This window comes from Verrucomicrobium sp. BvORR034, assembly GCF_000739635.1.
Classification (GTDB): Bacteria; Verrucomicrobiota; Verrucomicrobiia; order Verrucomicrobiales; family Verrucomicrobiaceae; genus Verrucomicrobium.
This window is the reverse complement of record NZ_BATQ01000183.1, coordinates 1-57,671: the sequence shown is the minus strand read 5'-3', so window position 1 is coordinate 57,671 and position 57,671 is coordinate 1. Positions and strand designations below refer to the sequence as shown.

Annotated in this window: 42 protein-coding genes (1 of these 42 running past the window's edge); 21 read left to right on the top strand and 21 right to left on the bottom strand. The window is 60.6% G+C overall.

The window, feature by feature from the left end; all coding sequences use genetic code 11:
- From BV034_RS32930 to BV034_RS32910, 5 genes are all read right to left on the bottom strand, one after another.
- Window positions 1-1,383: the beginning of a hypothetical protein gene (locus tag BV034_RS32930; protein WP_050031179.1), read on the bottom strand. Its footprint begins 1,737 nt before the window's first position; the window shows 1,383 of its 3,120 coding nt (coding positions 1-1,383); the start codon lies at window positions 1,381-1,383; its stop codon lies off the left edge, out of view.
- The gene (locus BV034_RS32925; RefSeq protein ID WP_050031178.1) at window positions 1,380-2,411 is read right to left on the bottom strand and encodes a prepilin-type N-terminal cleavage/methylation domain-containing protein; all 1,032 of its coding nucleotides are present in this window, start codon (window positions 2,409-2,411) and stop codon (window positions 1,380-1,382) included. The genes BV034_RS32930 and BV034_RS32925 overlap by 4 nt, the downstream gene beginning before the upstream one ends.
- Window positions 2,412-2,468: 57 nt before the next feature.
- Complete coding sequence (locus BV034_RS32920; protein WP_050031177.1) at window positions 2,469-3,104, bottom strand: hypothetical protein; 636 nt, start codon at window positions 3,102-3,104, stop codon at window positions 2,469-2,471.
- A complete protein-coding gene (locus BV034_RS32915; protein ID WP_081888319.1) occupies window positions 3,101-3,877 on the bottom strand; it encodes a prepilin-type N-terminal cleavage/methylation domain-containing protein in 777 nt (258 codons plus the stop codon). The genes BV034_RS32920 and BV034_RS32915 overlap by 4 nt, the downstream gene beginning before the upstream one ends.
- A 436-nt stretch (window positions 3,878-4,313) precedes the next feature.
- Window positions 4,314-5,285, bottom strand: coding sequence for a S1/P1 nuclease (locus BV034_RS32910; protein ID WP_265593747.1), 972 nt, complete (start codon window positions 5,283-5,285; stop codon window positions 4,314-4,316).
- Between the two features lie 838 nt (window positions 5,286-6,123).
- Between BV034_RS32910 and BV034_RS32905 the strand changes: the two genes are divergently transcribed.
- Both BV034_RS32905 and BV034_RS32900 read left to right on the top strand, forming a co-directional pair.
- Entirely contained in the window at window positions 6,124-8,241 is a 2,118-nt protein-coding gene (locus BV034_RS32905; protein WP_265593746.1) for a PEP-CTERM sorting domain-containing protein, read from the top strand.
- A 45-nt stretch (window positions 8,242-8,286) separates the two neighbouring features.
- Window positions 8,287-9,882, top strand: coding sequence for a serine/threonine protein kinase (locus tag BV034_RS32900; protein WP_050031173.1), 1,596 nt, complete (start codon window positions 8,287-8,289; stop codon window positions 9,880-9,882).
- Window positions 9,883-10,593: 711 nt separating this feature from the next.
- On the opposite strand, the gene BV034_RS32895 is transcribed toward BV034_RS32900, so the two are convergent.
- Window positions 10,594-13,233, bottom strand: a complete 2,640-nt coding sequence (locus tag BV034_RS32895; protein WP_050031172.1) for a DEAD/DEAH box helicase — start codon at window positions 13,231-13,233, stop codon at window positions 10,594-10,596.
- Between the two features lie 115 nt (window positions 13,234-13,348).
- Here BV034_RS32895 and BV034_RS32890 point away from each other — a divergent pair, with 115 nt between their 5' ends.
- Together BV034_RS32890 and BV034_RS32885 are read left to right on the top strand one after the other, a co-directional pair.
- Entirely contained in the window at window positions 13,349-13,747 is a 399-nt protein-coding gene (locus BV034_RS32890) for a hypothetical protein (protein ID WP_050031171.1), read from the top strand.
- A 195-nt stretch (window positions 13,748-13,942) separates the two neighbouring features.
- Entirely contained in the window at window positions 13,943-15,406 is a 1,464-nt protein-coding gene (locus BV034_RS32885) for a hypothetical protein (protein WP_265593745.1), read from the top strand.
- A 56-nt stretch (window positions 15,407-15,462) separates the two neighbouring features.
- Here BV034_RS32885 and BV034_RS32880 read toward each other — a convergent pair whose 3' ends face one another.
- Together BV034_RS32880 and BV034_RS32875 are read right to left on the bottom strand one after the other, a co-directional pair.
- Window positions 15,463-15,747: a hypothetical protein gene (locus tag BV034_RS32880; RefSeq protein ID WP_265593744.1), complete on the bottom strand. Its 285-nt coding sequence runs from the start codon at window positions 15,745-15,747 to the stop codon at window positions 15,463-15,465.
- Between the two features lie 141 nt (window positions 15,748-15,888).
- Window positions 15,889-16,437 carry a glutathione peroxidase gene (locus BV034_RS32875; protein WP_050031168.1) on the bottom strand — a complete coding sequence of 183 codons (549 nt, stop codon included), beginning with the start codon at window positions 16,435-16,437 and terminating at the stop codon, window positions 15,889-15,891.
- 99 nt (window positions 16,438-16,536) lie between these two features.
- Between BV034_RS32875 and BV034_RS32870 the strand changes: the two genes are divergently transcribed.
- The 7 genes from BV034_RS32870 to BV034_RS32840 all read left to right on the top strand — a co-directional run bounded on the left by BV034_RS32870 (window position 16,537) and on the right by BV034_RS32840 (window position 23,949).
- The gene (locus tag BV034_RS32870) at window positions 16,537-16,929 is read left to right on the top strand and encodes a hypothetical protein (RefSeq protein WP_050031167.1); all 393 of its coding nucleotides are present in this window, start codon (window positions 16,537-16,539) and stop codon (window positions 16,927-16,929) included.
- A gap of 140 nt (window positions 16,930-17,069) precedes the next feature.
- A complete protein-coding gene (locus tag BV034_RS32865; RefSeq protein ID WP_050031166.1) occupies window positions 17,070-18,353 on the top strand; it encodes an SGNH/GDSL hydrolase family protein in 1,284 nt (427 codons plus the stop codon).
- A gap of 205 nt (window positions 18,354-18,558) precedes the next feature.
- Window positions 18,559-19,563 carry a patatin-like phospholipase family protein gene (locus BV034_RS32860; protein WP_081888317.1) on the top strand — a complete coding sequence of 335 codons (1,005 nt, stop codon included), beginning with the start codon at window positions 18,559-18,561 and terminating at the stop codon, window positions 19,561-19,563.
- 176 nt (window positions 19,564-19,739) lie between these two features.
- The gene (locus tag BV034_RS32855; RefSeq protein WP_050031164.1) at window positions 19,740-21,086 is read left to right on the top strand and encodes an aminopeptidase P family protein; all 1,347 of its coding nucleotides are present in this window, start codon (window positions 19,740-19,742) and stop codon (window positions 21,084-21,086) included.
- A 90-nt stretch (window positions 21,087-21,176) separates the two neighbouring features.
- Window positions 21,177-22,166 (top strand): hypothetical protein, encoded by a 990-nt coding sequence (locus BV034_RS32850; protein ID WP_265593742.1) that lies wholly within the window; start codon window positions 21,177-21,179, stop codon window positions 22,164-22,166.
- Between the two features lie 2 nt (window positions 22,167-22,168).
- Window positions 22,169-23,272 carry a hypothetical protein gene (locus BV034_RS32845; protein WP_265593741.1) on the top strand — a complete coding sequence of 368 codons (1,104 nt, stop codon included), beginning with the start codon at window positions 22,169-22,171 and terminating at the stop codon, window positions 23,270-23,272.
- Window positions 23,269-23,949: a hypothetical protein gene (locus tag BV034_RS32840; RefSeq protein ID WP_050031161.1), complete on the top strand. Its 681-nt coding sequence runs from the start codon at window positions 23,269-23,271 to the stop codon at window positions 23,947-23,949. Before BV034_RS32845 ends, BV034_RS32840 begins: the two co-directional genes overlap by 4 nt.
- Before the next feature lie 15 nt (window positions 23,950-23,964).
- On the opposite strand, the gene ilvD is transcribed toward BV034_RS32840, so the two are convergent.
- Window positions 23,965-25,641: a dihydroxy-acid dehydratase gene (gene ilvD / locus BV034_RS32835; RefSeq protein WP_050031160.1), complete on the bottom strand. Its 1,677-nt coding sequence runs from the start codon at window positions 25,639-25,641 to the stop codon at window positions 23,965-23,967.
- A 141-nt stretch (window positions 25,642-25,782) separates the two neighbouring features.
- Here ilvD and BV034_RS32830 point away from each other — a divergent pair, with 141 nt between their 5' ends.
- Window positions 25,783-26,694 (top strand): LysR substrate-binding domain-containing protein, encoded by a 912-nt coding sequence (locus BV034_RS32830; RefSeq protein WP_050031159.1) that lies wholly within the window; start codon window positions 25,783-25,785, stop codon window positions 26,692-26,694.
- 2 nt (window positions 26,695-26,696) lie between these two features.
- Here BV034_RS32830 and BV034_RS32825 read toward each other — a convergent pair whose 3' ends face one another.
- From BV034_RS32825 to BV034_RS32790, 8 genes are all read right to left on the bottom strand, one after another.
- Window positions 26,697-27,371, bottom strand: coding sequence for a metallophosphoesterase (locus BV034_RS32825; RefSeq protein ID WP_050031158.1), 675 nt, complete (start codon window positions 27,369-27,371; stop codon window positions 26,697-26,699).
- 64 nt (window positions 27,372-27,435) lie between these two features.
- Complete coding sequence (locus BV034_RS32820; protein WP_050031157.1) at window positions 27,436-28,014, bottom strand: hypothetical protein; 579 nt, start codon at window positions 28,012-28,014, stop codon at window positions 27,436-27,438.
- Window positions 28,011-34,295: a tetratricopeptide repeat protein gene (locus tag BV034_RS32815; protein WP_265593740.1), complete on the bottom strand. Its 6,285-nt coding sequence runs from the start codon at window positions 34,293-34,295 to the stop codon at window positions 28,011-28,013. The genes BV034_RS32820 and BV034_RS32815 overlap by 4 nt, the downstream gene beginning before the upstream one ends.
- Before the next feature lie 103 nt (window positions 34,296-34,398).
- Window positions 34,399-36,060: a DNA repair protein RecN gene (gene recN, locus BV034_RS32810; protein WP_050031155.1), complete on the bottom strand. Its 1,662-nt coding sequence runs from the start codon at window positions 36,058-36,060 to the stop codon at window positions 34,399-34,401.
- A gap of 426 nt (window positions 36,061-36,486) precedes the next feature.
- On the bottom strand, window positions 36,487-37,782 hold the full coding sequence (gene hemL / locus BV034_RS32805; RefSeq protein ID WP_050031154.1) for a glutamate-1-semialdehyde 2,1-aminomutase: 1,296 nt from the start codon (window positions 37,780-37,782) through the stop codon (window positions 36,487-36,489).
- Window positions 37,783-38,604: 822 nt separating this feature from the next.
- Window positions 38,605-38,964 (bottom strand): metallopeptidase family protein, encoded by a 360-nt coding sequence (locus tag BV034_RS32800; RefSeq protein ID WP_050031153.1) that lies wholly within the window; start codon window positions 38,962-38,964, stop codon window positions 38,605-38,607.
- A 23-nt stretch (window positions 38,965-38,987) separates the two neighbouring features.
- Window positions 38,988-39,875, bottom strand: coding sequence for a polyprenyl synthetase family protein (locus BV034_RS32795; RefSeq protein WP_050031197.1), 888 nt, complete (start codon window positions 39,873-39,875; stop codon window positions 38,988-38,990).
- Between the two features lie 108 nt (window positions 39,876-39,983).
- On the bottom strand, window positions 39,984-40,502 hold the full coding sequence (locus BV034_RS32790; RefSeq protein WP_050031152.1) for a gamma carbonic anhydrase family protein: 519 nt from the start codon (window positions 40,500-40,502) through the stop codon (window positions 39,984-39,986).
- A 130-nt stretch (window positions 40,503-40,632) separates the two neighbouring features.
- Between BV034_RS32790 and BV034_RS32785 the strand changes: the two genes are divergently transcribed.
- On the top strand, window positions 40,633-40,908 hold the full coding sequence (locus BV034_RS32785; RefSeq protein WP_009965621.1) for an HU family DNA-binding protein: 276 nt from the start codon (window positions 40,633-40,635) through the stop codon (window positions 40,906-40,908).
- 119 nt (window positions 40,909-41,027) lie between these two features.
- Here the strand turns inward: BV034_RS32785 and BV034_RS32780 are convergent, their stop codons facing one another.
- Window positions 41,028-42,245, bottom strand: a complete 1,218-nt coding sequence (locus BV034_RS32780) for a chorismate-binding protein (RefSeq protein ID WP_265593738.1) — start codon at window positions 42,243-42,245, stop codon at window positions 41,028-41,030.
- 180 nt (window positions 42,246-42,425) lie between these two features.
- The gene (locus BV034_RS32775; protein WP_050031150.1) at window positions 42,426-43,454 is read right to left on the bottom strand and encodes an aspartate-semialdehyde dehydrogenase; all 1,029 of its coding nucleotides are present in this window, start codon (window positions 43,452-43,454) and stop codon (window positions 42,426-42,428) included.
- 125 nt (window positions 43,455-43,579) lie between these two features.
- Between BV034_RS32775 and BV034_RS32770 the strand changes: the two genes are divergently transcribed.
- Window positions 43,580-43,969, top strand: coding sequence for a L,D-transpeptidase (locus BV034_RS32770; protein WP_050031149.1), 390 nt, complete (start codon window positions 43,580-43,582; stop codon window positions 43,967-43,969).
- Here the strand turns inward: BV034_RS32770 and BV034_RS32765 are convergent.
- On the bottom strand, window positions 43,954-46,356 hold the full coding sequence (locus tag BV034_RS32765; protein WP_050031148.1) for an autotransporter-associated beta strand repeat-containing protein: 2,403 nt from the start codon (window positions 46,354-46,356) through the stop codon (window positions 43,954-43,956). The two genes, BV034_RS32770 and BV034_RS32765, sit on opposite strands and share 16 nt — an antisense overlap.
- Before the next feature lie 783 nt (window positions 46,357-47,139).
- On the opposite strand from BV034_RS32765, the gene BV034_RS32755 reads away from it, so the two are divergent.
- Both BV034_RS32755 and BV034_RS32750 read left to right on the top strand, forming a co-directional pair.
- The gene (locus BV034_RS32755; RefSeq protein WP_050031146.1) at window positions 47,140-49,557 is read left to right on the top strand and encodes a DUF1549 domain-containing protein; all 2,418 of its coding nucleotides are present in this window, start codon (window positions 47,140-47,142) and stop codon (window positions 49,555-49,557) included.
- Between the two features lie 24 nt (window positions 49,558-49,581).
- Window positions 49,582-50,895 carry a DUF1501 domain-containing protein gene (locus BV034_RS32750; protein WP_050031145.1) on the top strand — a complete coding sequence of 438 codons (1,314 nt, stop codon included), beginning with the start codon at window positions 49,582-49,584 and terminating at the stop codon, window positions 50,893-50,895.
- A gap of 625 nt (window positions 50,896-51,520) precedes the next feature.
- Here the strand turns inward: BV034_RS32750 and BV034_RS32745 are convergent.
- Entirely contained in the window at window positions 51,521-52,141 is a 621-nt protein-coding gene (locus tag BV034_RS32745; RefSeq protein ID WP_050031144.1) for a Uma2 family endonuclease, read from the bottom strand.
- A gap of 251 nt (window positions 52,142-52,392) precedes the next feature.
- Here BV034_RS32745 and creB point away from each other — a divergent pair, with 251 nt between their 5' ends.
- The 5 genes from creB (at window position 52,393) to BV034_RS32720 (ending at window position 57,648) form a co-directional block, all read left to right on the top strand.
- Window positions 52,393-53,136: a two-component system response regulator CreB gene (gene creB, locus BV034_RS32740; RefSeq protein WP_050031143.1), complete on the top strand. Its 744-nt coding sequence runs from the start codon at window positions 52,393-52,395 to the stop codon at window positions 53,134-53,136.
- A gap of 75 nt (window positions 53,137-53,211) precedes the next feature.
- On the top strand, window positions 53,212-54,648 hold the full coding sequence (creC, locus tag BV034_RS32735; RefSeq protein WP_063768974.1) for a two-component system sensor histidine kinase CreC: 1,437 nt from the start codon (window positions 53,212-53,214) through the stop codon (window positions 54,646-54,648).
- A gap of 123 nt (window positions 54,649-54,771) precedes the next feature.
- Window positions 54,772-56,127 (top strand): glycosyltransferase, encoded by a 1,356-nt coding sequence (locus tag BV034_RS32730; RefSeq protein WP_050031141.1) that lies wholly within the window; start codon window positions 54,772-54,774, stop codon window positions 56,125-56,127.
- A gap of 34 nt (window positions 56,128-56,161) precedes the next feature.
- Window positions 56,162-56,956 carry a sulfotransferase domain-containing protein gene (locus tag BV034_RS32725; protein WP_265593736.1) on the top strand — a complete coding sequence of 265 codons (795 nt, stop codon included), beginning with the start codon at window positions 56,162-56,164 and terminating at the stop codon, window positions 56,954-56,956.
- Between the two features lie 89 nt (window positions 56,957-57,045).
- Window positions 57,046-57,648 carry a L,D-transpeptidase family protein gene (locus BV034_RS32720; RefSeq protein ID WP_050031139.1) on the top strand — a complete coding sequence of 201 codons (603 nt, stop codon included), beginning with the start codon at window positions 57,046-57,048 and terminating at the stop codon, window positions 57,646-57,648.
- Window positions 57,649-57,671 lie beyond the last annotated feature (23 nt).

The following is a 57,671-nucleotide window of genomic DNA, read 5'->3' as shown; positions in this document are numbered from 1 at the left end:
GATGCCGCGGTACTTGGGAACATTGATGTCACCCGGACCATAGCCGGTTGTGGTTGTGCTCTTGACCCAGGAAGGATCCACAGAAGGCGTCTGGTCCCGGTCCGCATAGTCGATGATGTTCGCAGCGAGGGAGTAAACATACTCGTCCTCCGTCATGAGCTTGCCGTAGGGCGCACCTTGATAAGCACTGTTGAGGCCGGTGTTCATCACATTGCCTCCTGCCCGGGTTCTGGCGAAATTGGGCAGCGAACTTTTAATGTGTTCCGCCAGTTCGGTGATGGCTGCATTGCGTTCACCAGAGCCGGTGGGCGAAGTGTCACCTTCAGCCCTTTCGATGAGTTTGTTGATGGCGAGTTTTGGCTTGCCCCACATCGAGGCAGCAATGCTTGCCTTTCTTGGAATGACCTCATGTTCCACACCAGCCGGCATGCTGAAGTTGATGTTCTTCTTGAGCATCAACTCGGCCGCCGTGGTGCTCATGCCGACCTGCTTGTAGGTGTCATTGGTCAACGCATAGTGCCGCTTGTTGACCAGGTCATTGTCCTGCGTGGAGGTGGTGCTGTTGTCCAGATTCGGGAATGTGGTTCCTGGTATTCCGGGTGTCGGGGGAAAGAGCGTGTAGAGGGCCACCTGACGAAGCTGATCTTCGCTCTTCGCAGGCTGGCCGCGCAGGTGGGTAAAGTTTGGTCCGCTGGTATTGCCCACGAGGTCTCCGTCTAGTTTGCCGGCCAGATCCTCCACCCAGTAGCAGTAGCGCACCCGCAGATCCTGTCCCTTGGCCCGTGGATCATTGGGGTTCGCGGAAAGTGGGGCTGTGCCTGCCGCATCAGGGCGAAAGTCGAGATACTCCCAGCGAGGAGCCAGTGGCGTGTCCGACCAGCCTCCCGCACCGGTGCCAGGCACGAACTTGGTAAAGTCACTGAACTTTTCACCTGTGTCCATCACGGCTGTTTCCAGTGTGTTCCCACCAGGTCTGGGCACGAGAGTGGAGGTTGTCAGCGTCGTCTTGGCACCGCTGATCAGCGGCTGATACTGCCACTGATTGGTAGCGGGATCGTAGGCGGCCGTGAGATAGACCACCGGACGCAGGTGGGAGGCGGACGATCCGGTCTGCTGACGACGGAACACAACGAAGTCACCGGACTTTTCGATCTGGCGGAATGCCTTCCTCGTCGCAGCGCGGAAGGCGGATTCCACGGCCAGGGTGGTGCGGTAGTCGTTGAAGTGCGAACGAGAGACAGCCAGCTCGGTGTTGTTGGTGGCGAACGAGCCGACCAGCAGCACGACAAGAAGCGCCAGGATCATGATCGTGGCGATGAGGGTGAAGCCCTTCTGGCTTCGCTTTCGGCGCTGCGCCGGTGATACAGGAAATGGCAGCTTCATGGTTTGTTGATGGCGACGGAAGTATTGGCGAAAGAGAGCCCCTGCAGCTCAGCAGGGGTGAGCACCTGGTCGGCACCAGCAAATCCATCGAGCTTGCCGTCGCTGATGTCCCGTTGGGCATTGGTTCCGAGCGTGGCGATGGTCGAAGGAGTCATGCGGGCCAGTTTTGCTGCGTCCGCGACGACGAGACGAACTTCGACGACGTCCGGCGCGGAGTAGTCGGGATCGTATTCAGCCAATTTGGGCAACGGGCCGGCATGCTCTGGGGAAAGGTTGGGTCTGGGCCAGGGATCCGTAGCCACGCCGGCGATTCTCCCGGTCAGGATGTTCTGCAACTGCAACGGCGTCATGGGGGCACCCGTCGGTGAGGCAACCTGCCTGCGTAGTCTCATAGGGACCACTTCGAAGGCCATGACGCGCATGCCAAGGTTCTCGGAAACTGCCTCCGGAACGGAGGTGCCAGTGCCTGAGGGGATGCTGGCATCTTTCCAAGGCTGGTCAGCCAGGCTTGGAGTTGTGGGCACCTGGGGTTCGACGGTCGGCGCGGCTGCATTGATAAAGCCATCAATGCGTGCCTTTACCGCCTTGTAGGTGGCGTTGCTGTCACTGAAAGTGCGGACCAGCGGACGGTCTGGGTGCGCGGTGTCGAGCTTGTAGGAAATGATGCAAAGATCGCTCTTGGGGGTGGTGGCAGCCTGGGAGGAGGGATCTTGGGAAAGCTGATCCTGAACGGCCAGGAAGGAGATCACTGAAGAACTGCCCGGGTCGCCGGGAATGATATAGAAAGGAACAAGGCCTTTCTTGCGGTCACCACGGGTGAACATGGCTTTGATGTCCGACCGGATGAGACCGAGGAGGGATCGGGTCTCCTGGGCTGCGTCCGTCTTGCGTCGCAGGTTCACCCACAGGTCCTGTGAGGAGCCCAGCACCTGCACAAGCAGGAGCAGAAGCACAGACGATACCGATGCCGCCACCATGATTTCCACCAAGGTGAAACCACGGAGTGGACGCTGGGGCTTGAGAGTCATGCAGGTGAGGTTCAAGGATTGAATGCAGAGCTGGAGACGGCTCAGCGAAGGGCCGCATCAACGGAACTCCATGATCTTGTAAAACTCGTATTTGCGACGGAACTGCCGGGCGAGATGCGCAGGGGCTTCGACACTCACCATGACCCTTTTGACGACCCCGGTGCCAGCGGGCGGCGTGACGGGGGCGGTCGGTGCCGTGCCCGCAGTCTGATAGCGGGACTCGTCTGCAAACGAAAGTCCCACCAGATACCGGCCGTCAAGCTGATCAGAGCCATTTTCATACAGGTCTGACGACCCTGTGCCGCCTATGGAGATGGCCGAAAGGTTCTCGGAAAATACCCATGTAAACGGAGTATTGTCGTAGCGCTCTGTCGCGGGCGCAATCTGGGCACCGTACGGTGTTGTGGGGCTGGTGGGAGGGTTCAGGATGCGGTTGCGGTCATCGTTTGCCGCGCCGCTTTGCGGTTGGGACAGGTCCGTGAACACCTTTGCAGCGAGTTGACTGGCGGCCGTCATTTCGCGGTTGGTCAGGGCGAATTCCGTGGTGATGGCAGTGAGGCCCATCAGCACGAGAATAGAACCACCAAAGATGCCCATGGCTATGGTCACCTCAATGAGGGAGAAACCAGCGGTTGTCGGACGGCAGCTCTGGACAGGGGAGCCAGACTCTGGCTTGCAGGTCATGATCTTCATGGGGTGGGTGGAGTTGGAGCTCCCGCAGCGGTGTCATCGTAGTACCGGCTGATGCCGGTAAGGCGGGTCATGCGAACACCTTCGATCCTTGGGGGATTGTGATTGGGGGCGACGCTGGTGGCTGTTCCCGCCATATCCACCCTGCCTTCAACCAGCAGCACATCCAGATTCGGCACCACGGCGGTAAGGCGCGGAGATGCCACGGCGCCATTGGGGGCGAAAACGATCCCCGGAAGCATTTTGAAAGTGTTGCCGCTCATGAAGCGGAGTTCGACTTCTGGATAGCCTGCTCCGGTAATGCCCCGCACGCGGTATTGGTCCAGCGTCAGCGGCAGATCAAGAATCGTTGGCTTCCCCGTCAGACCTTTGGCAAAACAAACTCCGTCAGGGAGGCTCTTCCATTCCGTCACCTGCTTGGAATCAGTGGTGTACTGACCATCGGTTCCGGGTGAGCCCACTTCGAACACGGCGTACTTGCTGAGGTTCAGTGGCTCCACGGACTCTGGCGGCACCCCGTCCACCACCATCAGCGCGACATACTTGCGGGTGGCGATGGCATGGGCGCGAGCCTGGTCCAGTGTCCCCTTCAATGTGGTTACCGCTGTCTGCCGACGCGGAGTGGACATGTTGGAGAGGCCGGCGATGCCCACTCCCATCATGATGGCGATGATCGCCATCACCACGGTGACCTCCACCAGCGTCATGCCAGCGGAGCGGGTGCGGGGAAGAGGTTGCAGGTAACAACCAAATGAGCCTGAGCGAGGGGGTCTCATGAACGGGCCGGGGGGGGTGGAAGGAAGGGCCGCTGCTTATAACGTTCCAGCAGAGGTAATGTAAACACAGGGCATGTAAGCCTTTCGTGACATGCCACATCGCCTGATGATGCAGAGCTCTAGGGACGCATGGAGCATAATTTGCTCCATGTAGAGACAGAACGAAGTCCGATCGCGGCGTATCCCTTTCGTTGTCCTCGTTGACCGTAACTCATTGAACTAAAGGGGTGAAATGATCGGCTCGGCAAGGGTGCCCCCAAAGTTATGCACGAATATTGCGTGATAAGGAACGCGCCTTCGATTGGGGATGTCTATCGCGCAACAGCTGGCACGACAAGGCGTCGCGCCGCCGGCCTGCCGGCGGGAAGCGTGACGCCCTTGTGACTTTGACAGGTGCGTTACAGTTTCTCCAAGTCGAAGTGCCTGACACGCTGTTTCAGTTGGAAGCACTTTGAGGCCCTGTCGTGGACACTGCGAGCAGCCGTTTTAGCATGTCCGCCAGACGATAGCCCGCCAGGGTCACGCGTCGTTCACAAATCGCTCTGGCTTTCTTGGTGTACCCCTCGGGAAGAACCGGTGTATTGAGTTGTTTCCCAACAGCATACCGCAGGTTGCCCTGGAGATAGGCTTCCTGAATGGCGAGCTCTCTTCCTTCAAGGCTCCAGGATTCAGGTGACAGATTCTTCTGCAGTTCTGTGGCGGCACTCCGGGGGTGTTCAGTTTCAAGCAGGATGGCCTTGTTGAGCGCCTCACGGGAACTTCCCGCATCGGCGGCTCTGGCTCCGCCAAGCTGGCTGTCCCACACCATGTGAAGATTGATGGCCTTGGACTCTTTATCCGGCCGGACAAAGGTGCTGTTGCCTCCACGATCCCCTTCAGGAGCGGGGAAGTCGTTGTTGGTCAACGAAGCACAGTGAAGCGGCTGGTGAACATCTCCCACCAGATGAATCAGCCAACTGACCATCTCGCCCTTCTCCTGCGTGGGTGTTGTCGGGCTGGCGATCACGCGTTCGCACTCTTTGATGCCGACCAGTACATCGTTGGTCGGATTGGGGGCTGGCTCTTTGGGGAAGAGTGGCGGTACTAGCGGATAATCCACATAGTGCCACTCGGGATGGGTGGCTGAATTGTTCTTGTCACGGATATCATCTGCCCACAGGCTGGCGGCCATGGCAGCGTACAGGCCTTTGCTCAGGCCGGGAACGTCTGCGGGATAGGAGGACATCCAGTCATTGTATTTGGGGTGGGCCTTCAAGAGTGCGTGCGCCTGCTCTTGTTCCTGCGGGCTCAACTGACGCCATGCCACGGAAGTGACAACCATGTGACCTGTACCCCACCATGCAGAAGCGGGTATTATGGAGGCGGCAAAGAGCGACAAGGTGCAGAGGATTGTGGCAATGGGTTTCACAATGAGGTGAGTGAGGTGGAATTATCAGACAGATTTCGTGTTATCTGCACAGGAGTTGATCAGCAGGTGAAGAGCCTAGGGGAAGTCGGGTGACGGAAACAACCCTGCCAAGGTGAAGAAGTTGTTGCATGCGTAAGATGGATTCATGGCGTGTGCAAGCAATGTGACGGTAACTTCTGGTGGATGTGAAAGTGCGTGGAGTAACTCATTCAAGGGTGACGTGAACGTTGGTTGATGGGGGTGCTATCCGAATGGAACTAGCTATGCACTCATCCATCCCAAAAGCCCTCCACACATGGACAAGTTTGTTTACTCCTCTGACAAAGAAATGTGCCGATCAAGAAGGTCCGCCAATCGAAATAGCACGCCCAGAAAGGTGGGTCACATCCAGAAGTCCTTGTTAGTCAGTGGACTTGTGGCTTTGTCGGTCATCCTGACGGGCACTGCGGCCTCCGCGGTATCATTGACAGTTGGCGATGCCGGAACACACTCTGTTCTGTACACAGACTTCACACTTGGGAGCAACCCCATCGCAAATCATACTGGTTCGATCAGCTCTTCACAAGCCGGCGGATCCTATGGGATCGGGAGCCAGAATGCAGTCGCATCTGTGGCATCCGGCAGCTTTGCAACCCCGGGGTTTTCGCTGACCATTACCAACAATACGGGGTCCATCCTCAATTCGCTAACCTTTGAGGGGAGCATCATTGTCTTCAAGGACAACAGCAGCAACCTCAATGAGGCATTGACGGCGTCCGTGGCTTCAGGACCCGCGGTGGATGTCAGTGCACTAACTCTCCGTTTGGGGCCATTCAATGACGGGAATAGTGCATCGACCGTGTTCACAACTCCCAAGACCGCTGCATTTGATGTGGACATTCTCGGGCTCAATCTCGGAGTCGGACAGTCCATCACGATTCGGTGGTTGGATTCAAATGACGGCGGGACTGACGGTATGTTTGGTATCAAGGATCTGTCGCTGAAGTGGGACGTGGCCACAGTTTCGGTTGTCAACTACTGGGACAGCAATGGAGCCTCGGCAGGTGTTGGCGGAAGTGGTGTTTGGACTCCGTCCAGCCTCAACTGGAACAACGACGTTGGTACCGGAACGCCGGCGGCGTTTGATCCGACGAAGGAACTGGTTTTTGGTGGTACAGCAGGAACGATAACACTGGATGATTCAGCAGGGGTGATTGAACACGATCACAATCTTAAGTTTGCATCCGACGGTTATGTTCTCCAAGGTGGCGCGCTGGGGCTTGTCGGATCATCTGGTTCGCCGACAATCTCAGTCGCTACGGCAGGCCACACTGCGACAATCAACAGCATCATTTCGGGATTCAGCGGTCTCACCAAAGCTGGCCTGGGCAAGCTGGTGCTTGGTGGTGACAACTCTTCCACCTTGCTTGGTGATATTGGCATCAATGGCGGGGTGCTTCAGATCAGTGCCGAAGAAAATCTCGGGGATGTCAGCAACAAGATTGTTTTGGGAGGGGGTACACTTGCCACTACGGAGGACATCAGTCTGGACGCAGCCAGAGAGCTCGTCGGCAGTGGCGGGCTCGATGTGGCTGACGGGAAAACTCTGACGGTGAATGGAGGAGCCACTTTCACCGCGATGACTTTCTCCAACTCGGGCACCGTTGATCTACAAGGTTCGACCAACGATCTGGGCGCAGTCACCCTCTCTGGCAATGCCACGGTAAAGGGCAATGACGCCACCGCTGCCAACATCACGGCCAGCCATGCCGGTACAGCGACGATTCAGAACAATCTCAACCTTGGCGCTGTTGACCGGACGATCACCGTGAGCAACGCGGCGGCTGTCTTGGCCCTGCGGGGCACCCTGACAGGAACCCGGATCATCAAGGCTGGCGCTGGGACGCTTGAGGCTACAGGAGACAACTCGGGACTCTCTGCGGGTTTCCAGCTGGGTTCTTCGGCAGCCACGCCCACCAACGGTGGCACGCTGAAGATCGGCCATAAGAACGGTCTGGGTACCACAGCCCAGTTCCGTTTTAACTACGGTACTCTGCATGCCGTGACAGATCTGACAGGAGAGAATGCGCTGGCTAACAGCCTGAGCATTGGGGGGCGTGCAGGTGCCGCGGCCAATTTCAGCGGCAGCGACATGGAGATCAATGGTGCCGTGGGATTCTTCCGTGCCACCGGCACCAGCGGCCAGCTCGAGCTCAATACGATGAACACCACCATCCTCAATGGAGATCGCAGTGGTGATTCCGGTACCGCCACCGTCACAGGTCTCACTTTGGGGGGCACGGGCAAGCTGATCCTAAACGGCAACTGGAGCACCAACACCTTTGCCGTCACCCTCGCCCAGTCCGTCACCACGGAAATCAACAACGTTTTCACCGGCAATGTCACGGTGGGTGACAACAATGCCTCCGGTGGTACAACGCCGACTCTCCAAGGTCGGGGTACGCTCACGGGTGCGGTGACCATCAACTCCGATGGCCGTCTTAAGATCGGCAGCACCGGAGATACCGCGGCGCGGGTCATGACCATTTCCGGCAACCTGACTAGCTCGGGCACCATGGAGTTTGACTTGTTCTCGGGCGGCACTGGCGGCGAGGCGGGTTCCTCGGACAAGCTGGCCTTCGGCAGTGGCACCACATCGGTCAATCTGTCTGGCACCCTGGTGATCAACAATGCCGATCTCGACTTTGGCACGACGCCTTGGGCTGATGGTTCCTTCTGGCAGCTCATTGACTGGGGCACGGTGCAGCAGGCCAACCGCACCGTGAGCTACAGCACCATCACCTTTCCTGAGATTGCTGGCTACGAGTGGATCAACACATTGTCCACGGACGGGCGTATCACCCTTTCGGCGGTGCCGGAGCCGGGGCGCATGGTGCTGCTGCTTCTGGGGGGAGGGTTGCTGCTGATCCAGCGTCGCCGCCGTCATCGCGATCAGGAGTGCCTTGCCGGAGTCTAAGGAAATCACTTCACGTTCCATTCCACTTCCACCCTCTGCCCCGCCATGACTGCTGTCACTTCACGCTATGAGCTCCTGGAACAGCTGGGTCAGGGCGGGTCGGGGGTGGTGTACAAGGCCATGGATCTGCAGCTTCAGCGCCCGGTGGCCATCAAGCGGCTGATGCGCTCCCCGGGTGCTGGCGAGACTCATGAAGATGCGGGCCAGCTGCGGCAGGAGGCCTTGTCCCTGTCGGCTCTGCAGCATCCCAACATTGTGACGATCCATGACATTGGCACCGATGAAGACGGGCCGTATGTGGTCATGGAGTATCTGGAAGGCCAGACGCTGGAGCAGGTGGTGGAAGGCGCACCCCTTCCGCTGGAGGAGTTCGCCACCCTGGTGCAGGACACGCTGGGCGGTTTGGGAGCCGCGCATGCTCGCGGCATGCTCCACCGGGATTTGAAGCCTTCCAACATCATGCTGGTGTGGCTGCCCACCTGTGAGATGCAGTTCAAGCTGCTGGATTTTGGCATCGCCAAATACTGCCCGGCCCCCACCACCCAGACCACGGACGTGGAGGGGAGTGTGATGGGCACTGTCTATTTCATGGCTCCCGAGCAGTTCGAACGTGGCACCCTGGACCAGCGTACGGATCTCTATTCGCTGGGATGCTCCTATTACCACGCTCTCACCGGCAACTATCCTTTCACTGCTGACAGTGCGGCTGGAGTGATGGCAGCCCATCTGACGCATGCACCGGGGCCCCTTGCCGAGTGGCGGACGGATCTGCCCCCTGCGGTCGTTGAGTGGGTACTCAGGCTCATGAGCCGTCTGCCTGAAGACCGGCCAGATAGTGCGGCGCAGGCCCTGGCCCTTTTCAAGCTGGCTTTGCAGCCCCCAGTCCGGCCCCTTCCCAAGCCGTCCGTTTCCGCGAATCCACAAGTGATCCGTCCCGTGATCCAGCCGGTGCGCCTGCCCCAGCCTGAAGAGGCTCCTTCCTCAGGCAATGCCATGTCAATCATCGTTCCCGTGATATGTTGCCTCCTGCTTTCTGCGGCAGCCTACGGGTACTGGCACTTTCAGGAATCGAAGAAAAAGTATCAACCTGCGCCAGCCTCCAGTGTCGCGACCAAGACGGTGGCAAACATTGTAGCTGCCGCTCCAGGGGAGGTCGCTTCAGAGCCGGTGCCGCCGGACGGTTCCCCCAAGACGGAGCCTGCCCCAACCCGTGAGGTCAACGTGGCAGCCGTGGCGGATCAGATGCCCGCCAGTCCGCCCGCGGCGATGCAGGAAACAACATCCGCGACTCCGGCCCCGCCCACTCCTCCACCGGCGATGGCGGCAACCGGTGCGCCACTGGATCCCCATGCCTTGGACCAGTTGCGGGCCAGCCTCAACCAGCCGGTGGAGGTGGAGGGCGTGGTGACAAGCGTGGGCGAGAGCAAGTCTGGCAAGACACGGTATGTGAATTTTGCCCGTCGGGCTGGCGAGTCGGTGTCGCTGGCGTTTCGTACGGCGGAGACGGAATCTATATTTCCTAAATCCCGGCTTGAGGCTCTGCAGGGCGTGAAAGTCCGGGCGCGGGGCACGGTCACGGAGTTCAATGGCGGTCTGCTGATCTATATCAAGGATGAGTCAGCACTCGTCAGGGTGGATTGAGGTGGTGGGTCATCTGAGTGTGGGCAAGTGCCCTGCTGCTGTTGCGGGGTTCGAAAGCGGCGTCGAGTCGCACGCACTCCAAGGCCCATCGCGGCATCCGCGTGCGCTGGGGCAACTGGCGCTCCATCTGGCATTCCCGATCAACGTGACAGCGTCTTGGAGTGTTGGTGGCTTGACGCCGCTTCGGTACCCTTTGTGATTTCCTGCAATCTCACGGCTCCAGCAGCGCCCCCTTACGACCTCTCTCTCATCCAGCCTGCCCCAGCGATCACCCTCTGTCAATACACCCCCAACATCGGCCGTAGTTGTCGACGTGAGGAGGCACAAATGTTCCAGTCTATGACGAGGCCGCAAGGAAGAGGACCAAGGGGTCAAGGTATCCGCCGGAGCCTGTAGGAGCGGGGCGTTGGGTTCCCGGACCTCTGCGGCAGAATCACCGCCACAGCCACTACAGTTGGTGCCTCCTCATGTCGACAACTACAGCCGGTGTTGTTTGAGCCTCAGCAGAAGGCTTTGTCCCAGACCCAGCGGGGTCGTAGGCAGGCTGACGAAAGCAGCCTGGCGGAGGTTGAGCATAGGATCGAAGGCGTATCCGGCAGGAGAAAGCGGCGTCGAGCCGCACGCATCTCCAAGACACTGGCGCGACGATGAACGGGCTGGGATGGGAAGGTTCCGGTGGGTGTGCGAATCCTTTCCAACGCTGCTCCGGCCTTATTCCAGGGGTTCTTCATGCCGGCTGTCGGCCTTTTCGAACTTTTTCCACAGCCTCTCAATGGCCTCCTCTGGATCCTCCAGAAGCATGCTCTCCTTGATCTTGCTGGCGTAGATGCCAAAGGAGAATGGCGTCACCACGGGCACCTCGATGAGCTGCCATTGCATCTGATGAGCCCCCTCAAGGAACTGGGAGGCCCGGGGCAGGTCCAGGAAGACATGCGTGGCTTCGCGGATGGACTGTTCCAGCAGCGGGTGGTCCGGCTCGTGTTTGCTCAACACCTGAAACAGGATCTCTCCGCTCCAACGTAGCTGTTTGAGGCGTCGCTCCGCCCCCGGCAGATTGCGAGGCACCATCAGGCCTGTCTGGGCCACCCCACGGAACTGCCACTTCACAAGCTGGCTCTCCGCCAGGGCCGCACGGAGATCCTGTTCCAGATTCTCCGGGTGGAACAAGTCGCGCCACTCTTCCAGTCCGAGTTCCTGGAATTGACGGACAGAGAGGAGGAATCCGTAGTCATCGATGGTCACTAGGGCATTTCCGCCTACGGCCTCTTTCACCCGGTGGGCAATGATGCGGGAGAGCGCATCATTGGCGGACCGGCCGATGAGGGAGTGAAAGAAGAAGTGACAGCGCTCGGGATCCGGCTTTCTCATGGCCCGGCCCGCACCGCGTTTGGGTGGCATGAGGCTGGGCTCTGGTTCGCGGAACTCCTCCCCATCGTCCTCAGGCTCGCGGTAGAGTTCGATGAGAAACAGAGAGTCAGTGGGGATCGCAGAGAATCGGCACTGGTTGCGGCAGTGCTTCACGATGGCGTCCGCATTGACGCTGCTGATGAGGTAGTCCTCCACGAGCCAGTCTGAAGTCTCCGCCGCGGGCTCGTTCGCCTCCAGCCTTGCGGCCAGGCGGGATCGTAGTCGGGTCACCTCCTGGGCGAGACCGCTGGCCAGCGGCATCTTGTTGGCGTTCCAGCTGGGAACAGTGGGCAGACGGCCGTCGGCGGCCTCCACAGTAATTTCCATGACCCCGGTCTCCACCAGCCGCACCGTCCGCCCGGCCAGCACAAAGATGTCTCCGTACTTGAGGTTCTTCACGAAACTCTCCTCCACCTCCCCGAGCCTGCGGCTGCCCAGGTACACACGCACGGCCCCCTCGCTGGCGATGGTGCCGATGTTCACCAGATAGTCCCGCTCCACCTTGCGGTTCGGGGTCATCAGCAGACCTTGTGCATCCTCCACAATCTTGCCGAAGACCTCGCGATAGTTTTCCTCCAGGCTTTTGCCACCACCCATCACATACTGCAGTACCCGGTCAAACTCCGCGCGGCTGAGTCCATGGTAGGGCCAGGCTTGCAGCACCGTCGCATATGCCGTGTCGCGGGTGTAGCCCTTCTGCATGGCCATGCCCACCAGATGCTGGGCCAGCACGTCATAGGGTTTTTGCAGCACGCGGATCGCATCCAGTTGGGTGCGGCGGGTCATGTCCGCACACACCACACACTCCATGAGGTCATTCACATTGGTGGCCACCAGCACGCCATGGCTCTCCTCATGGATGTTGTGACCGCTGCGTCCAATCCGTTGGATGGCGCGGCTGACGCCCTTGGGCGTGGAGATCATCACCGCGCAATCCACCGCCCCGATGTCGATTCCCAGCTCCAGGCTGGTCGAGCACACCACGGCCCGCAGTTCACCTGCCTTGAGGCGGTCTTCCACCTCCAGACGCAGATCCCGGTCGAGCGATGAGTGATGGGTCTCGATGACAGAGGCCAGTTCCGGCAACGCCTGCTTCAGCCGGAGCGACATGCTCTCTGCACCGCTCCGCGTATTGCAAAAGATGATCGTGCTCCGCTTCTGCTCCACCAGCCGCGCCAGATCCTTCATCACCCGCTGGGCCGTCCAGCCTGCCGGCGGGTAGGGATCCCGTCGCAAAGGAGACAGAACTTCCACGCGACGTCTGCGCTCCACCCGGCCCTGCACGATGGCGCAGTCTCGTCCTGTCCCGCACAAAAATCTCGCCAGCTCATCCAGGGGAGCCGCAGTGGCGCTCAGGCCAATGCGCACCAGTCCGGTCATGTCAGGAGGCACGGCCACCACTTTTTCCAACCTCTCCAGAGTCAGGCTGAGATGGGAGCCCCGCTTGTTCTCTGCCAGGGCATGCAACTCATCCACAATCACATGGCGGCAGCCGGAGAGAATTTCCCGGTAACCCTCCTGCGGGAGGAGAATGGCCAGGCTCTCCGGCGTAGTCAGGAGGATGTGAGGGGGCTGTTTGCGAAACTTTGCCCGCTCGGAGGCCGGGGTGTCGCCATTCCGCAGACCGATACGGATGTCCCTTGCCAGGCCCATCTCATGCAGAGGTTCAGAGAGGTTCTTCTGCATGTCATACGTCAGAGCCCGCAGGGGCGAGACGTAGATGGCCAGCGTCTGATGGGGGAGCGGCCCCTCGTCCAGGCGATGCAGCAGGCTGTCCAGCACTCCCAGGAATCCCGCCAGGGTCTTGCCACTGCCGGTGGGCGAGGTGAGCAGCACCGACTGGCCTGCCAGCACATGCGGCAGCGTGACTTCCTGCGCATGAGTGGGCTTGCCAAAACGCCCGGTGAACCAGGCGGCCAGAGCCGGGTGCAGGGAGTCAATCATCGGTCCAACATGGCTGGGAACAGGGCCAATCTGCCAGAAGGCTACGTCTTGCCCGTCTTTGCTGGCCGTAGCAAGTCACTTGTGTACGGCAAAACCTTCGCTAGCTTCCGCGCCGATGAATCTGTCCCGTCTCGCCCACTCCGCAGCCTGTCTGGCTCTTGTCGCCGGTCTCAGCGCCTGCTCCATGTTTGGCTCCAAGTCTTCCGTCGCCCAATCCGCCCCGGTGGGCGCTCAGGAATTCGACCCCTTCTCCAACACCTGGCGTCCCGTGTCCCGGGTGGTGGTGCCGCCTCCATCGGAGCCCAATCCTGAGATCGCTGCCCAGCAGGAGCAGGTGAAGAAGGACAACAGTGTGGTGAACAAGATGGGCCGCAGCGCGGGCAAGGTGGGCAATGCCGCCGGAGCCGTGGGCAAGACCCTCGCCAAGCCGTTGAAGTGGATCCCGTTCGTGGGGGGCAAAAAGAGCGCCGATGACGAGGTGGATCCCGCCTACTCCCCCGCCAGCCCGCAGTAAGATTTTTTTCAGATCAACCCCGGCTGGGATGGGACAGGCGACCCGCCGGGTGGAGCAAATATTGAGGTTCTTGCGCCGGTCGCCGGGGGAGGATCGTTTTTGCTTTGGAGAGCGGTAGATTTGCATTTCGTTGAAGTGCGCACCGTCCGCGTTCTCATTTGATACTCAGCCACGCGGTTTGACCGCTCCGTCCCTATGCCTTCTGCCACCTGCTTCCGTCTGGCCCAGGTGTGCTTGTGCCTAGGTATGGTGATGGCGGTCGCCAGTCCAGCCACGGCCTTGGCGGTGCCTCTGCGTGCGGCGGGGGGCAAGCCCTTGGGCTTCGGAGCCGCCACAGAAGGCGGCGCGGGTGGACGTGTTCTTCTGGTGACCCGTCTGGATGACGATGTCAAAAAGCCGGCGAAAGGCACCCTGCGCTGGGCGCTCCGACAGAAGGGGCCGCGCATTGTGAAGTTCAGCGTGGGCGGCACCATCACTCTGAAGGATCGCATTGAGGTCAAAGAGTCCTTCCTCACCGTAGACGGCACCGATGCCCCGAATGGCGGCATCACCGTCCGGGGCGGCAGCCTGGAGTTCGAGGGAGTCGAGGAAATTATCCTGCGACACCTCCGGATCCGTCTGGGGGACGAAAATGTGCTGCGCCGGAACAAGGCGGAAAAGCGGGACCGGCCCAAGGGCTCCAACGGCCTGGACTGCATCACTCTCAAGAACACCAATCAGGTGCTCATCGATCACTGCTCGCTCTCGTGGAGCTGTGACGAGCTCATCGGCATCACCCGCTGTCGCAACGTGACCGTGCAGTGGTGCATTCTGAGCGAGCCTCTAGGGCGCAAGGAGTTGCATCCGTACGGGGATGACCACGCGTTCGGGGTGAATGCGAGCGCCAGCACCCTGAGCATCCACCACTGTCTCTTCGCCCGGTTCATCATGCGGGGGCCGCAGTTTGAGTGCAATGATCTCCGGCCCAAGGACCGCTACACCGTGCAGATGGAGGCGGTTAACAACGTGATCTTCGACTACGGGCGCAGCGGCTCCCGCTACTCCACCGGTGTGGAGAAAGGATCCGGCACCGGAGAGGGGAAGAAGTTTGAATTCCAGTTCTTGAACAATCTCTACCTTTCCTCCCGCGCATCACGCAGTCCCATTGAGGCCTTCACACGGCATGGCCACGCCCCCGGCATGAAGGCGGGTGTGGCAGGCAATGAGGTGCGTGTGGCAGACGAGCCCCGCCTGGTGGCGGGCATCCGGCTGCCAGCATTCTCGATCAAAGGCCCCCACCTGCACTGGCGCTCCAAGCAGCCACGTCGGTCAGAACTGGTCTCCCGGCCGAAGGCACGGGATGATGCTCCAGAATCCGACGAAGATGGGGCTGGCGGGGTGGAGTCGGGGTCGGTGTCCGCAGGGCCAGCAGGTGTGGTCTTGCGCGTGCCTTTGCCAGAGGGGGCCGTCACGCGACGTCTCTTTGCCGCTCCGGTGCCCGTGAAGCCTGAGCCCATCTCCACCGTCTGGCAGTCAGTGATCGGCTCCGCAGGCGCAGGGCCTGATCGCGATGCCGTGGACGTCCGGGTGGTTCAGGACGTCGAGGCCATGGTCTTCCGGAAGACGTTGCAATCCCAGGAACAGGTGGGCGGCTGGCCGGATGATCCCCGGCTGCCCTGAGGCAGAGCGGCCGAAGACTTCATTTCACGCGAGCCCAGCAGGGGGCAGGCCCTGAATCAGGAGGGGTTCTCTGTCGTGGCCTTGGCGGCACCGGCTGCCACGCGGGTCTCCACGGGAGCTTCGGCCGGGATTGGGTTCAGATTGGCAGGCACGCGGTTGTCTTCAATCTCACGCTGCTGCAGGCGGATCGGCGTGGAGGCAGGGGCGTTCTGGTTGTCGGCCATTTTCAAGGTGCGGCCCATGGCCTGGAGCATGCGCATGGGCATCTGGGCGACGGCACAACTGGCAAGGGTAGAAGCGACAAGGCAAAGCGCGGCGGCCTGAATGAAAGACTTAATCATGGCCGCTGGTTTATCATAGGAGCGGCGGGATGGGAAGGGGGAATGACCAGCGTTAGAAGGTAAGGGTTAGGAGTGAAGAGGTAGGACCAACTGGTAGGGGCCTGCGGGTCCCGCCTCTCCGTGCATTTGAACGGCGGACTCTTAACCCTTCTCGTTCAACGCTTTTTCAATAGCGGCCACCACGGCTGTATCATCGGGTTCCGTGCCCGGCTCGATGCGCTGGATGGGCTTGCCATCGCGGCCAATGAGGAATTTGCCAAAGTTCCACTTCACGTTACCTGGGAAAGCCCCCTGTGGGCCAGTCAGGGCCGTGAAGAGCGGGTGTTGGTCCGGGCCTTTGACGTGGACCTTGTCGAACATAGGGAAGGTCACCTTGTAGTTGGTGGAGCAGAATTCCTTGATCTCCGCATTGGATCCAGGCTCCTGGGCCCCAAAGTCGTTGCAGGGGAAGCCCAGCACCACCAGGCCCTTGTCGCCGTATTTCTTGTACAGGTCCTGCAGGCCCTGATACTGCGGTGTGTTCCCGCACTGGGAGGCCACGTTCACGATCAGCAGCACCTTTCCGGCGTAGGGTTTGAGAGAGGTCTCCTTGCCCTCGATGTCTTTGACGGGGATGTCGTAGAGGGAGGGGGCGTTGGCGGCGAATGCCGTGGTGACGGCCAGGACAGCGGTGAGCAGCAGCTTCTTCATGCGGGGGACAACACGGGATTCCCCGGTCAAACTTTCAAGCCGTAGAGTTGCATGGGGAATTCAGTTTTTCCGGCAGGGCGAACCCGCTAGGCTTCCGCTGTGGCAGATGACATCCTCACTCCCGAGCAGACCGTGGCCGCCTATGTGGGGGCCATGCGTGAGCAGGCGCTGAAGTTCAAGGCCATGGCGGACGCGGGCAAGATCAACGGTCTGGCCCAGATGACGCTGCTCATGCAGGAGGCCGCGCTGGTGGCGGAGGACTACTGGCTCCAGCCAGAGCGCTGCTTCGCAGGTGGCAGTGTGGGGTGGGGGAATGGGGCAGAGGCTCCGCTGGATGCTGAGCCAACGTTCATCACCCGCTCCCAATGCGATACCACGGCAGAGGTTGAGGTGGCGGTGATGGTGGAGGGACGGAAGATCGCGTCTGATGCCTACCGCCTGCAGTTTCAGGGTGGACGCTGGTGGATCGAGGGGCAGCTGGCGCGGAAATAACCCTGCGCGAGGTCCTTTGCGTTGTCGCCGGGCAACTTGAAGATGAAAAAACGTCCGACCGTGAACGAGGTCGCGGTCGGCGGGCGTTTGAGTGCCCCCGGCGAATTGGGCCGGGGATTCATTGACCTCCTCACCTCCTCATGAAACTGAAACTTCGTTTCTTCGCCCTGCCGCTGCTTCTTGCCGGTTTGGCTCCTGTGCTCTCCGCCCGTGAGCCCGCCGCAGTCTCCCAGCTCCCGCCCAATGCCCGGGTGGCCATCATCGGTGACTCCATCACGGAGCAGAAGCAGTACTCCCGCTATATCGAGGCCTACCTCCTGGCCTGTCTGGGTCGGCAGGACATCAAGGTCTTCCAGTTCGGCTGGGGTGGGGAAACCGCCGGCGGATTTGCGCAGCGCGCTATCAATGACCTGACCGCTTTCAATCCGACCGTCGCCACCCTCTGCTACGGCATGAATGATGGGCGCTACGTCCCCTTCGCGGATGCCATTGGGGCGGACTATGAGAAGAACATGCGGCTTGTTTTGGCCAAGCTCCAGGAGCTGGGGGTGAAGAACGTGGTGGTGGGATCTCCCGGTGCGGTGGACACGAAGTACTTCGTCCGCGCGGGTGCCACCCCTGCCCAGTACAATGACAACCTTGCCCACCTGCGGGACATCGATCAGAAACTCGCACTGGAGTCCAAGAACGCCTTTGCCAATGTGCACGACAACATGGTGAGCGTCATGGCCAAGGCCAAGGCGGGCCTGGGCGATGAGTACGACGTCTGTGGTCGGGATGGCGTGCATCCCAATGCCAACGGTCACCTCCTCATGGCGCAGTCCTTCTTGAAGGGGCTCGGCGTCAGCGGCGACATCGGCGAGATCACGGTGGATCTGAAGGGCGCCGGTTCTGCCATCGGCGGGCACAAGGTGCTGGGCGGCAAGGACGGCACCGTGGAGCTGGAGAGCGCCACCTGGCCGTTCTGCTTTGACGGCAACCCAGTCGGCTCCGGCAGCACCCGCAGCATCCTTCCCTACACCAGCTTCAACCAGGATCTGAACCGCCTGGTCTTGAAAGTGAAGAACCTTGATGCTCCCAAGGCCAAAGTCACCTGGGGCACAGAGACCAAGGAGTTCACCAAGGAGCAGCTCACTGCCGGGATCAACCTTCCCGCGGAATTCGCCAAGACCCCGTTCGACGCGGCCTTCCAGGGTCTGCTGGGCGCTCTCGGGGCCAAGCAGGGGTATGAGACACCCATGATCAAGGGCATGATCACCAACTTCCGCAACTTCGCTGAGGACATCAAGACCGACGCCGAGTTCGCTGCCGCGATCTCGACTCTGAAGCAGAAGATGCTGGCCAAGCAGGAAAAGCTGGACGCCCAGGTCCGCACCAAGCTGGTGCCCGTGAAGCACACGCTCAAGGTGGAGCCGGTGCGCTAGTTTCCGGGAGAGAGATTCATCCTCCTTGATCACCCCGCCGGGGACGGAACAACCAGTTCCGTCCCCGGTTGCGTTTTAGGGGTGGGCGGGGGCGTGTCACAGATCTTTGGCATTGAACATGCATGGGCAACGGGTGCTCCCGCGACTCCCGCCTTGAAAAGGCCCGCCACCCGGGCATTCTACCGGCCCTCTTCCGTCCCGAAACATGAGCTCGATGCCCACCACCTCCCCACTGCAACCTCCGGCCTCAAAGGGTCTGGCGGTCGCACTGGGGTCCTCGTTCTTCGGCTTCTATTCGCACACGGCGTTCATGCGGGCCTTGCATGATCAGGGCATTTTCCCCTCTCACATGTCCGGCACCTCCGCTGGAGCCGTGGCGGCGGCGCTTTGTGGGGTGGGGTTGCAGGGGGCGGATTTGGAGGCGTTTGTCATGCAGCGCGGGCTGCGGCGGGCCTTTCTGGACTGGGCGGCACCCCTACGGTTTCCCGGCGTGGTGAGCACCCTTGTCTGCTCGGGCATCCTCTCAGGACAAAATTTTGTCCGCTTTCTGCGTGAGCACCTGCCCAAACAACGGCTTGAGGATTGCACCAGCCCACGCGTGCAACTGGCCGTGACCAATCTGACCCGCCGCGAGAGTGTGCTGGTTGACGAGGGGGACATCGCCCAATGGGTGATGGCGAGCTGCGCTGTCCCCGGGCTCTTTTGCAACCAGGTCATCGATGGCATGCGCTGGTGCGACGGTGGCGTGGCTCTGGAGATCCCGTTCGACCACTGGCTGGAGGACCCAGAGATCCACACCATTGTGCTGCACCGGATTGAGCATGTCCGTGGCACAGAGTGCGTCCCACGCTGGCCTTCTGTGGCCACGGGCTTTGCTGCTTCCCATGACACCATCAATGGGACCTTGCATCAGATGCGCATGCGCCGCGCCCGGGAGTCGGGCAAGCGGGTGATCGAGGTGGTCACTGAGACGCCCCATCCCGGTCTGCTGCCGGGCAAGGTCCGGTCATTGCTCCTGGAGGCAGGTTATCAATCTGGTGCCAAAGCCGTGACGCGTCTTCTGGAAGCCACTGGCAAACCGGCGGTCAGTACTGACGCCGTGCCGGCGGCGGTGCACAACCCCATCCTCAGTCAGATGCGTCATGCCTGTCGGGGCGGCGAGGAGCAGATGCTGCCTGGCTTTTCCACGGCCACTGTGGCCGGGCGATAGCTCTTCCCCGACGATGGATGCAGCACAGGTGCGGCAGGCAATCGCCTGAATGGCAAATCGCGTCCCAGCGTTGCTGCGCCCGACATCCCTTTGCACTCCGTACTCTCAGCATCGCCCCGCTGCGATGTTTGAAGTTTGTTGTTTGAAGTTTGTCATTTGAGTCTTCCTTCCCCGTCATGCGCTACCGTCCCATGCCCCCGACAGTTTTTGCCGCAGCCCGCAAGCGTCTCTACAAATCCCTGCCGCCGGGATCACTGGTCATCCTGCATGCGAATGACGTGTATCCCACCAACGCGGATGGCACCCTGGGCTTCGTCCAGAGCAGTGACCTCTACTACCTCAGCGGGGTGGACCAGGAAGAGACCATCCTCCTGCTCTTCCCGGATGCGCCGGATCCCTCCATGCGGGAGATGATCTTTCTTCGCGAGACCAGTGAACTCATTGCGGTGTGGGAAGGGGAACGACTTACCAAGGATCAAGCGTCCGCCGCCAGCGGGGTGGCAGCAGGCTCCATCCACTGGCTGGACCAGTTTGACCGCTTCTTCCGCATGGCCATGTGCCAGGCGAAGCAGGTCTTCCTGAATACCAATGAATCCCTGCGCGCCACCGTGGAGGTGGAGACCCGGGAGCGCCGCTTCATCACGCGCTGTCAGCAGGAGTTTCCCCTGCACCGCTACGAGCGTCTGGCCCCGCTCATGCACGAGCTGCGGATCATCAAGGCCCCGGCCGAGGTCACCGCGCTGAAGGAGGCCATTGCCGTCACCGAGTCTGCCTTCCGCCGCATCCTGGGTTTTGTGAAGCCCGGGGTCATGGAGTACGAGGTGGAGGCGGAGATGATCCACGAGTTCATCCGCCACGGCGCCCAGGGCCACGCCTTCAGCCCCATCGTTGGCAGCGGGAAGAACGCCTGTGTCCTGCACTACATCATCAACAACGCCCGCTGCAATGATGGGGACCTCCTGCTGCTGGACTTTGGCGCGAAGTTAGGAAACTACCACGCCGACCTCACCCGGACCATTCCGGTGAACGGCCGGTACACCCCCCGCCAGCGGGACGTGTACAATGCCGTGCTCCGCACCCACCGGCACGCGCGCAAGCTCCTGAAACCCGGCGTGCAGATCAAGGCCTATCAGGAGCAGGTCGGCGCGTTCGTGGAGGAGGAGCTCATCAAGCTCAAGCTGCTCACCCGGGCCGAGGTCAAGGCCGCCCGGGACCGCGATCCCAGCCGCCCCGCGTACAAGAAGTACTTCATGCACGGCACCAGCCATCATCTGGGGCTGGATGTGCACGACGTGGGCAACATGTGGCAGAAGCTCTTCCCGGGCATGATCTTGACCGTGGAGCCCGGGATCTACATCCGCGAGGAAGGCATCGGCGTGCGCATCGAGAATGATGTCGTCATCACCGCCAGGGGGAACACGGACCTCATGCCCACCATGCCCATTGAGGTGGAGGAGATTGAGGTTCTGATGGCGGGCGGGAATAGCAAGCGGGCAGGGCGAATTACACCCGTCGCAAGGTAACCAAACCACCGAGAGGGCGATCAATCTGTATATTATCGTTGCGAACGGCGAATCGGTACACTACCGATATCGATCAATTTAGTTACGTCAATGAGTGAAACTGCAAATATTGCATCGTTGGCCGTCAGCATGTCGGAAAAGATCTTTTTGACGTTTGGATGGCAAATCCACAATGTCAAAGATGAGAACTTTCCTTGTCAGAAAATTGACAAGCACCAAACTAAAGGTGCGGGAGGAAAGCATCCGGTAGATTGTGTTTTCAGCTACCCCGACCCCTGCACTGATCAGACAAGATTCTTCCTCAGCGATCTGAAATCCTATACCAAGTCGAGTATAGGAGCCACTGATTTTGCTCCGTATATAAGGGGTGTATCCAAGGCCGTCGATTGCGCATCTACAAGTCAGGTTTGGAATACACGTTATGTGTCACCGACAATCCTACACTGGAGAGTAGAGGGGATGCTGTTTGTATACAACTACGACAATACGTACGATGCGGACTTCTCTGCAAAGGCCAAGGGTATTGATACGACCACTATCCCATTGCCGCGAGGAAGTCGGTTACATCTTTTCACGCCAGAGAATATTTCATACTTGCAGTCTGTTGTAAGCGATATCAAAAGCTATTGCGCAGAAAACCACATCAAGTATGCAGACCGTAGGTTTTATTACTCCGCGCAGGTGCTTAATCAACCATCCGGCAACCTTCTCCCTGTTGCATCGGTTGAAATGCTTAGAGGGAAACTAATGATCGTTGCGTTAAAAGACTTGGAAAATGACGGCCATCACTTTTTGGCCTATTTACGAAGCGAGGGTTCGGTTGAAGATTTTGAGTATTTAATCACATTCATGTTTCGATCAGCATTGCTGAATTTTGCCCGATGCGTATACGTTAAGGGAGTGTCTTTCGGCGCAAACGCGAGTGATAATTTTGACGCTGCTGGGAAGCAATTTCTTGCTAGGCACTACAATCTCTTGGAGATAGGTCAATCATTGAAAAAGATCAAATTCGGAAGGGTGGATCGAGTTACGTCAAGCTTTTCATCATTAGATGAAGCAAAAATCAGAGCCAAAGCATAGTGATGAGTTCATTATTGATCAATCCTCACTATTGTCCTGAGGACAAGGACATTGTTGACTTCGTGAATTCCAGCGGAATAGCGCTATCCGAATTCGTGGAATTTTTGAGGAAAAGGCAAGTCTATGTGCCAGGGACCATAACTAGGGAAGTGCTTGCAGAGGTTGTTGCACGCGAAATATTTGTTTGGGAAGACGTGCAAGAACTCCTTAAGCTTCTATCTATTTCGAAGAAACGAGAAAAGGTGGTGATGGCCAGTCATCTCACAGGGGCGGATATTGAAGTCCTTGAGCAAGCGGTAGCTTCAGTGAGTCAAACAAGAAACGAAAAGTACGGTGAGGGCATCAAAATCACTCCTACTGCTAATGGAGGCTACCGCGTTGCTATTGAGTACAGAAAGGTTGACTACGAGAAGACCCGACTCATCCAGTGTGTGGAATGCGACACCGAAATTTTGTTCGATAAAACTGGAGATGGTTTCAAAACTCGTAGAAGCTCTGATGTGAAGGCTGGCGAAGTCGAATTGGCAATTCTGGGGGAATTCGAACGGCTTGCAGTAGCAGAAAAACAGGAGTTGGTTTCGGAGAAAATGCTTCTTAGCAGACTCGTGAGTGTGGAGGAAAAAGTGCGCTTTTTCACGCACTTGATGGAGAATATAAAAGGATACAAGTTTCAGGAAATTAAGTCCGTAAAAATTCAATCCTCAGCAAACGAGCATGAAGTTCTGGATTCGGAGGAGGGGGACGAACTGGCTGAAGAGTACGCAAGCACGATTGAGAGTCTAATCGTGAGTGGAAAGAATCTTGGCGCTACTGATCTCTACGATCACTATGTCGGAAAAGGGTACTACCTCACTTCGGCATCTTGGACTGTCGCATCTGATACTGACGAATGCCGGGTAGCCGAACTGAAAGTTTCATTCGCGCCGTACCTCAATGATCAAGAATTGCAGATGTCACTAGTGGGGGTTCAACTTTACAGATCTGGTGAAATTCAATCGAAAGCGAAGCCCAATGCAATTCAAGTCAGTACATTTGCTGAATATGTGAGGACGTGCGCAGAGGAAGCGATCAGGAAGATTGAATCGGAAAGGAAGAAAGAAGGATGAACCGGTTTATCAAAATTAAAATTAGCGCGCCCAAAATTTCCATGGAAGCATTGGCGGACAAGATATCCGGCGTTAGAGTTGATTCGAAACAAGGCAAGGGATTCGTTTTGGATAATGCTACGAGAAAGCGTGTTCAAGCTACATGGTTTGAGAAAGTAGTCACAGAGAGAAAACTAGACAATGGCATCTTCGGAGTAGAGATCGTCGAAGAGGTGCAAATTGTAAGTTTCGGGCTTCTTTTTGTTGGAAGCGCCATGGATCTCGTGGTTCTTGATCCTCCTAGTGGAAAATACCGGTTGCACAATGTGCTGAGAATGTTGTTCGAAAAAGGAAACTTTCTCATGCAGCCATTGGCAGTCGAGGAGTGCGTCGGGAAGATTTGTTCGGATGATCGGTGGGAATTAATTGGAATTGAGACCGATCGCCAAGCAGTTTCGACGGGTATATTCATGTCGATGTCGGTTTCGGGTCACGGTGATTTGCAGAGATATGTTGAGCTCGCGCTTCCCAGTCAAAAATGTGAGTTCAAAGTTGCTCACTTGAAGGCCAAGATGTCAGGCCACTCAGAGTTGCGTTTGGCAATTTCGAAGACTGGGATGGTGAGATTCTCTAAAAGCGTTGATGAGCGAGATATTGAAATGATTGCCGAGCGGTTAGTTGTCGAAACAAAGTCATAGCCCGCGAAAGATTGTTTACTCCAGCACCGCGCCCGTGTCCGCGCTGTTCACCAGCTTGGCATACCTGGCCAAATAGCCCCTCGCTGCCACTTTCGGCTGGGGCGGCTGCCATTGGGCGCGGCGTTCGGCCAGGGTGGCATCATCCACCAGGAGGTTCATGCTGCGAGCGGGGATGTCGATCTCGATGAGATCTCCCGGTTCCACCAGGGCGATGGGGCCTCCGGCAGCGGCTTCTGGGGAAACGTGACCAATCGAACCGCCGCGGGTGGCACCAGAGAAACGACCATCGGTGATGAGAGCCACGGAATCGCCCAGGCCGCGACCGGCAATCGCGGCGGTGGGAGCGAGCATTTCCTGCATGCCCGGACCGCCGCGAGGGCCTTCATAGCGAATCACCACCACGTCACCTGCCTTCACTTTGCCGGTGAGGATGCCCTGGTTGGCCTCGTCTTGGGATTCAAAGATCACTGCAGGACCGGTGAACTTCATCATGGAAGGCGACACGCCCGCGGCCTTTACCACGCTGCCGTTGGGAGCCAGGTTGCCAAAGAGCACCGCCAACCCGCCCCGTTCCGAGTAGGCGTTTTCAATAGGACGGATCACGTCGGCATCCTTCACTTCCGCATTGGCGATGGTCTGCCCCAGGGTGCGGCCGGTCACGGTCAGGGCATTGAGATGAAGCACGCCCGGCTTGCGGCTCAGGGCTTTGAGGATCGCGGAAATACCGCCGGCACGGTCGATGTCCTCCATGTGATGGATACCAGACGGAGCCACCTTGCAGAGGTGGGGCACGCGATCACTGAAGGTGTTGAAGTCCGCCATGGTCAAAGGCACACCGGCCTCCCGGGCGATGGCCAGCGTATGCAGCACGGTGTTGGAAGACCCACCCATGGCCATGTCCAGCGCCAGGGCGTTTTCAAACGCCTGACGGGTGAGGATGTGGGAAGGGCGCAGGTTGTGTTTCACCAGCTCCACCACCGTGCGGCCCGCTTCGGCAAAGAGGCGGTCTCGTGCCGGGTCCGTGGCCAGGATGGAACCGTTGCCCGGCAGGGCCAGGCCGAGCGCTTCCGAGAGGCAGTTCATGGAGTTCGCGGTAAACATGCCTGAGCACGAGCCGCAGGTGGGGCAGGCATGCTGCTCGATCTCGGTTAGTTCCTCTTCCGTGATGCGATCGGCGGAAAGGGCACCCACTGCTTCAAACACGGAGGTCAGGTTCAGGGCCTTGCCGGTGGAGGGTTGAATCCCCGCCTTCATGGGGCCGCCGGAAACGAACACGGTGGGAATATCCACGCGGGCCGTGGCCATGAGCATGCCTGGCACGATCTTGTCGCAGTTGGGGATGCACACCATGCCGTCGAAGCAATGGGCGCGGAGCATCGTCTCCACGCTGTCGGCGATGATCTCGCGGGAGGCGAGTGAGTACTTCATGCCGCCATGGCCCATGGCGATGCCGTCATCCACCCCGATGGTGTTGAACTCAAACGGCACGCCCCCGGCAGCTCGCACTGCCTCACGCACCTTGCGTCCCACCACGTCCAGATGGGCGTGACCGGGGATGATCTGCACAAAGGAGTTCGCAATGGCGATGAAGGGCTTGTCCCAGTCAGCTTCGCTCTGAATGGCCCCCGTGGCACGGAGGAGGCTGCGGTGTGGGGCGCGGTGGGCGCCTTTTTTGATGGTGTGGGAATTCATGGAAGGCAGCAGGGGGGGAGGAGTTAAGGGTTAGAAGTGATGAGGGAGGGGGCGAAGAGCAGAGGTGTGGATGAGTAGAAACTGGCCTGGCATTGCCATATTGGAATGACGGCTTTGGTCGTGCTATGATACCGTTTTGATATGGACTATTCCTTACGGGAACTGGAGTGCTTCGTGGCGGTAGCCGAGGAGCTCTCGTTCACGCGCGCGGCCCGCCGGCTGCATTTGGCCCAGCCGCCGCTTTCCCGGCATATCCGGGTGCTGGAGGAGAAAATTGGCGCGCCATTGTTTGAGCGGTCCCAGAAAGGGGTGGCGCTGACGGCTGCCGGGGCGGTATTTCAGGAGGAGACTCGGGGGATTTTGCCTCAGTTGCTCCGAGCGGGGGAGGCGGTGCGTCGGCAGGTGCAGGGCGAGACGGCCCGTCTGCGTCTCGGATTTGTCAGTGCAGTTTTAAGTGAAAAGCTGGTGGAGACCTTCCGGCGCTTCCGCCAACTGCATCCTCAGGTGCAAGTGATGCTCCATGACATGCCGCCTGCAGAGCAGTGGTCGGGGATGATGCAGGGCACGCTGGATGGTGGGTTCGTCGGGCTGATGCCTGACGAGAAAGACCGCCCAGCTGGCATGCAGCATGTGCCCTGGCGGGAGGAACCACTCGTGGCCTTTGTCCCATCCGGTCACAGATTGGGCACAGGCGGGTCCAACTCATCCCGCAAACCGGTTTCCATCAAGGAGTTTGCCCAGGAGCCGTTTGTCGCGGTTTCCAGTGAGGCGGCCCCGGTCTTTGCCACTCTGCTGAGGGAACTGTGCTCAGCAGCAGGGTTCCGGCTCCGGATTGTCCTGGAATCCCCCCGGGCGCAGGCGGTGGCGGTGATGGTGGCGGCGGGCTCAGGCGTGGCCTTTCTTCCGGAAAGCCTGGCCCATGTGCTGGGAGGGAGCGTGGAGGTGGTGCGGCTCAAGGAGGCACCCGTGATCACGCATGTGTTTGCCCACCCGTCAGGCGGGTCCACATCGCCCGCCATGAAGGCCTTTTTGGAACTGCTGTCCCCCGAATGAGCCTACCGGCCCACCGGAATGAGCTTTCCGGTGCGAAACTCCCCCAACTGATTGGCCTGCCAGTAGGTGCCATCCTGGGAATCCACGTCCAGACAGGTGAGCCAGCCGGTGCCGTAGGCGTAGGTATCGATCCCCACGGCGTAGCCAAAGTTGAGCGGCACCCCTTCGTGTTGCGGGGTGTGGCCGCAGATCATGCGGCGGCCGGAAATGTGCGGGTGGCAGATGATGAGGCGCTCCCAGTAGATCACGTTCTCAGACTGCTGGTCGAGAGGCAGATGGGCCCGGAGATTGGCGTGAACGAAGATGTCCGTGGCCGTTTCGTGCCACGGAAGGGTGGATTCCAGGAAGGCCCAGTGGTGTTCCGGCACGTCTTCCAGCAGGGTGGTGCCATAGGAGGCCAGGGTCTCGGTCCCGCCGCAATCCTTCCAGGCATCCAGCGTCCGCCAGTCGGTGCGGGACTTGAGCATCATCACCTCGTGGTTGCCCCGCAGGGGCACCAAGGTGGCCCGTTTGGAGAGGCCCAGCAGGTGATCGATGACCCCGCAGGTGTCGGGTCCGCGATCCACATAGTCCCCCAGCGTGACGATGACATCGTCCGTTCCAAAGTTCAGCTGCTCGTCCAGGACCTGGAGAGCAGTCTGGCAGCCGTGAATGTCACCGATGGCAAAGGTACGCATGAGGGGTCAGGAGCCATGATTCCTTGGGGCTCCCAGTGCGTCAAACGACTTGCTGCTCACTCCATCAACCTTTGTTGAGGAGGGAGCGGATCTGGCTCTCAGAGTAGTCCGGACCACGCTGTTCCACGACCGGTCGTTTGCTGTTCTCCAGGCCTTTGGTGCCCATGCGATTGTCGTGCGTGCGGAAGACATCGTCATCCAGGGAGGACGTCTTGTCAGAGTCCCGGACCTCGTCCCGGGAGAAGCGGCTTTCGCCCGTCTTGTAGGTGCTGTTGCCCAGCTTGCTCTTGTCGTCCGCGCCGGAGAAGACCTTATTACGGTCATACGCAGTCTTGTTCGACTGACCGAAGCTCTTGGCATTGAATTTGTCATTGCCCCCTGAGAAGGCAGAACCGGTGTTGAAGTCCTTCTGGCGGTGGAAGTTTGAGGTCTTGAAGTCCTTGTTGGCACCCGCCGTGCCCAGGCTCTTTTCAAAGTTGCTGCGCTTGCCCATGTCCCACTTTCCCATGCGTTCCGCCATGGTCGGGCCCAGTTTCTCCTTCTTTCCGACTGCCTGGGATCCCTGGCTTTTGCTGGCGCAGGCACACGGCAGGAGACAAAGCAGCACGGTGCTGAAGAGAGGGACGAGGGAAAGGTGCTTCATGTAGGGGGAAGGGGGGTCTGGCTCTGCCGTAGGAAGAGCACTTCACTGATGATCCCGTCGGGGAGGTGGAATTTTGCCAGCTCTTGAGGAAGGCGGTCAAGCTTGTTCCAGCCCCGATACAGTTCGAGCAGGAGAGCGGGCAGACCCTCAGTCATGCCCTGATGTTCAATCAGGAGCACCGATTCAGCCTCCTCGTACCGATGCTGCCCGATGAGAAATTGCGCGTAGCTCTGCACCAACTTCGGCAGAGACTCTCCTTTGGAACGCAGGCGGTCGATGGCCAGTCCGTAGAATTCATCCGCCAGACCCGTGCTACCCGTCTTGGCAAAGACCTCGGCAAAGGCCTGCGTGTCACTTCCTCCCGGGAAGGCCATGCGGACCGCGCGGGCAAAGAGTTCCTTCATACTGTGCTCGTCCTTGAGGGCGGCAAACACCTCCACCATCACGGGCGAATCGGCCAGGGCGCGACCCTCGCCCGTGAGAGCGACCTGCCGGGCCCACTGGGGCCGGTCTTGAACCAGGAGGGTCTGAACCGCCAGACGTTGGATCATGGCCGTCTTGGAGGAGGCCTCCTGCCAGGGGCGTACCAGTCTGGGCAGCACATCTGCCTCGGAGAGTCGGCGAGCGAGGCTGCAGAAAGCCACCGCCGGAGTCGTGCCCTGCGCGGGGCACCCCTTGAGCACTTCCACCCAGGCGGCGGCGCGTGAGCCTGCGGCTTCCTTGGTGAGAAAAGCGGTAAACTCGCTCATGGATTCGGGCTCCAGGTTCTCCAGCAGCAACAGGCTGTGGATTCGGGCGACATCGCGAGAGGGGGACCAGGTGGGATCCTCCGCGGCCAGCTTCAGCTGGGTGAGACGCAGGCGGAAGCGGTCGAGCGTGTCCTTGGAAGCCCGCTCAGCTCGCAGAAGGAGACTCTGGGCCTCACTCCGGCGGTCATGGTCCACGAGCACCTTGCTGATGGCGATCACGCTGGGCGTGTGCGGCACAGTGCCGTTCTTGCCACCCGCGGTGCCGGTGACCACGTTCATCATGAGGCGGACCTCATCCCAAAGGCTGATGGACGCGGCAAGCTTCACCCTCAGCAGCAGAGACTCCCGGATGGGGTCATTCCAAAGGTTCGTGTAGTCCACCTTGCGAAGCAATTCCAACGCCCGGGTCTTGTTGCCCTGCTCGGCCAGGATGGTGGCGGCATGAAGCGCGCCGTCCATGTCCTGGGGCCACAAGCTGTAGAGTTGCTCCCAAGCCGCGAGGGCTCCGGGCTTGTCATTCAGTCGTTCCAGCAACTGGGCGAGTTCCCGCAGGTAGGGCACCTCATCTGGCACCCTGCCCAGCATGGGTTTGACGCTCGCCGAGCCACGGAAGGAGAGCATCCGGAGGCGGGTCACATCGTGCAGACGAGCCAGGAACCGGGCGTGCTTCTCTTCCAGCAGCCCTTCGGCAAGGTTCTGCGGTTTGAACTGGGGCTCCGCGACAAAGAGCTTCTCGATGAAGGGGATGGCGGCCTCGCATTCCCAGGAGTTCTCCGCCACGCGCAGGTACTGCTCGCAGTATTCCACGTTGGACGGGGCGCGCTGGGGCAGGCGGCGATACACCTCCATGCATTCTCTCGCGAATCCTTGAGATTCAAGGAACGGGCCCAACTCCAGCAGAGTGTCCACCTGGTCATCCGCCTCCAGGAATTCCTTGAGCATGCGCACCCGCTCCGGATAGCTGACCGGTCTCATCCTCCGTGTCAGGGTGAGATTGCGCCAGACGCCGAACTCGTAGTTGGATTTCGGTCCGAGCGGCACGCCGCCCAAACGCTGATCCAAGGTGCGCTCCACCTGCACGAGTGGGCCCGCCAAGCCTTCCTGACGGATGAGATCGCCCCATTCCCTCAGGTCGTCCCAGTAGTGCCGGAGATGGGTGGTCTCGTCGATTCTTGGGCCGGGTGCCTGGGCACCGGGGGGCAGCCTGCCGCCCAGCATGGGCTCCACAAAGGCCTGGGCCGCCAGGAATCCATTGCTGAAGTAAGCTGCCATCTCCACTGCCGCTGCCTGCTCCGCACCCACGGTGCCGAGCACGATGGTCTCACGCAGAGTGCCCTGACCCGAAGGAGGCAGGGCCCGGAGCCTCGCCCAGCTCTGGCGGATCAGCCGCTCGCGCTCAACCGGGGTCTCACAAAGACGCAACAGCCTGACAAAACTGTAAAGGAAGGGGTCGAACGCTTGCGGGGGCCCGGCTTTGACCGGCATGCTCCAGGCCAACGTCAGGTACTGCTTTTGTGCAGCGGTTCTGCCCATCACTTCCGCAAGATTGGCGATGAACAGGACATCCACCGGTTGTGGGGTGGGATCGCGTTCCAGTGCGAGCAGACGCAGTTCAATGGAGAGGGGATAGCGCTGCCGGCTCTCCAGTTTCCGGGCGATGTCGATGAGCTCAATGTTACTCAGCAGCCCCGATTTCCCGAGCGCAATGAGATCGCCGGGGGTGAACTCGAACATCTCGTCTTCCGCCAGCAGATGGGTGGCTGCCTGGAGCAGCCCCTTGCGCTGTTGCATCGCCGCTTCGCCCACGCCCTTCTGGCGGGCCCAGGCTAGCATGTCAGCCATGCCGTGGGAGCGCAGTCCCATCCAGACCTTGAGGAAGCGCAGTTCAAGGGAGTCTGATTTGCTGGCTTTCTGCGCGAGCACGGCCCGGAATCCGGGTCCATCGCCCATGTAAAACAGGGCCCAAGCCTTCTCCATCTCCGAGAGCACGGCGCCCGGGGCCAGTTGAGCCCAGCCAGTCTTTCCGGCGTGCATACGTGCCAGCTCTTCCACGGCCCGCAACCGGATCGCACTCACATCGTCAGGCACCTCGGAGAACTCCCCCCGTGGCATTGTCAGGAACAGACGAAGGCGGTCGCGTTCCGACTGCTCCAGGCCCGGGACGTTGTCCAGGGCGCTGAGCAGGGTGGTGGGCGCGGTGGCAGCCCCTTTGCGGCCATCCATGAGCGGCCAGGGCAGGCGCTCCACTGCTACGTTGTCGGTCTTCTTCGGTTCCGGGGGCGGGGCGGCACCCAGCACTTGTCGCAGCGTGCGCTGGGCAGCTTTATTGTCCCCCAACTGCTTTTGCTGTAGGGCCAGACGCAGCAGATTCTTTACGTCCCAGGACCGGACCCGGGCCACCTGCTCCTGCACGCGGCGGGCAGCCTCTTCCTGACCAGTCTCCACGTAGTAGCGGGCCAGTTCTTCGAGAGCGGCAGAATCCTGGGAGAACTTGGCCTCCAGACGGCGACGGGCCTGGTCTGCCTCCACCATGCGGAAGTCCTGCTCCAGCAGTTCCACCAGCTCGCGCCACTCCTCGGCACCGGACTTGGCCGAGGCCGCGGCGGCAATCTGTTTTTGGAAGTAGATGGCGCTCTTGATGTCGCCCACCCGCATCGCCGCCGCTCGCAGCTGCTCCAGGGAGAAGGGGGTCTCCGGTGCGGTGTAGTAGGCGTGCTTCATTTCCTCGAACGCCCGGGTGGCATCGCCCTGGCGCTCGTACACGGCAGCAAGCGCCTCATGCCAGAATCCGTCAAACGGGGCGCGGCGGGACCGCTCCTCCAGCGCGGAGAGCAGCAGCTTCAGACGAAGCTGCACCTGGTCATCGGGCAGGGTGCCCTGCACAATGTCCGCCCACATGAGGCGCTCTACCGCCCGCTGGAAGATCTCCCGCCGGCGCTTCACGTCGGCCTCGTTCTCCAGCAGACGCATCTGTACATCGGTAAATTCCTTGAACTTACGCTGGGACACCAGCACCTCGGCATAGCGCTCCAGAAGCGGCCCCGCCGCGGTGCCTCTGGCATCCCGCGCAGCTTTCTCCCAGATGGCGGTGGCGTCTTCACGCCGGCCATCCTCAAGATACAGCGGAGCCAGCATGGAGATGATGGACTCATTCAACGGATCGGAGCGCAGCAGGTCCTCCATGATGTGGATGGCCACATCCAGTCCCCGCTGGTTCTCGCGCTTGCCCTCCATCTCCGCCAGACGCAACAGGTGGCTGAACCGGTTGTCTGGATCGATGTCCGCCAGCAGACGAAGCTGCCGCAGGGCCAGAAGGATGTTCTGGTCTGCCCGGGCCAGTTCGAGGAGCAACTTCTCCGTCTCCACCGGTGCCGGCTGCCAGCGCCCGGCGGCGTCGAAGTGCAGCCGCGCGAGGACGGCGTAGGCCATGTCGTACTGGTCGGCCCGGAGGCACCACCAGGCGATGCGGTGGAGCAGTTCCGGCCGGACCTCCCCGTCAGAGTTGGGCAGCAGCCCGGCGAGCGGGCTCACCCAGTCCCGGGCCCACTGCACAGGCAGGAGGGTGACACCCTGCATGGCGGTCTGGCGCATGGCTCCCAGGCGGAGCACCAGCCCGGCGGCGTATTCTGCCACGGGCTCAGGGATGCCCTTCTTGGGCTGGATGGGTGGGGCTTCGGAGCCAAACCCCTCACCCGTGAAGATGGAGGGCATCTTGAACTCGCCGGTGGGCTCGGCCGCGGAGAAAGTTTCCTGAACCTGCTCGCCGGAGAGGATGGAAAGCATCATCTCATCCACGTCCGTCCGCTTGTCGATGGAGTCGCTCAGCGTCCAGGCCTTTTCCAGGAGGGGCAGGGCCGCCGCGTGGTCGCCTTTCTGGGAGAGCACGTCAGCCAGCTGGACGAGTGCCCCCCGGTCACCGCCCTTTTTCACGGCGCTGCGGGCGGCTTCTTCGGCCGCGTCGGATTGTTGGGAGGTGATGAGGAAAGCGGCCACGTCTTGAAGACGGCGTTGAGTCTCCTCGTTGCGGATGCCGGTGGCCGCCGCGTATTCGTTCAGCACTTTGCGGGCGTCTTCCAGCCGCTGGCGTTTCACCAGATAGGAGGCCAGTTCGAAGACCACTTCCGCCTTGTCCGGATCCCGGGCCATGCGGGTGCGCAGGATGCGCTCGACGATCTCATCCAGCGCCTTCTCCCGTGCAAACGCGAGGACCTGCTGCTCCACCTCCAGGGTGCCGCCCTGTGAGTCCAGCACCTGCCTCAGCCGGGCCACGGCCATATCTGGTTCGCCTGCGCGGAGGTGCGCCAGACAGCGCAACTGGACCAGGGCGGGAAGATCGGTGCCGTCGTTTTTCAGCCGCGCATCCACCAGTTGTCCGGCTTCCTGCCACTGGTCATGATCCAGCAGCGCGGTCACCAACTGCCAGCGGTAGTCGGTGGCGTCCGGGAAGGAGGAAACGAGCTCCCGAAGCCAGCGGAGGTGCTCATCGGAATCCACCGTCAGGTCGGAAAAGCGGGCCATGTCTGCCAGGGCTTTCTCCTGGGCGGGGCGGATCTCGGCTTCCTTGGCCAAGGAAGCTTTGAGCTGGTCCAGATGGCCAAAGCGCTCATGCAGTCGGACGAGGCGCACAAAGAACTGGGTGTAACGCCAGTCCTTAAAGTGAAGCACGGCCAGCCCCTTGCGCAGGGCTTCTGCCGCGGGCTCGAAATGGTCGGCCTGTTCTTCGATCCGCGCCAGATCCTGGAGGGCATCCAGGCGCTTCTCAGGATCAGTGGTCTGGGCCAGTTGTTGATAGAGCGCGAGCGCCCTTTCCAAGAATCCGGTGCCCAGCAGACGCTGGGCCACCTCCCGCACGAGGGTTGTGTTCTCCGGCTGGAGTTTGGTCGCCTGTTCCCAGACTTTGGCCGCCTCCTCGGGTTTGTTCAGGGCCAGGGCCAGGCGCCCCTGTTCCAGGAATAGGGGAATGCGTTGGAAGTCGTTCTCCGGGAAGAGCGCGGTGAGGCGCTGAATGAGATCCAGGGCAATTTGGGAGTCGCCCACCTCGGTCGCCAGATCGGCCCGGGCACGGAGGACGAGCGGATTCTTGGGCTCTTTCTTGAGCACCTCATCGTACAGGGCGGCGGCCTCTGCATTGTGACCTGCCTTCCGCAGCAGGTGGGCGTGGACCAGCGTGATGTGGGGGTGAGGCTGGGCTTTGGCCTGGGTGGCGATGTTTTCCAGCAGGAATCCGGTGGAGTCGTGTTTGCGGTAGAGGTCCCAAAGGAGGTCCAGCACCCGGCCATACTCCGGTTGTTCCACCAGCAGATTCAGGTATTCGCTGGCCAGACGGGCGTCCTTCTCAGACCAGGGGGCGGCGGTGGCCGCGGGAGTCTCTGCCGCGGGAGACAGGGACAGGCCTGCTGCGCAGGTGAGTGCGGCGATCCATCCTCCTGCCGTGCCCTTGCGAGCGTTGGGAAGTGCTCCAGCCTTGGTCCCACCCGGGGTCGATCCATCCCGCGAGCGGGCATTCCGTTTTCCGAGGGGCGCGGCAAACATGGTCATGAATTAAATGATACGGCCCGCATCCGGGGCGTGCACCACCGGATTCTCAGGCACCTAGCTTGGCCAGTACAACACGGGCTGGCGTTCAAAGCAGCAATTACTTTGCCGCTCCGGCCAGCAAACTCTCGGCGTGGATGCGGGCGCTCTCGGCCTTGCCGCCCAGCATGCGGGCCAACTCCTCCACTCGGGCCGGGCCAGCCACCTCCCGCAGTGTGGAGCGGGTGCGGTGCTCGTCGAACTCCTTGGTCACCACAAAATGGCTCTGCGCCAAGGAGGCGAGCTGGGGCATGTGGGTGATCGCGATGACCTGGTGCTGCCCGGAGAGGGCGGCCATCTTGCGGCCCACGGCCTCGGCAATGTTGCCGCCCACGTTGGCGTCAATTTCATCAAAGACCATGAGCGGGATGGAGTCCTCCCGCGCCAGGGCGCTCTTCACCGCCAGCAACACCCGGGACATCTCCCCGCTGGAGGCGGTGAGGCGTAGAGGCTTGAGCGGCTCGCCCGGATTGGGCGCAAACAGGAAATCCACTTCTTCCAAACCGTCGCGGGCGGGCTCGGGGCGGAGGGTCAGGGACACTTCGAACACGGCCCGTTTGAATCCGAGATCCGCCAGGTGGACGGCAATGTCCTTGGCCAGGCGCGGCGCTGCCAGCTTGCGCTGTGCAGAGAGGTCGTGCCCCATCTTGTCCACCTGCTTGCGGGAAGCCTTCACGGCTTCATCAAGTTTTTCGAGGGCTTCGCCGCGGTTTTCCATCCGGCCCAGTTTCTCCTCTGCCTCTTCCTTGAACTTCAGGATTGCGGTGATGGAGCTGCCGTACTTGCGCTTGAGGAGCTGGATGATGTGAATGCGCTCCTCCAGCCGCTCGAGTTCCTCGGGCTGGATTTCGATCTCCTCGGCATATTCGCGGACGCTGCCTTCCAGATCCTGCAACTCAATGTACGCGGACTGGAAGCCCTGGAAGGATTCCGCCAGCTTGGGGTCAAGCTTCTCCAGATCATGGAGAAGGCGGGAGACATCCCGCATGCCTGCCAGCACGCCTCCTTCACCTTCGCCGAGACGTTCTTCCACCTGGCCGCAGAGTTCCACCAGGCGGGAGCCGTTCGCGGCGATGCGGTGGCGGGATTCGATCTGCTCCTCTTCGCCTTCACGCAAGCCCGCAGCGTCAATGTCGTTGATCTGGAAGCGGAGCATGTCCATCTCCTGCTCGGAGGCGCGCTCACTGGTGGCGAGTTCTTCGTACTCGCCCACGGCCTTGCGCCAGATCTGATGCGCAGCGCGATAGGCCTCGCTGGCGTTATCGAGCCCGGCATAGCCATCCAGCATCTCGAGCTGGCGTTCCCGTGAATTGAGAGACTGGTGATCGTGAGGTCCATGCAGGTCCACCAGGTAGGCCCCCAACTCCTTGAGCATGGCGGACGTGACGGGCGAGCCATTCACGAACTGCTTGTTTGTGCTGGCTCCGATGACCCGGCGGATGATGAGGGACTCTCCGTCGAGCGGATCGAGACCCGATTCCGTTAGAATGCTGTCCACGGTGTCGGTCTTCTTCAGATCAAACACCGCCTCTACACTGCAGGACTCCGTGCCAGTGCGGATGAGTCCCTTGTCGGCACGTTCCCCCAGGATCAGCTTGAGCGCGCCCACGATGATGGACTTGCCAGCACCCGTTTCGCCGGTGACGCCAACGAGACCTGGACCAAGCTCCCACGCGAGGTCTTCTACGAGGGCGAGATTTTGGATCTTGAGGAGGGAGAGCATCGGGTGGGGGAGGAAGACACTGCGATTATGCGAGTGCCCTCCTTTTTTGCAAACGGCTGCGGGGTGCGTTTGTTGAAAACTGCGGGGCGTGTGCTCTGACGCCAAGGGCGTCATACAAATTAGCCCAGGGTCAGGCGAGGCACGAGCCGCCACCCTGGGTACATGGGCAGGTGGACCAGAACTCCGAAGTGAGTTCTACAAACCGTGATCGCATCCCTGAGGTGTCCACAGCATGCAGGAGAGTCGCCTCCGGGTGATCTGGACGGTCTGTAGAACTCCCTTGGAGTTCCCAAGCTCTCGCATCGATACCCGGGGTGGCGACCGCTTCGCGGTCTGACCCCGGGCTCTTATGTATCACGCCGTTGGCGTGGGGCTTCAGCCGCGAAACACTTGCGATTGCGGCAAAGAATTCGCACCCCCTCCCACTCAATCCAGTGACAGCAACGCCTTCTGCACCACCTCTGCCGTGAGCGCCAGATCATCAGGCCCGTGGGCCATGCTGATGAAGCCGGTCTCGAACTGAGAAGGTGCGAAGTACACGCCGTGATCCAGACAGTAGTGGAAGAACTTCCTGAAGGAGGCGAGGTCGCTCGTCTTGGCGTCGGTGAGATTGAGCACGGGCTTCTCGGTGAAGAAGAGGCAGAACATGCTGCCGGTGCGGTACCACTGGTAGTTGCGCCCCGTCTTCTTCAGAACATCGAGCACCGCGGTCTCCATTATCTGGCCGAGGTCTTCAAGACGTTCCCAACCCTTCTGCTTCTCCATTTCCCGCAACTGGGCCAGACCGGCGGCCATGGCCAGGGGATTGCCGGACAGGGTACCAGCCTGGTACACTGGACCATCGGGGGCCAGGTAGTCCATGATCTCGGCCCGACCGCCAAAAGCACCGACGGGGAGGCCGCCACCGATCACCTTGCCCAGGGCGGTGAGATCCGGCTTGAGGCCTTCTTTTTCCTGAACCCCGCCGCGAGCAACACGGAAGCCGGTCATCACTTCATCCAGGATCAGCAGCGCGCCGTGCTTCTCCGTGACCTCGCGCATCTTTTGCAGGAAGCCCGGTTGCGGAAGAATGAGCCCGGCGTTGGCAGGGTAGCTCTCCACGATGAGGGCGGCGATCTCATGACCGTACTTGTCAAAGCACTCCTCGAGGGCGGCGACGTCGTTGTACGGCAGCACGGTGGTCAGCTCTGCGAAGCTCTTGGGCACGCCGGCGCTGTCCGGGTTGCCATGGGTGAGGGCGCCGCTGCCTGCCGCGACCAGCAGGGAATCTACGTGGCCATGGTAGCAACCGTCAAACTTCACGATCCGGTCACGCTTCGTGTAGCCGCGGGCGAGACGAATGCACGACATGGTGGCCTCGGTGCCGCTGTTGGTCATGCGAACCTTCTCAACGCTGGGCACCCAATCCACGATGAGCTTGGCCATTTCGACCTCGTAGGCATTCGGGATGCCGAAGCTGACGCCGTCCTTGGCGGCGTTGTGCACCGCCTCGATGACGCACTGGGGGGCGTGACCCAGAATCGCTGGGCCCCACGTGCCCACGTAGTCAATCCGGTCCTTGCCATCCACGTCCCACACCCGGCAGCCTTTGGCCCGCTGCGCGAAGAAAGGCTCGCCGCCCACGTTGCGGAAGGCGCGGACCGGGGAGTTGACCCCGCCGGGGATGTATTGCTTCGCCATGGCAAACAACTTGGAGGAAAGCGAAGATGGAGAGTCGGACATGGGAGAATGAGTAGCGCGGGACGGCCCGGAGTCGAGCAGGAAGAGGGGACTCTCCATGGATCCGAACCTGGAGAGTTCACTATGGAAACGTGAAGCGGGATTTTCTAACGCGGAGCGGCAGGCGGCCGTCGTGAGCTGACGCCGTATGCAGGAACTTCCTGCTCAGGGCCTACCGCTCCGCGGTAGAATTTCGCTTGTTGGCATTCCATGGGTTGCGCTCGCTACGCTCGTTTCACCCATGGCTACTCATGGTGAACCCTCCGGTTCGGGATTGCTCGGAAGAGGATTTCTGTTGGGACACGCCGGATGCTCTTCAGGCCGCAATCTGGAAGACTATCGGCGTCTAGAGCAGTGATAAGCCGCGCGAAAGATCGGATACCTGAGTTCGAGGACATTTCGCCGGTAGCTGACCCCGTGTTTTGATAGGGGAAACCCCACGCCAACGGCGTGATACACAACAGCCCGGGGTCAGACCGCGAAGCGGTCGCCACCCCGGGTATCGATGGGATAGCGATGGAACTCCAAGGGAGTTCTACAAACCGTCCAGATCACTCGGAGACGACCGTCCTGCATGCAGTGAACACCTCAGGGATGCGGTCGCGGTTTGTAGAACTCACTTCGGAGTTCTGGCTCACCCGTCCGTGTACCCAGGGTGGCGGCTCGTACCTCGCCTTACCCTGGGCTGGCATGTGTGACGCCCTTGGCGTCAGAGCACTCACGTGCGACCACTGCGACATTCACTAACCTGACGCGCATGCGCATGCGGGACCAGGCGATGAGGATGTTCTAGTTGATTGGGCGCGCAAAGCGCCTGCCTGATTTCTACCCCAACCCCAAAGCCTCGACCTCCTCCTCGCCCCAGCCAAGGTAGTGGCCGAGTTCGTGTAAATAAGTGATGCGAACCTCATCACGGTAGGTGCGCTCATCCTCTTCGGTATAGAGCCAGAGGTTGTCGAGGAAGAGGCGGACGCGGGGCATTTCGGAAGGGCCAGCGGGTTCAGGGTCTAATCGGCTGAAACCTTCAAAGAGCCCAAGCAGGTCGGCCAGGGTTTCGTCGGACTCGTCCGCAGCGTCTTCATAGGAGATAAAACACTCGAGGGCGGCGTCGCGAACGGTTTCAGGAAGCTGTGCGAGGACCCGCTCAACTTCCGTCTGGGCCAGTCGCAACAGCTTGGGGTGCATGACGAGTCCGGCTGCTTGAGCTGCTAGTAGTCGCGCTTGAGCAGGTAGTCTGCCATCTGATGAAGCCAGTAACCATTGGGGCCAAACACTTCCAGAGCCTGGCGGGCCTTCTCGGTGAGTCGATGGGCTTCATCGCGTGATGCGTCCAGGCCCATGAGGGCAGGGTAGGTGGACTTCTCCGAGGCCAGGTCTTTGCCAGCGCTCTTCCCCAGCTTTTCGGTGGTCTGCGTGACATCCAGGATGTCGTCGATGATCTGGAAGGCCAGCCCTGTGGCCATGCCGAAGTCATGCAGCGCCTGCACCTGATCGAGCTGGGCATCAGCACTCATGCCGCCCAGCTTCACGCTTGAGGCCAGCAGCGCGGCGGTCTTGCTTTCATGAATGTAGCGCAGGTCTTCCAGCGGCAGCTTCCTGCCTTCACCCTCAAGGTCTGCTACCTGTCCGCCCACGAGATGCAGGCTGCCGGCGGTGCGGGCCAGTTCGAGGACCATGGCTGCGGGAGAGTGGCGATGGGTCACGGGTGTCTGTGCCACCAGTTCAAACGAGAGTGCCTGCAATGCGTCTCCAGCCAGGAGGGCCATGGCCTCGCCATAGACCTTGTGACAGGTGGGCACACCGCGACGCATGTCATCATCATCCATGCAGGGCAGGTCATCATGAATGAGCGAGTAGGTGTGCAGACACTCGACGGCGCATGCGGCATACAGGGCATTTTCCAGAGAGCCGCCACAGGCTTCAGCAGCCGCGAGACAGAGAATGGGGCGGAGCCGTTTCCCACCTGCAAACAGACTGTGCCGCATGGCCTTGTGAATCGTCACTGGCCGGGTCTCTGCCGCTGGCACAAAACGATCCAGCGCCGCATCCACAAAGGCGACACGTTGAGTGAGGTAAGACTTGAGATCGGCAGACATGGCAGGAGGGAGGGAGCGATGCCTTCGCGGCATCAGCACCTTTCCTTGGAACATTCCTGCCGGAATCTCAAGCGGCAGTTCGATGCAGATACGCCTCGGCAGGCATTTTTACAATTGGCCCAGCTCCCGGTAACGGCGCGATATCTCCACGTATTTCGCGGCAAGCCGGGCATTCCCCGCCTGCTCCTCCTGGCTCAGAGCTCGTACCACCCGCGCGGGTGAACCCACGACAAGCGAGCCCTCGGGCACGACCGTGTGTTTGGTAACCAGGGCACCCGCCGCGATGATGCAGCGCGGACCGATGACGGCACCATCCATGATGATGGCCCCCATGCCGACCAGAGTCTCATCTCCAATGGTGCAGGCATGGATGATGGCCCGGTGCCCGACGCTGACGGCCTCGCCCACCCTCGCCTCAAAGTCATCCGCCACATGCACAATGGTGCCGTCCTGAATATTGGAGCGAGGTCCAATATTAATGTGATTGATATCACCACGGAGAACACAATTGTACCAAATGCTGGCCTCGGCGGAAACGGTCACTCCACCTACCACCACAGCCCCTGCGGCGATGAACGCAGTGACGTCAATTCGGGGTGATTCTTGCGGCAATAAAAAGCGTTTCATGCCTGAAAAAATAAGGGCTGGAGACGAAATGGGGTTGACGCTTTCCGTGAATTTATCCATAAACAAACGCGAAGCCTCGCACTTATCCAGCAGAGAGTCCTTCCAGCAACCCAAACATATCCCGCAGACCATGAATAAAGCTGAACTTATTGAAGCCGTGCAAAAGAATCTCGGCGGAGACACTTCCAAACGCGCCGCTTCGGACGCCGTGGAAGCCGTGCTCGCTTCGATTTCCAAGGGCGTGGCAAAGACCGGTACGGTCCAGCTTATCGGCTTCGGTACCTTCAAGGTGGCCAAGCGTGCCGCCCGCACCGGCCGCAACCCGAAGACGGGTGAAGCCATGAAGATCAAAGCCTCCAAGACGGTTCGCTTCGTCCCCTCCTCCGCCCTCAAAGGCGCGCTCTAAGCGACCCGCTGAAGACGTCTTTCTTGAGACGCATTCAGTCACTCTCCCTCAGACAAAAGCCCGCGGCTCTCGCAGCCGCGGGCTCTTTTTTTCCAAGGGATGGAAGTTGATGTTGAGAGTCAACGGCTGGCCAGCAGCAAGCCTGCCGCTTTGTGGCGAGTTTCCTCCCACTCGCGCAGCGGATCTGAGTCGGCCACGATGCCGGCCCCAGTGTTGAACTGTGCATGGTTCCCTTCACGCCAGGCCGTGCGGATGGCGATGCTGAAGTGGCTTTCACCATTGAAGCCAAAGCAGCCGATGGCACCGGTGTAGAGGCCGCGTGGATGCGGCTCAAGTTCGTGAATGATCTCCAGGGCGCGTTTCTTTGGCGCACCGCTGATGGAGCCGCCGGGAAAGCAGGCCAGAAATGCATCGAGATGATCCACATCAGGTCGCAACGTGCCTTCGACAGTGGAGACGAGATGATGCACTTGCGCATGGCGTTCATGCTTCAAAAGCTCCGTCACGCGCACGCTGCCGTATTCACAGACCTGTCCCAAATCGTTGCGTTCCAGATCTGTGATCATCACGAGTTCGGCGCGCTCTTTGGGAGAGTTGAGCAGCTCTCCTGCAAGGAACTGGTCTTCGATCGCTTCGCTGGCGCGTGGTCGCGTCCCCTTGATGGGGCGCGTCACGATGTGATTGCCGCTGATCTTGAGAAAGCACTCGGGCGATGCGCTGAACACCTGGGTGCCTGCAAGGTTCAGGTAAGCACTATAGGGGGCAGGTGAGGCCTTGCGCAGGCGCTCATAGAAGCACCATGGATCCATGCCCTCCGGCCAGGTGGCGGACCAGGGATAGGAGAGGTTCACCTGGTAGATATCACCCGCGGTGATGTACTCCTGGACCCGACGAACGCGGTTGCAGAAGTTCTCCTGCGTCATGCAGGGTGTGAACTCAGGAAGGGCCGTCTCCACTGGCATCGGCGCAGTGGCTTTAAGCGTGCCGGGCCTTCCATCATTGGAGCCGTCCCCGGTCTTGAGCCATGACTGGGTTCCGTGTTGATACACATGGCATCGGGCAAAACGGCCCAATGTATATTGCCCATCAAACCCGATCCATCCGTAGAGACCACCTGCAGGAGCACCGAGATCCGCCACATGGCGAGGACGGTGTTGCTGCATGATCTCGCGAAGCTTGGGGGCATCTTCATAGAGATTGCCGGTCAGCACTTCTTCGGGGGCTTCCGCGACGATGGAGAAGGAACTGCTGGTGGCGATGGCGCTATCGAGAAACACCAGGTCGCCTGCAGCCTGCTTCGCACGCGCAAGTTCCAGCGGCGAAGGCGGCTGGAGCAAAGGGGGGTGCGGGGCATGTCCAACGGATGTCACAGCCTTGGCAAGGTGCACTGGAAGTGCCGGGACAGCAAGCGGGACGGCGAGAGGCGGGACGATTGAACGACGCGCTCGGACAAACCAACAAAAACCCCGCAGGACCAGAAGGCCGCTGCGGGGTAAAAGAGTCTGCCAGGGTGTCGGTTACAGGCACTCAGCGATCTGCACCGCATTGAGAGCGGCTCCTTTGAGGAGTTGGTCACCGGCGATCCAGAAGGCGAGGCCGTTGTCGAGGGCGCAATCGAGACGAAGACGGCCCACCGCGCAGTTGTCCTTGCCAGCCACGTCGAGAGCCAGCGGATACTGCTTGAGAGTGGGATCATCCACGACATCGAGTCCCGGGGCCTTGGCGAGCACGGCGCGAGCCTCTGCAACGGTGACAGGTCTCTCAAATTCAGCGCTCACGGCCACGCTGTGAGCCCGGAAGACGGGCACCCGCACGCAGGTGACGCTGGCGCGGAAGCCGGGGTGGTGCATGATCTTGCGCCCCTCGTTCTCCATTTTCATCTCCTCCTTGGTGTAGCCAGAGTCGAGGAAGCTGTCCACGTGAGGCAGGGCGTTGAAGGCGATCTGGTGGGGATAGACCTTCACTTTGTCCGCAGCCAGGCGCACATCGTCCCACTTGCGGTCGGCAGAGGCCCAGTCGCGGATCTGTGCTTCCAGTTCCTCAATGGCCTGGGCTCCAGTGCCGGAGACGGCCTGGTAGCTGCTGGCGAACACGCGCTTCACACCAAAGGCCTGGTGCAGCGGGTACAGCGCCATCAGGGTGATGGCGGTCGTGCAGTTCGGATTGGCGGCGATGCCTTTGGGGAGGTTCTTGAGATCCGCAGCATTGATTTCCGGCACCACGAGCGGCACCTCGTCATCCATGCGGAAGGCGGAGGAGTTGTCCACCACGATGGCACCCGCCTTGGTCGCGTGAGGAGCGAACTCCTTGCTGATGCCGCCGCCGGCGCTGAAGAGGGCGATGTCCACACCAGCGAAGGCGTCAGGCGTCAGTTCCTTCACTGTCACGTCCTCACCCTTGAATTTCATGGTCTTCCCGGCGCTTCTGGCGCTGGCAAGAAGGGTAAGCTGGCCGACGGGGAAGTTGCGCTGTTCGAGGCAGCGCAACATTTCCACTCCCACCGCTCCGGTGGCGCCGACGACCGCGACATGTTTGGTGTTGCTCATGGTGTTTGCTTTGTAGAAAAGGGCGGGCAGATTAAACCGACGCCCGCAAAATGCAACTTTCGCACCCACGCCTCGAAGTCTCCGTCGCCACGCAAACCCTTTCCTTATGGGATGGTACGCGCCAGGTGAAGATTTGGCCATGCAGCACCTCGAAGTTCGGCATCGGGTTTGAAGAAGGCTCGAATCGCACGCCGCTGGGGGCCTTCCGTGTGGCGGAGAAGCACGGGGCGGATAGCCCGTTGCACACCGTCTTCAAAAGTCGCAAGGCCGTGGGTGAATGGACGCCCGGGGAGAAGACGGACGCGGACCTGATCCTGGCCCGCATCCTGTGGCTGGAGGGCGCGGAGGTGCGCAACGCGAACACGAAGGACCGCTACGTGTACATCCACGGCACCAACCAGGAGGAACTGATCGGCCAGCGGGGCAGCCACGGCTGCGTGCGCATGCGCAATCTGGACGTGGTGGAGCTCTACGACCTGGTGGAGCTGGGCACGCCCGTTTACATCGGCGAATAGCGGCGCCGACGCCGCAGCAGGAGACTGAGGCATCCTGCCAGGAGCAGGAGCATGCGGGACGGCTCGGGGGCCACGCGGATGATGCCGTCGTCCTTGAAGGTGCTGTAGTCCCAGTGGAGGCCGGAGCCGATGCTGAACTCAGGGAGGTCCAGCGAGGTTTCAAGAGAAGGGTCGAAGAGTCCCCAGATGGCGGAGTCCGGCGCCCAGTCCAAGAGATCGAACGACTGACCCCAGCCTGCTTCGAAGCCGTTCACCCACACCACCTCGAACCGGGTGTTGGCACCAACGTCAAGATCGCCGGTAATGGTGATCCGGTCGAACTGGCCCGCTCCAGCCCCGCCCAGGCCGAAGATGGCGCGGGTGGTCGCGCTGGCGTTGGAGCTGAAGGAGAGGTCTCCATCAAAGGTGAGGTTTCCCGTGAGATCCCCTGCATTGGCAATCGCGCTCAAACCCTGGGTGGTGGAGTCGCCAGCTTTGATGAGAGAGGTGCCGCTCAAGCCAAAGTTGCCGAGGAAGGTGCCGGAGCCGGAGAAGACCTGCCTGTTGCTGGTGTAGCCACCGTTCCCGCTGAGCGCGGTCGTTTTGAGGGTGGCGCCGCTGTTCACCTGAAGCCACGGACTGTCAGCGATGGAGGCGGAGGCTCCCAGGGAGTAAGTGCCCGCCGAGACAGTGGTTTTCCCGGTGTAGGTGTTCTGTGCTTCCACGACCAGTTCACCCACGCCAGTTTTATTGATGCCTCCTGCTCCGCTGATGACGTTTTGCAGGGTGAGCACCTTGCCGACGATGTCCATGATGGCCATGCCTGTTTGCAGGCTCACCGTTCCGGAGTAGATGCTGTTGGTCGCTCCGCCGCCTGTTCCGCCGCGATTGCGCAGGGTGGCGTTGTTTTCAAGAACCAGGGCGTCTTTGTAGTTGTTGTCTCCCGGAACCTGACCGCCGCCGCCGGAGCCGTTCTGGTCCAGGGAGAGGACCGCATTGCCTCGAACAGTGGTTTTGCCAGCCGTGGTGCCCATGCCAGCCGCCTTGCGCAGGTAGAATTCTCCCGCAGCGACGTCGATGTCGCCGGTGAAGGCGCTGTTGTCGCCCGAGGTGGAGATGAATCCCGCCGTTACATTGATGGTGAGTGTGCCGGACCCGGTGATGTTGCCATTGAGCCGCCATGCCACCGCGGAGCTGTAGAGGGTGCCGCCATTGGCAGTGATGTGGATGCCTCGCTCGATGGGGGTGCCGCCGCCGGTGTAGTCAAAGCCCCCGCCGTCCAGGATGAAGTTCGCGGGATCATTGGTGGCGGTGCCCAGTCGCGCCGCGCCGCCTGCGCGCAAGATGCCAGCTTTTACCGTGATGGGTCCGCTGAACGTGTTGGCGGCGGAGCCAGAGAGATTGAGAACCCCTGCACCAGTCTTGATCAGCCCTGCCGCCCCTGTTCCTCGATTGGCGATGATGCCCGCGTAGGTGAGGGAGCCGGGTTGCACCTCGATGGTAGCTGTGCCCGCGCCAGTGGCGGCGCCGATGGCGATGCCTCGGTTGGTGCTCAGCGGCAGGTCGGTGGTGGGTGTGGTGGGCGGTGTCACCCGCAGAGTGGCACCATCATTGATCACCAGGCTGGCGGGTGTGGCGGTCGTGGGGGCTGCGCCGAGGTTGCCATCGGAGGCGATGCTCAACGTACCAGCCTCAATCACGGTGGCTCCGGTGTAGGTGTTGGCTCCGTGGAGTTGAAGGATGCCACTGCCGCGTTTGGTGAAGCCTCCATCGATGGCGGCGGCACCGGCATGCACGAGCTTGGCAGCCGCCAGGATGTTGCGGCCGTTGGTGTCGATGATGGCCCCGCCTTCTTTCACGTTGTAGGTGATGGCGGCGGTGTTGGCGAGGAAGGCGAAGTTGGCGTCGGAGGCGTCTGTGGGTGTTTCGGTGACGCGCAATACGCCCCCGTTGAAGTTGAACTCCGTGACTTTACCCACGTCAGGGGTGCCAGAGCGCAGCACCCGCCGGACGGTGACGGTGCCGCCATCGAGGTTAAAGATGGCTGAGCTGGCTCCGGTATTTTCAAACACCATGCCGGTGGTAGCGGAGGCATTGCCGTTGAGCTGGCCTCCGGTGATGGTCACGACCACGTCGCCTGCGTTGCTAGTCCGGTTCCCCAAGATGAAATTGCGGCTTCCGGAGGCGTTGGCACCGGCATTAACGATGCCACCGCTGATCAGCAGAGTCCCGGATCCCGAGGCGCCATTGCCAGAGGCGGTGGTCCCGACGATGAAGGTCTCGCCCGAAGTCAAGATGCCACCTGTCTTGACCTCGACGGTGGTGCCTCCGTTGATGTTGAGGAAACTGGTGCCAGTGGTACTCAAAGTCGCGCCGTTGTCGATGACCAGCTTGCCACCGCCGTCCACGTGGATCGATCTGCCCTGCTCGCTGCACGGTGAGATTCTGCCCGAAGGTAACGGTCGCCGCGGGATCGATGGTGATGTTGCCGCCCAGGTTAAGAACTCGAACACTGGTGTCGCCTTGGAGCAGATAACCATTGGCCTTGCTCTGGAAAACAAGTGCGGTCGCGTCGATCGCGGATCGCAAGGTCACGGTACCTCCCAACCCGGCATCTGTGTCAGTAGGTGAGCCGAAGATGGCCGTATTCACGGTCCAGGGCTTCAAGGTGCTGTTGAACCAGTATGATGACGTAGTGTCCCAGTCTGCTGATCCTCCCGTGCCACTGCTGCCTCGCCAATAGTAGTTCGCCGCGTTCGCCGGGAAAGTCGTGAGCAGGGAAGCCATTCCCAACAGCAGCATTCTCCATCGGCGGGCTGCCGGGGTGCGGGAGGACTGGAACGAGGGGAGGATGGAGAAGGGCATGATGACAGGAGTCGCCTGTGTGAGGCAAGCGGTTGAGAATGAGCGTGCTGGAGGGGTTCCTTCCGGTAGAGGGAGTCAGGCCGGAAGGACGCCGCTTCTCTTGAGGCAAAATCGCGGGGGGTTTTGGACACGATTTCTCCCAATCCCTTGCGATTGTTTTGATCACGCTTGCGCCGGATCCCGGAGTTCGTGCTGCGAGCCACCTAGAAAAAAATGAAAGGCGCGTCCAGCGGCTTCGTTTTCACGCGCCAGCCAGTGGCGACATTGGTGACCCCCTTTGAATGCTGCGGCGCACGACGCAGTCCAAACGACTTGACTCCAGAGCGATGAAATCAGTGAGAAAGCAATACCTGACGACAGGCTTGCGCGCGGTGACCACCGCAGCGGCCGTGATGGTGATGTCACTTCCCGGCAGAGCGCCAGGCGCGGATGAGGAAATGACTCCCAAGGCGAACCCGGCGGTCAATCCGACCGCTGCACCCATCGCGAAGCCCAAGGTCAAAGCGGTGGCGAAAAACGCCAAACGGGCGGATCGCAATGCGCAGGTTACCTTTTTGGAGACACCGCCAGCCAAGGAGCCCCTCTACACTGGCAAGGTGGAGGTTCAGCAGGCGGCGGCGAAGATTGATGAACTGGTGGCCACCAAGCTGGCGGCGGAAAAGATTCAGCCCAACGCTCCTGTCTCTGATGAGATCTTTGTGCGCCGCATCTATCTGGATGTGATTGGCCGCATCCCCACCAAGGCGGAAGCCGTGGCCTTCCTGGAATCAAAGGATGCCACCAAGCGGCAGAAGCTCATTGACCAGCTTCTTAACAGTGATGGGTATGTGCAGCATGCCTTTAACTTCTGGGCGGATGTGCTGCGGGTGAAGAACGGCATCGCTCCCGGTGGCCAGGGCCGCGAGGCCGGGGCGGCGTACATTCAGTGGCTCAAGGAGTCATTGAGAGACAACAAGCCCTATGACCGGATGGTGCGGGAGCTTCTGACTGCAGATGGTGCCACCTATGAAGACGGGGCCATGGGCTTTTACATGCGAGATCTGGGCATGCCGCTGGACAACATGGCAGTGACGACCCAGGTCTTCCTGGGCACCCAGATGGTGTGCGCCCAGTGCCACAACCACCCCTTCGACAAGTGGAGCCAGATGGACTACTACCAGATGGCCGCCCACAGCAACGGCATGGCAGGCTCCAACAACCTGGCCAATGCGGCGGACGTGAACCGCTTCATGACCCAGCAGGGGCTGGTGGGTGAAGATCGCCGGACGATGAACAAGGCCTTCAGCGAGATCCTGTTCCGGCTCCGCTTCAACCATGTGTACTCGCTGGATCGATCGCTCAAGCTGCCGGGGGACTATCAGTACAAAGATGCCAAGCCGGGCGCGAACATCGAACCGATGATCCCGGTTTCCTTCTCCAAGGACGGCAAGATCGTCAAAGAGGGTGAGGCCCCCATCCTGGCCTACTCCCAGTGGATGACCTCGCGGGAGAATCCCCGCTTCACCCTGGTTGTAGCGAACCGGCTTTGGAAGAAAGTCATGGGCATGGGGGTGATCGACCCCGTGGATGAGATCACGGACTCCACCGTGCCAAGCAATCCGGCCCTCATGGAGTTCCTTGAAACTACCATGAAGCAGGTGAACTTCGACATGAAGGCGTATATGCGCATCCTGTTGAACTCCCAGACCTACCAACGTGAGGCTTACACTGCCGATGTGGAGTTGGGGGCGCAATATCATTTCCCCGGGCCCCTGTTGCGCCGCATGACGGCGGAACAGATTTGGGATTCGATCGTGGCCCTGGCCAAGGACAATCCGGATGAGGCCAGCCATGGCACCTACATGGACACGCAGCAACTCCTGACCAAGGTGGAGTGGATGGATCGCACCATTCTGGCCCAGACACCGGCAGAGCTGGTGGAAGGGGCGCGGAAGATCGCGGCCTATGGCAAGGATCTTAATGAGGACATCCAGGCCAAGACGGCTGCTCTCAAGGCGGGCACTCTGAGTGAAGCGGAAGTGCGCGAAACCAAAAAGGCGGCCAAGACCCAGCGGCAGAAGATCTACGCAAAGTCCGACGAAATCGTCTTCAATGCGGGCTTCCAGAAGCTGGCAGAGCAGATTGCCAAAGAGCCTGGTGTGGTGGCGAAGCAGACGGATCCAGAGTTCGTGGCCCAGATTGCGGCAGCAGTGAAGCACTTTGGCAAGATCCCGACCATGGATGAGGCCATGGACTTCGTCCTGGACCAGCAGCGCAAGGACTACGCCAGCTGGCAGACGGTCATGCGCGACCGCGAGATGCAGGAGTGGGGTGTGGACACCAAGGAGAAAAAGGAGAACTACCGCAAGTTTGCCGAGTATCGGGATCGCAACCTGGTGCGGGCAGCAGATCTGCGCAATCCGGCTCCCAACGGGCACTTCCTCAGATTGTATGGTCAGAGTGACCGGGAACTGGTGGAGAACAGCAACCGCGATGCCTCCGTGATGCAGGCGTTGACCATGATGAACGGCACGCTGTTCCGCAACCTGCTCAGCCCCTTTGCCACGCTCACGCGTGAAGTCCGGAAGGATGGCAAAGACGTGAACGCGGCGATCGACACCATCTACCTCAGCACGCTGAGCCGCCGTGCGACCGAGGAGGAGAAGGCGGTGCTGCGCCCCATGGTGGAGCAGAACCCGCTGGAAGGCCGGGGGGACATCCTCTGGACCGTGCTCAACACCCGCCAGTTTCTCTTCATCCAGTAACCATCTCTTTCAGCACTCATTTCCATGAACCCGCTCTTCCAGTCCGTGGACCAGCCCACCCGCCGCCAGTTTGTGAGCGGCGCGGCCAAGACCTTCCTTGGAGTGTCTCTTCTGAACCAGCTCCAGGGCCGCGGCCTTGCCGCCGCCGGGCTGGGTACCTCGCCTCTCAAGCAGGTGGCGACGGCGCGCAACGTGATCTACCTCTACATGACCGGCGGCATGAGCCACCTGGACACATTTGACCCCCGCCCGGAGAACAAGGAGGTGAGCGGGGAGACGGAGGCCATCAAGACGACGGCGGACGGCATTCGCATCAGCTCCAACCTGCCCCTCATGGCCCGCCAGATGGACAAGGTGGCGCTAGTTAATTCCATGAACTCCACGCAGGGGGCGCATGAGCAGGGGCAGTACTACATGCACACCAGCTACACGCTGCGCAGCTCCATCCGCCACCCCGCCATGGGCGCGTGGTTGCAGAAGTTCCAGGAGCGTGGCAATCCCAGCCTGCCTGGCAGCGTCATGATCGGCAACGACAGCCGCCACCCTGGGGCTGGGTTCTTTGAGGCCAAGTACAGCCCGCTCATGGTCAATGACCCGGATGACGGTGTTTCCAACAGCAAGATCAACGCCTGGTTTGCCGGCAGTGAGGACCGCTTTGGCAGCCGCCTGGGCGCGGCCCGCCAGCTCGACACCACCTTTGCGCAGAAGTACAACGTCAAGAACGTGCGTGCTTACGCGGACATGTATGATGATGCCGTGCGCATGATGAAGAGCGAGGAGCTCAAGGCCTTTGACCTGAGTCAGGAGAACGATGAGTTGCGCGACCGTTATGGGCGCGAATCCTCCTTCGGCCAGGGTTGTCTGCTGGCCCGCCGCCTCGTGGAGCACGGGGTGCGGTTCGTGGAAGTAAGCTTTGGTAGCTGGGACACCCACAATGCCAACTTCATCCGCGTGCCGGAGCTTTGTGAAGAACTGGATGCGGCGCTGAGCACTCTCCTTCAGGACCTGGAAGCCCGCGGGCTGCTGAGTGAGACCCTGGTGGTGCTGGCGACGGAGTTTGGCCGCACGCCGGAGATCAACCAGAACGACGGCCGCGACCACCATCCCAAGGCCTTCACCTGTCTGTTCGCCGGCGGGGGCATTCGTGGCGGCCAGGCCTACGGGAAGAAGGATGAGAAGGGCTTCGAGGTGGTGGAGAACAAAACGGACATCCCCGCCTTCAACGCCACCATCGCCTACGCGTTGGGCATCCCACTGGACCAGGTGTTGTATTCACCCAGCAAGCGGCCGTTTACCGTGGCGGACAAAGGGCAGCCGCTCACGCAGTTGTTTGGTTGAACCGGGGTGGTGGGAGATGTAGACGGTTGAGATTGCCGGATTACCCCGAAGCGTGGCTTCGGGTGTAGTCCGGATGGGGCATGCTTTCTGACTTCCGCCCAGAAAGCCCAGCGTCTGTCGAAGCTAGGTGACATCGGTGAGAAGGCGAAACTTACAGACGCTTCAGCGAGTGCCTGCCAAGGAACCTGGGGGACTGACATGGAGGTGGTGATGGCGGTGGGGAGAAAGCGGATGCTGCCGGCCTTCCCACCTGATCATCTCCTGCGGCGGTCCCCAAGGTTGACTCGCTTAGGGCTCGTCCAACCTTGGGCTGTGCTACAGATCCCATACTGGGATCAACTTCGGTCTGAGGCGGGCACTTCCAGGTGGTCAGCAAGGAACCGACCTGCACACGGGTGTTTTTGGGGAGCGCAGGCGGCTCGCCTGCCACAAGGGCGGCCCCGCCCGCGTAGCACATCGTTATCCGGTGGAGGCCCTCTTTTTGTTCCAGCCACCTCACCTGCCCGGCGGGCCGCCGGGCAGGCGAGCCGCCTGCGCTCCCCTTCGCGAATCCGTTGCTAAGGGGGAATGGTGATGGTCTGACTGCCTTTCGCACCGCGAGGGAAGCCAGTTTGAAACACCCCCATCACGCCCTGTCGGGCTGGATCACCTTCAGGGAAGTGGGCTCATCGAACTCCACCCCGGCATAAACATCTGCCAGATGAAGTGTGACGTCGATGCAGGGCAGGGCTATCGAGGATTGCAGACCCGTGGCTTCGGTGAGCCGCCATGATCCATCTGCCTGGCGCTCGAAGAGCTCAATGTGCGCCTTGTCCTGCGAAAGGAGGGCGTAACCCTGGAGAGAGGGAATGCGCCGGTAGTGCTCCGCCTTCGTGCCGCGGTCATAACCTTCCGTCGATTCGGAAAGGACTTCGAAAAGCATGGTGGGATTCGTCGCGGTGTCTCGCTGGGAATCCTCGGCGTCGTATTCCTTGGGGCCACAAAAGACACTGACGTCCGGATACGTGCGCAGTCCCGTGGCTTCCACCTTGATGCGTTGGTCGCTGTTGATGGGGGAGCAACGCTTGCCCTTCAGGGCAGCATGCAATTCCCCCAGCAAGTTGGTCCCCACCATGGCGTGCCGGGTGGTCGTGCCAGACATGGCAAAGATCTCTCCCTGATAGTACTCGCTCTTGTACTCGGCGAGACGCTCAAGCACATAGTACTCCTCGGGAGTGTAGGACTTCACGGGCTTGGGAAGGGCCATGGACGAATGTGGCCCCGATTGGGGGAGACTCAAAAGAACTTTTTGCGTCCCTTTGCCGCTGAATTCATGGCGATTTCACCCTCGCTTCACACATCTTTCAACGCAGCGAAGCATGCTGGGGGTGCCGTACGATTTTTGATTCACGAGTGTCTCGGGGTCACGAATCGGGCGTGACCCGATAAAATCAGATGCTCTCCGCCCACATTGTGCCTTGGTCTGCCCCGGAATCTGTCTGCTCCACCCTTCCCGCCATGGCCACCCGTCCACGCATCCTTGTTGTCGAAGACGAACCTTCGATCGCCGACACCCTGCAATACTCGCTGGAGTCTGAAGGATTCGCCGTGCAGATCTCCGGCACGGGAGCCTCGGCGCTGGAAACCCTGGGCCAGGAGGAATTTGCGCTGGTGGTGCTGGACATCGGCCTGCCGGACATGACCGGCTTTGAGGTCTGTCGGCAACTCCGGACCTCCAAGAACGTGCCGGTGATCTTTCTGACGGCCCGTTCCTCTGAGGTGGACCGCGTGGTCGGACTGGAGATTGGGGGTGATGACTATCTGTGCAAACCGTTCAGCCCGCGGGAGCTTACGGCTCGGGTGCGGGCCGTGCTGCGGAGGACCCAACCCCAGGCCACTCCCGCTGCCCCGGGCCCGATCCAGCCCCAAGTCGCGCCCCAGCCCCAGGCGGGAGCAGGCGTGGTGACCACTCCTGTGGTGGTGGACGAGACGCGCTGCCAGATTCGCTACTTCGGTGAAGTGTTGCCGCTCTCCCGCTACGAGTACCGACTTCTGCAAACGCTGGCCCGCCACCCCGGCCGGGTTTTCAGCCGCAGCCAGCTCATGGAGCACGCCTCAGACGAGCCCGATGCCGCCATGGAGCGCACGGTGGACGCGCACGTGAAGTCTCTTCGGGCGAAAATGAAGCTCATTCGGGACGAGGCAGAAGCCATTGTGACCCACCGCGGGATGGGCTACTCCCTCACCGAAGCGTGGGGTTGAGAGTCGCCAGCGAGCCGGCTTTGCCGATTCTGGAATCTGTATTTTGAGTATTGAGCTTTGAAGTTCTCCTTCTCCATGTCCCTCACGTCGAAGCTGTTGTTCGGCTTCGCCCTCATCTCAGCCATTGGATTCTGGCTGATGATGGATCAGGTGCTGGAACGGGTGGAACGCCAGTATCTGGAGGCTGCGGAGGAGCCCATGGTGGATATCGCGCACGTGCTGGCGGAGATGCTGGCCCGGGACATGAAGGCCGACGGCACTCTGGACTCGACGCCAATGAAGGCGGCGATGGAAGGGGCGAAGAACCGCCAGTTTGAGGCGCGCATCTATTCTTTCCTCAAGACGCGGGTGGACATGGATGTGTACGCGACCGATGCGAGAGGGGTGGTGCTGTTTGACTCCCTGCACCCGGAGACCGTGGGGGAGAAGCGGGCCAAGCGGGACGTGGTTCTCACCCTTAACGGCTTTTACGGTGCCCGCTCCTCCCGGGAGGATGAGAACGACGTCAACTCCTCGGTGATGTATTCCGCCGCGCCCATCAGGGTGGACGGCAAGGTGGTGGGCGTGGTCAGTGTCGCGAAGCCGCAGCGGAGCGTGTTCAAGTTCCGCGATGAAACCCGGGCCTGGTTGAAGCGGACGATCGGGTCCCTCATCCTTTGCATGGTGATGGGCTCTTTCCTTCTGGCCCGATGGACGACCCGACCGATCCGCCGGCTGACCGACTATGCACAGGCCGTCACCGCGGGTGAGCGCCCAGCAGTGCCCGCCCTCCACGGCAGCGAGATGAAGACGCTAGGGGGGGCCTTTGAGACCATGCGGGATGTCCTGGAGAATAGGGAATACGTGGAGCACTACGTCCAGACCATGACCCACGAACTGAAGAGCCCCGTGGCAGCCATTCGCGGGGCGGCGGAGCTGTTGCAGGAGGGCACTATGCCCGAGGAGCAGCGGCGGAAGTTCCTGCGCAACATTCATGGCGAGTCCTTGCGACTCCAGGATCTGCTCGACCGGCTGCTGGCTCTGGCGGGGTTGGAGAAGAAGAAGGCGCTGGACGAGACCGCGATCGTGAATCTCAGCGCGATTTGTCGTGAAGTTTGCGAACACTTTGAGCCGATGCTGGTGCAAAACCGGCTGCGGCTCGATCACTGGATTCAGGACGATGTGGAGGTGAGGGGCGACACCTTCCTGCTCCACACCGCCTTGATCAATCTGGTGCAGAACGCCGTGGATTTTTCGCCGGAGGGAGGGCTGATCTCCATTGGCCTGAAGGTGGTGGACGAACGGGCTTGCTTCATCGTGGAGGATGACGGGCCGGGGCTTCCCGATTACGCGAAGAAGCGGGTGTTTGAGCGATTCTACTCCCTGCCCCGGCCCCAGACAGGGCGAAAGAGCAGCGGCTTGGGACTCTGTTTCGTCAAGGAGGCGGCGCTTCTGCATCGGGGAAAGGTCGAACTGGAAAACCGGGATGGGACAAGAGGAGCCAGGGCGGTATTCAGTCTGCCGGTGCGCTGAGCGGAGAGCCTGTCGGGATTCCATTTCTGCATGGGTGGAATGTTTTTCCCCATGTATTGGCGATTGAGGGAAAGCCAAAGCTGTCTAACAGTCGACGGCTGCGTCCTTTGCCCAATTTACTCCATGCCGAAATTTAAAGAAGTCCTGCTTAAACGTTACATGGACCTCGTGGCCCGCCGCGCAAGTGGCACCGCTGCGGGGGCAGCCGTGGGCGGGGAGTCGAGCAAGGAAGATTTGGAGAAGGAAGTCGCGCGGTTGCTGGGACTGCTGGAAGAGCGAAACCAGCTCATTGCCCGGCTGGAGGAAACGGATCAAAAGCGGGAGCAACTGTGGTCACAGATGCGCGAGAAGTGGGCTCTGAAGAAGAAAGAGGCCCAGCAGGTCCACCGACGCAACAATGTCTTTCGCAAGCTCCTCCGCAGGCGTCGCCATGCGATTCGTGAGCTGGCTCAGCGGCTGCGCAGCACGGAGAACGTGCTGGTAAACTTCTACACCTCGCCGCACCTCATGCCGTCGTACGATGCGACGGCCCCGCTGCCAGGCGGTATTTCCGACTCGCTCATCCGGCGGGCGCTGAGCTGGATGCCTTCGTTGGAGAGCCTCATCTGGACTCACTGGATGCGACTGGGGGTGCTCAAGCAGTTCGAGGCCCGCCCCATGCAGTTCGACACGATTCCCAAGCCCAAGCTTCCCGTAGAGCAGCTGCCCAAGATCAGCGTGGTCACCCCGTCGTACAACCAGGCGGTGTACCTGGATGAAACGATGCGGAGCCTGCTGGAGCAGAACTATCCGCATCTGGAGTACATCATCATGGATGGCGGCTCGACGGATGCCTCGGTGGAGGTGATCAAGAAGTATGAGCCCCGCCTGGCCCACTGGCAGAGCGCCCGCGACGGCGGGCAGGCGGATGCGGTGCGTCAGGGCCTGCTGAAGGCTACGGGAGACATCATGGCGTGGCTTAATTCCGACGACCTCATCCTGCCCGGCACCCTGGCCTATGTGGCGGACTATTTTGCCCGTCATCCCGAGGTGGATGTGGTGTATGGGCACCGCCTCGTCATCAATGAGCGCAGCTACGAGGTCGCTCGCTGGGTGTTGCCTGTGCATGATGCAGAGCTCCTGCTGTGGGCAGACTTTATTCCCCAGGAGACCTGCTTTTGGCGGCGCAGTATCTATGAAAAAATCGGCGGCATGGATCCCAGTTTCCAGTTCGCGCTGGACTGGGACCTCCTCCTGCGTCTGCAGAAGGCGGGTGCCAAGATGGTGCGCCTGCCGTACTTCACGGGCGCATTCCGCATGCACAGCGAGCAGAAGAATGCGGTCACGATCAATACCGACGGGTACAAGGAAATGCAGTTGCTGCGCGAGCGGGAACTGGGGAAGGAGTTCAACCGGGGCGGCCTGGCCCGCCGGGTGAACCGGGCGCAATTCAAAGCGTTGGTTTCCACATTGTTGATGCGGGTGGGCATCCGCTGGTAGCAACACTGTCGCGATGAATCTTGCTCCGCCGTTCATGCCATTGAATGCGTCCTACCTGGCCCGTATCCGGCCGGAGGACCGCTTCATCCTGGCGTTTCCCAGATCCGGGTCCCGCTGGCTCCGTCATGCGCTGACAGACATCGTCAATCAGTGGCAGGGCTTTGACCCGACCCACTACTACAGCAGCCTGCGTACCACCACTGCTGCGCCTACTCATTCAGACGAGTTCAAGGGCCTCGTGTCGCAGAAAGTCATCCCGAACGTTCACCATGTCGATGACCTGCCCGTCAGTCATTTGGAAGCTCTGTGTGGAGCGGGGGTCTATCGATCGCACCATCTGACAGAAGTGCTGCGCCGGTCCCAGGGATTGATGCTGTACATGCTGCGGCATCCGGCGGCGACGATTGCGTCTTACTATGTTTTTTGCCAGCAGGGCTCCATGCTGGCACCTGGCGTCACCATGGAAGAATTCGCGAAATGGAAGCTGCCGCTATGGGTGGACCATGTAGAAACCATGCTGGAGTACCGGCGTGCGAATCCCGCGAACTGCTTGTTTTTCCTGTATCAGGACCAGACGGCCTTGACCGCCCCTCAGGTGCGGACGGCGGCCTCCGCCTTGGGAATCCCTTTCACGACAGAAGAGGTGGAGTCTGCTCTGCAGCGGCTGCGGACCCATTTTGAGCAATTGAATTCGCAGCCTGCCTCACCGGTGCCCCGAGGTGGGAATGTGCAACTTCTGGCCCAGGTCCCGCCAGCGTTGCTGGAGGAGATTCAGACATCGACCGCGTCCCTGTGGGCTGAAGTTTCCCGAGTGGCCGTTGAGCCCTAGCTTCAGACCTCTCACCGGGGACAGGTCATTTCATTTGAATCAGGGCGCATTTGGGGCCACACAGAGGCCCCCCAATTATTGATTACCGCATGAAATCCACCGTCCTCTCTGCACTTGCCGGCCTTTTCCTGCTCGCCTCCTGCACCACGCCACCCAAGGAAAACCTGGGTGCCAACTATCTGGCTGGCCTGGGCGGCCCTGTGCCCACTGCGCCGCAGCAGCTCGGTGTGGCAGAACCAGTGTCGTACTGGGATGACGACGGCTCCCAAGGTGAGAGCTACATCGTGGTCGATCTGCGCCGTCAGGTGGCCGAGTTCTACCGGGCAGGCCACGTGATCGGTGTGGCGGCCATTTCTTCCGGCACGGAAATGCGGGCGACCCCGTCTGGCGATTACAAGATTCTGGAAAAGGACATCGACCACGTATCATCCTCCTACGGCCATGTGGAGGACTCCGCTGGCAACTCCGTGAACAACGACGCCACGCCGCGCTCGCCCGTTCCCCCTGGGTGCAAGTATGTGCCAGCTCCCATGAATTTCTTCATGCGTCTCACGTGGGACGGGGTGGGCATGCACCAGGGCTACCTCCCTGGGTATCCTGCCTCCCACGGTTGCATCCGGATGGATCGCAACGTGGTGCCCAAGTTCTATGAGAACGCCTACGTGGGCATGCCGGTGAAGGTGATCCGATAGTGACTGCCAGACGGGAGCGAGGC

What these genes read in the sequence shown, in the direction of transcription:
- BV034_RS32925 (WP_050031178.1), bottom strand. Translation starts at nt 2,411, where the DNA reads ATGACTCTCAAGCCCCAGCGTCCACTCCGTGGTTTCACCTTGGTGGAA.
- BV034_RS32920 (WP_050031177.1), bottom strand. Translation starts at nt 3,104, where the DNA reads ATGAAGATCATGACCTGCAAGCCAGAGTCTGGCTCCCCTGTCCAGAGC.
- BV034_RS32915 (WP_081888319.1), bottom strand. Translation starts at nt 3,877, where the DNA reads ATGAGACCCCCTCGCTCAGGCTCATTTGGTTGTTACCTGCAACCTCTT.
- BV034_RS32900 (WP_050031173.1), top strand. Translation starts at nt 8,287, where the DNA reads ATGACTGCTGTCACTTCACGCTATGAGCTCCTGGAACAGCTGGGTCAG.
- BV034_RS32895 (WP_050031172.1), bottom strand. Translation starts at nt 13,233, where the DNA reads ATGATTGACTCCCTGCACCCGGCTCTGGCCGCCTGGTTCACCGGGCGT.
- BV034_RS32890 (WP_050031171.1), top strand. Translation starts at nt 13,349, where the DNA reads ATGAATCTGTCCCGTCTCGCCCACTCCGCAGCCTGTCTGGCTCTTGTC.
- BV034_RS32885 (WP_265593745.1), top strand. Translation starts at nt 13,943, where the DNA reads ATGCCTTCTGCCACCTGCTTCCGTCTGGCCCAGGTGTGCTTGTGCCTA.
- BV034_RS32880 (WP_265593744.1), bottom strand. Translation starts at nt 15,747, where the DNA reads ATGATTAAGTCTTTCATTCAGGCCGCCGCGCTTTGCCTTGTCGCTTCT.
- BV034_RS32875 (WP_050031168.1), bottom strand. Translation starts at nt 16,437, where the DNA reads ATGAAGAAGCTGCTGCTCACCGCTGTCCTGGCCGTCACCACGGCATTC.
- BV034_RS32865 (WP_050031166.1), top strand. Translation starts at nt 17,070, where the DNA reads ATGAAACTGAAACTTCGTTTCTTCGCCCTGCCGCTGCTTCTTGCCGGT.
- BV034_RS32860 (WP_081888317.1), top strand. Translation starts at nt 18,559, where the DNA reads ATGAGCTCGATGCCCACCACCTCCCCACTGCAACCTCCGGCCTCAAAG.
- BV034_RS32855 (WP_050031164.1), top strand. Translation starts at nt 19,740, where the DNA reads ATGCGCTACCGTCCCATGCCCCCGACAGTTTTTGCCGCAGCCCGCAAG.
- BV034_RS32850 (WP_265593742.1), top strand. Translation starts at nt 21,177, where the DNA reads ATGAGTGAAACTGCAAATATTGCATCGTTGGCCGTCAGCATGTCGGAA.
- BV034_RS32845 (WP_265593741.1), top strand. Translation starts at nt 22,169, where the DNA reads ATGAGTTCATTATTGATCAATCCTCACTATTGTCCTGAGGACAAGGAC.
- BV034_RS32840 (WP_050031161.1), top strand. Translation starts at nt 23,269, where the DNA reads ATGAACCGGTTTATCAAAATTAAAATTAGCGCGCCCAAAATTTCCATG.
- ilvD (WP_050031160.1), bottom strand. Translation starts at nt 25,641, where the DNA reads ATGAATTCCCACACCATCAAAAAAGGCGCCCACCGCGCCCCACACCGC.
- BV034_RS32830 (WP_050031159.1), top strand. Translation starts at nt 25,783, where the DNA reads ATGGACTATTCCTTACGGGAACTGGAGTGCTTCGTGGCGGTAGCCGAG.
- BV034_RS32825 (WP_050031158.1), bottom strand. Translation starts at nt 27,371, where the DNA reads ATGCGTACCTTTGCCATCGGTGACATTCACGGCTGCCAGACTGCTCTC.
- BV034_RS32820 (WP_050031157.1), bottom strand. Translation starts at nt 28,014, where the DNA reads ATGAAGCACCTTTCCCTCGTCCCTCTCTTCAGCACCGTGCTGCTTTGT.
- BV034_RS32815 (WP_265593740.1), bottom strand. Translation starts at nt 34,295, where the DNA reads ATGTTTGCCGCGCCCCTCGGAAAACGGAATGCCCGCTCGCGGGATGGA.
- recN (WP_050031155.1), bottom strand. Translation starts at nt 36,060, where the DNA reads ATGCTCTCCCTCCTCAAGATCCAAAATCTCGCCCTCGTAGAAGACCTC.
- hemL (WP_050031154.1), bottom strand. Translation starts at nt 37,782, where the DNA reads ATGTCCGACTCTCCATCTTCGCTTTCCTCCAAGTTGTTTGCCATGGCG.
- BV034_RS32800 (WP_050031153.1), bottom strand. Translation starts at nt 38,964, where the DNA reads ATGCACCCCAAGCTGTTGCGACTGGCCCAGACGGAAGTTGAGCGGGTC.
- BV034_RS32795 (WP_050031197.1), bottom strand. Translation starts at nt 39,875, where the DNA reads ATGTCTGCCGATCTCAAGTCTTACCTCACTCAACGTGTCGCCTTTGTG.
- BV034_RS32790 (WP_050031152.1), bottom strand. Translation starts at nt 40,502, where the DNA reads ATGAAACGCTTTTTATTGCCGCAAGAATCACCCCGAATTGACGTCACT.
- BV034_RS32785 (WP_009965621.1), top strand. Translation starts at nt 40,633, where the DNA reads ATGAATAAAGCTGAACTTATTGAAGCCGTGCAAAAGAATCTCGGCGGA.
- BV034_RS32775 (WP_050031150.1), bottom strand. Translation starts at nt 43,454, where the DNA reads ATGAGCAACACCAAACATGTCGCGGTCGTCGGCGCCACCGGAGCGGTG.
- BV034_RS32755 (WP_050031146.1), top strand. Translation starts at nt 47,140, where the DNA reads ATGAAATCAGTGAGAAAGCAATACCTGACGACAGGCTTGCGCGCGGTG.
- BV034_RS32750 (WP_050031145.1), top strand. Translation starts at nt 49,582, where the DNA reads ATGAACCCGCTCTTCCAGTCCGTGGACCAGCCCACCCGCCGCCAGTTT.
- BV034_RS32745 (WP_050031144.1), bottom strand. Translation starts at nt 52,141, where the DNA reads ATGGCCCTTCCCAAGCCCGTGAAGTCCTACACTCCCGAGGAGTACTAT.
- creB (WP_050031143.1), top strand. Translation starts at nt 52,393, where the DNA reads ATGGCCACCCGTCCACGCATCCTTGTTGTCGAAGACGAACCTTCGATC.
- creC (WP_063768974.1), top strand. Translation starts at nt 53,212, where the DNA reads ATGTCCCTCACGTCGAAGCTGTTGTTCGGCTTCGCCCTCATCTCAGCC.
- BV034_RS32730 (WP_050031141.1), top strand. Translation starts at nt 54,772, where the DNA reads ATGCCGAAATTTAAAGAAGTCCTGCTTAAACGTTACATGGACCTCGTG.
- BV034_RS32725 (WP_265593736.1), top strand. Translation starts at nt 56,162, where the DNA reads ATGCCATTGAATGCGTCCTACCTGGCCCGTATCCGGCCGGAGGACCGC.
- BV034_RS32720 (WP_050031139.1), top strand. Translation starts at nt 57,046, where the DNA reads ATGAAATCCACCGTCCTCTCTGCACTTGCCGGCCTTTTCCTGCTCGCC.